Here is a 42,029-nt window from a genome sequence, read left to right on the forward strand (position 1 = left end):
AACGAATAGATGAGCATCATTTAATGTCATACCACGTACACGTTGCAATCCTGATAATGCTCCAGACATCTCATAGCGATGCATTGTACCTAATTCAGCGATACGGATTGGTAATTCTCTATAGCTATGGATTCCTTGTTTATAAATCATCATATGATGAGGACAGTTCATTGGACGAAGAACAAGCTCCTCATTATCCATTTTCATTACAGGGAACATATCTTCTTGATAGTGATCCCAGTGTCCTGAAGTTTTGTAAAGTTCCACATTTGCCATAATTGGTGTATATACATGGTCATAGCCTAAACGCACTTCTTTATCCACGATATAACGTTCAATATTACGGCGAATTGTTGCGCCTTTTGGTAACCATAGCGGTAACCCTTGTCCAACCTTTTGGGAGTTCGTAAAGAGGCTTAATTCCTTACCAATTTTACGGTGATCACGCTCTTTTGCTTCTTCAAGCAAACGCAAGTGTTCGTTTAAGTCATCTTTTGTAAAGAATGCAGTACCATATATACGTTGTAGCATCTTATTGTCGCTATCTCCACGCCAATATGCGCCAGCAATACTTAAAAGCTTAAATTCTTTAATTTTCCCTGTAGAAGGAACATGAACCCCTCGACAAAGATCAAAGAATTCGCCTTGTTCATAAAGGGTAACTGTTTCACCTTCTGGAATGGCGCCAATCAGTTCAACCTTATATTCGTCGCCAATCTCCTCATAGATTTTTAAAGCTTCGTCTCTACTCACTTCTTTACGAACAATCTCAATATTTTCATTGATGATTTTCTTCATTTCTTTCTCGATTTTCGGTAGATCTTCAGGTGTTAATGACTCCTCCATATCGATATCGTAGTAGAAGCCACTCTCAATAACAGGACCTACACCTAATTTAACGTTTTTATATAAACGTTTAATCGCTTGCGCCATTAAATGAGCGGAACTGTGACGCATAATTTCAAGCGCCTCATCACTGCCTTGGGTAATGATCTCCACAGCCGCATCCTCTTCAATTGGACGACGAAGGTCGAATAATTCATTATTCACTTTACCTGCTATGGCTTTCTTTTTTAAGCCAGGGCTGATTGATGATGCGATTTCTTCCGTTGTTGTTCCTTTGGAGAACTCCTTTACTGCTCCATCTGGAAACGAAACTTTAATCATTTCTGACATCATAACTTCCTCCTTGTTTTTGAAAAATAAAAAACTCGCCCCTAATAAAAGGGACGAGTATCATATACACGTGGTTCCACCCTACTTCTCACTTTAAAAAAGTGACTCGTAGCAAGTTAACGGTCTTGTTGCCGCCAATACTTAATCGACGCCTTAGACATCTTTATGTATTGGAGTTCAAAGGTGGTAAGCATTCCATTCGTGTTAGGAAGATTGCAGCCTTGTCTTCCCTCTCTATAAACCGTAAAAGAATACCCATATCCTTATCATTACTGTTCATTGATAATTTCAATATGTAAGTATTATAGTTTTTAATTTACGGAAAATCAAGAGGGTTCACTTATATTTTTACATGCATGCTGTTTACGCATATTAAATTCACTTATATGAAGGATTTCCAATCTCTCTTCAAAAATATTTTTAATTGTACGAACTAAAGGTTGTTCCTCACTTTCACTATATAAACATATTTCCTGAGGAGCGATTGAGAGTAATGGTGCGATTGTAACTGAATCTACATAGACAGGGTGATTAATTAATAATCTTCTATCTATCATCGCCGTTAGGTCCATTCGAGAAAGCTCTTCGAAATGCTGATTAAAAAAGCGAACTTCTTCACCTAAATATAAATGAATCGTGGGTAACTTACTTTCTCTATCCTTAATAAAGTCTCTTAAGGTTTGAATAAACATTTGATATTCCTGTTCCATTTTATATTCATCAATAGACAACTCAACATACTTTGTCATATCGTCTAAAAGCGGTTTAAGACGAAACTTTATAAAAGCATCATAGGAAAAAGAGATATCATCATGCACTAGGCGATCTATAGCCGATCGTAATTGCTCGTGTATATCCACTCTATGTAAAAAAGTAGATAAATCTTCTCTTTGCCCTTCCAATATGGAATGAATGATTTCAAGAATTTGTTGTTGTTCTTCTGAATCTTGATAATAAAACTTTTCGGCCATTATCTTTCTAAACCAACTATCGCATTTACTCTCCATTAAAAAAGCAGAAAATGTTCGTTTTACTTCTTCAATAGATCGTCCACTGCATTGTTCAGGATACATTCTTACTATATATTGACCTTCATTATGAAGAATTGTCGTTTCGCCTTCCGTATAGTTCTGAATCCGGATTGCGTGCTGAAACAGCTCCTCGGCTTCATGCTTATTCCGGAAAATGATCTCTATCAACCAAATCCCCCCTTAACATCTATCTGATTCATATATATGGGAGACTTGGCCAAAATAGAAGTCATGAAGAAAAACTATTGAAAATTATCTTGCCTAAACCCTTCGATTCGGTCCTTCGACAAGCACAGGATCGGTTAAATACTTAATTCTCTCCATTACTCTTCTTGCCTTCATCCGCTCCTCTTCCCCTCGTTGACTATAGGTAAGATGATGTTCAAGTCCTTTATAATCAAAGTTTGAGGTAAAAAAGGTCGGTAACTTTTCAAGCATACGATATTGTAGAATCGGCGACAAAATTTCATCTCTTGTCCAACTAGACATCGTTTCTGCACCCATATCATCAAACATAAGTACAGAAGCTGATCGAATAGCTTCAAGTTTATCATTTAAAGTCGAATCACTAATTGAGCTTTTCAATTCCCTAAATAATTCAGGCACATAGACAATCATTGATGAAACTTGCTTCAGTGCAAGTTCATTGGCAATCGCACCTAATAAATATGATTTACCGACACCAAATTGGCCGTATAAATATAACGCCTTCTGACCATCACCCTTTTTAAAATTCATACAATAGCTAAGAGCTTTATTGACTGCTTCCATTCTTTTTCCATCATCGTTGTACACCGTATCAAAGGTTGCATTTAGTATGTCTTTAGGGACATATAAACTTTGAATCAACTTCTCATTTTTTCTTTTTTCATCATGGATTTGCTTTCGTGGGCATTTATCATATTTAATATCAATCAGTCCACGTTCAATGACGAGCTCTGGGTGGTAGCCTTGCATAAAATTGATACAACTATCTAGGCTCGGACAGCGATTACATTCCTTACTTAGCTTGCTATATTCATACAATTTAATTAAGCTTCTTTCAACCATATCTGCTGACAGTTCATCCTTATGTGCCGTCAAAAAGGCACGGACATCTGGATCATTTAAAGTCTCTGCTCGTTGCTTTTCATATCTCGTTTTAAAATCTTGATTTCCAGCAAGTTTTTTAAGCGTATCATTGATTCTTTCCATCTATTGTCCACCCCCGTTTCTTCTCTTCATTAGTTCTTGAAATTCTTTCATATTAAGATCTACATTATCATCTTTCTTATCCTGCTTCTGTTGGACGACAGTCTCATTTTTACTTGTTTCCTCGTCAAACCAATCAGGTAAAAGCTCTGTCCTCGTGACAGCTTTTTTCGTATTAGATTTGGATGAACGTTTCCCTACTTTTTTATTCTCTGCCCATTTCAAATATTGTTGGTGTTCTTTCTTCGCCAAAGCCATGGCATTAGCCGTAGTTTGAACGCTCTTTCTCGCCCAATGACTTGCGATTGTTTCCACATATGCCTTTGTCAGCTTTTTATCTGTTTTACGCATCACATAATCAATCAAAACATTCATCACACCGGGAGGCAACTTTTGGTGAAACATCACATCTTCAAGTATTTTCAATTCCGCTTTTGAAGGTTCCGCCCCCCCAGATAAATCTTTCAAAAATTGAATAGGCGAAGTTGTATCAAAGTATTGAATAAGCTCTTCTTCTTTACTTTTTGGCTTTTCAGTTATTGAGAGACTATGAACAGGCTGAGTTTGCGTAATTAATGATGGCAATTCGTCACGATGATTCATTTGATACCAATCCCTTGCCGATTTCCGCAATTCATCCATCTCAACTTCATCATCTTCGTTCATCGCGCTTATAAGAATATTCTTCATTTCCATAACATCAATATCATATAAAAACGCCAAATTACTAATGGCATCCTTTACTGTTTGCGTAAGTGCTTTTCGGGGAACAAGTGATTCACTAAGGCCCGCTTCCAATAACGAGAAATTAAATGTTTGCCATGGAATTTGAATTTTACCCGCTTCCATTCTATCTACCCATTCACCTTTAGGAGAAACAGATAAGTCATCATTATACTCTTTAGCAAGCTGGTGTCCAGATGTATAAACCTCATGAAAGGCTGTTGTTACATCCTTATAATCAAGATGGAGGTTTGAATACTCCTCATCACTAAAAAAACGCTTTAGTCTCGTATATTGAGTTTTACCGATTTTTTTATAAAGAAAGATATTGAGCATACCATCTAAGAAAAATGTACTTGGAGAAAGGGGTGGCTGTAATTGATAAATAAATTCACGATTTTCCCCTTCTTTCACATAAACTTTTAGCAAGCCAATTCCTTCAAGTTTTTTTCTTGCTTCATAAATTTCTTTTAAACTTAAGTCCATCATACTCATCAGACCATGATGGTTACGCGAAGATGAAGACCAAATACGGTTTTCCTCCACTTCCATCCATAAGGTCATATATAAACTGTACGCAATGGTCCCAATAAGTGGCTGATAAAGAAATACTAAGATTTTTCGATCATAGTCATGTAACAGCCCATTTAAAGCCACTGTATAATGATCACTAGGGATGACTTCAGTCCAATGCTGGGCCATGAAAAATACCTTCTTTCTTTCATATCTTGAAAAAAATGAGCAAAGAAGCTAAATTCACTTTAGCCTATTTGCTCACCTTTACGCTTGTTCCTTCTTCATTAACTCTTTTAGCTCTTCTATAAATACATTAATATCTTTGAATTGACGATAAACAGAAGCAAAGCGAACATAGGCGACATCGTCAACTTTCACTAGCCTGTCCATAACCATTTCGCCAACATCATCACTCTTCACTTCTGATACTCCGTTGCTTCTTAATTCCTTTTCAACTTGAAAAGTGATATCCTCTAGTTCTTTTAATGCAACCGGTCGTTTTTCACAAGCTTTTATTAGTCCACGCAATATTTTCTCTCTGCTAAACTCTTCTCTTGTTCCTTCTTTTTTCACAACAATCAAAGGAATTTCCTCTACCTTTTCAAAAGTTGTAAACCGATAACCACATTTTTCACACTCTCTTCGTCTTCGTATCGATTTACCTTCATCAACAGGACGAGAGTCTAGCACACGAGTATTATTATGTTGGCATGAAGGGCATTTCATACAATCAACTCCGTCTCATCTTTACGTTCCTAAAATGTATCTTTACTTACTATCATATAAAAAAGGAGTTGTTAGTACAAGTAGATATGTTTTTTTCATAATAAAAAGAGTGCAATTATTCGCTTGCACTCTTGAAGACTTCTTCTTTATTATAACACATTGGCTTTTGTTGCGTTCTTAACTTGAACAGGACCCATTCCACGAGGAATTTCTATATTCTCACGTGTATCAGCACCTAAAGCTTCTGCAATATAGTCAGCCGCGATATGAGGATTAAGATCACCGCAAGTATAAACATCGATGCTTGCATAGCCATGCTCCGGAAAACTGTGTATAGTTAAATGCGACTCTGAAATAATGACAACCCCACTTACACCTTGTGGTGCAAATTTATGGAATGCCACCTCTCGCACTTCTGCCCCTGATTTTAGTGCAGCTGCTACAAATGTTTGCTCAATAAATGACATATCATTCAATTTTTCAAAATCGCATCCCCAAAGCTCTGAGATGACGTGACGACCCATTGTTTCCATATTCAAATTTCCCCCTTTACTAATTGACATGAATTTCTACTGGGCAAAGCATATAACTACCACGGGGGAAAGTTAGTCCAAAGAGGTCCTAACCCTTTAAGTAGCCATTTAGCGCCTTACTCGTTGAGAAGTTCACGATTTTTAGTATACTTTGTTTAATGTTCTTTTGCAATAAATCCTAGAAAATTTATTTAAGTGAATTTCAATAATAATTACATTTTCACATAAAGAAAGGGGACTAAACATTGTTATCATCAGTGTTTATCCCCTCCATTAACCAAGGGAAATGTCACAATTTATTCAAATTTTCCAGAGACATCATTCAGAAATACGCAACGAAAAGACAAACAAAAAGCTTTTTTTATTTAAAAGATTGCCCCAACCTGTGATCATCTATGTAGTAATCAGTTTAACATTTCATTTTACCTACATAGTAAAAATGCAAAAAAGGCAATCCCATTAAAGGATTGCCTACATAAAATTATGCGTTCACTGCAGATTTATTTAGTTCTTCAGCTACATATTTCACCAAGTCAACTACACGACAAGAATAACCCCACTCGTTATCATACCAAGCTAAAACTTTTACTTTATTCTCACCAATCATCATTGTGGAAAGCCCATCAATAATAGCAGAGTGTGGATTTGTTGTGAAATCGATTGAAACAAGTGGTTCTTCTGTTATATCTAATATACCTTTTAATTCATTTTGTGCCGCATCTTCAAACGCAGCATTTACCTCATCAATTGTTACATCCCTCTTTAAATCAACAACTAAATCAACAAGTGATACATCTGGCGTCGGCACACGAAGAGCCATCCCATGTAACTTGCCTTTTAATTGTGGTAACACAAGAGACAATGCTTTCGCTGCTCCTGTTGAAGTAGGAATAATTGACTGCGCGCAAGCTCTAGCACGGCGAAGATCCTTATGTGGATTATCAAGGTTCTTTTGGTCATTTGTATACGCATGTACAGTCGTCATTAAACCGTTTTCAATGCCGAACTTATCTTCTAATACTTTTGCAACTGGCGCTAAGCAGTTTGTTGTACAAGAAGCATTAGAAATCACATCATGTTCAGCAATGTTAAGCGCTTCATCATTCACACCCATCACAATGGTTACATCTTCATTTTTCCCTGGAGCCGTTAAAACAACTTTCTTGGCACCTGCATTTAAATGAAGCATCGCTTTATCTTTTGAGTTGAACTTACCTGTAGCTTCAACAACGATATCAATCTCCATTTGTTTCCAAGGAAGTTCCTCAGGGTTACGATTGCTTAGTAATTGAACTCTTTTTCCGTTCACTACAAGCGCATCATCTTCGGGAATCACTTCACCTTGGAATGCACCATGAGTAGAATCATATTTAATTAAATGTGCTAACGTTTCTGGTGGATAACTAGCATTTATTGCTACTACTTCCAATGTATCATCAAGAATGGCCTTTCTAAACACCATTCGTCCTATTCTCCCAAACCCATTAATCGCTATTTTCGCCTTCATCTTACGGCCCCTTCCGTATAAATGTTATACTTTTTTAACCATTTTCATGCTAATAGTATAACATATTAACCACAAAATGTGATGAGCAAATTGCGGATATTTTAAAGTTCCACTATTCAGAAATATTGTGGATGTAAAGAGAGCATAAAACGCGTGACATTACGTGAAAAATGCATCTTTACGCCCTATTTCTTAAGTGAAAAAAAATAATCCACTTATTATTGTGGACGAAAAGGGTTGAAATATTACTAATGAAACGTAGAAGTCTAAGTAGTAATTGTGTTTTACTGTTTATCTTTTAATTGTAACAGTAAATCATCTAGTTGCTTCTCTGTACTAGCGAGATCGCCATTATTATCAATTAAAAAATCCGCTAGCTGTACTTTTTCTTCCAATAGCATTTGTGATCGAATACGTGCATTCGCTTCTTCTGCATCAAAACCATTTCTCTCCATCAACCGCTGAAGCTGATTTTCTTTATTAACATACACTAAAACGGTGTAATCCACCATATATGTGAGTTTACTTTCAAATAAGAGCGGGATATCTAGAACGACCATTTTTTCACCATTAGCAACTGCCTCGTCCTTTTGCTCGTTCATTCTCTTCCTAACAGCCGGGTGGACAATACTGTTGAGCTTCATTCTTTCTTCTTCACTATAAAAAACAATGGAACCCAATCTTTGACGGTTAATCTCCCCATTTTCTAGAAGAATCTCTTGGCCAAAATGAGAGACAATTTCATCATAAGCAGCCGCACCTTTTTCAACTGCTCGTTTCGCTTCAACATCTGCATCTATTACTGTAATTGCTCTTTCTTTAAACATGGTGGAAACTGTGCTTTTACCGCTTGCAATTCCACCAGTGAGTCCGATAATAACTGTCATTCTTACTCTCACACCTTTTTATCAAATTAAATTTTCCAGATTCCAAGTATAATTAAAATTAATCCTGGTATAAACGAACATCGTTGCATCCATTGAGATTTAGAAAATATCGAGCCAATACTCATCCCACCAAAAACAAATAATGAACTCATAACCGCAACACATATAGCTAAATAATATGGTGAAAACCCAAGCATAGCCGCTCCAATACCTGCACCAAACGCATCCAGTGACAAAGCAAACCCTAATAAAAAGGCTTCAATACCAGTAATTGTACCTGACTTATCAATATCGGCTACCATCGGTTTTCTTAAAATGTTAATAACTACACCCAAAGACTTGATTTCAAAATTCAAAAGAATTTTCTCATGTGGAAGAGCATCTTTATCCTTTTCCTTTTCAGGGCGGAAAAACTGATACAGTACCCAAGCACCTAATACAATAAGGATGATACCCCCAATACTGTTTGCAAAAGCAGGTGAAATAAACTTTGCTATTGTATGACCAATCCCCATTGAAATGAGAAGAGTAAAAGCTGAACAACAAGCAATAATTAAAATCGATTTAATTGGAATCTTCATTTTTCTTAATCCATACGTTAAACCTACACTAAAACTATCTAAGCTAACAGCTATAGCTAGTATTATAAGTGTCATCATCTGCGTCATTTAAAAGAGCTCCTTCCATGAAATGGCTAACATATTATATGGAAGAAGCCCATCCAATGTTATCTATAATCTAGGCTAAGATGACAAAAGAAAAATGTGGTTATTTTATTTCGGCTGACATTGTGGACAATAAACAGTCCCACGTCCTCCAGCAATGATTCTCTCAAGCGGTGTAGCACAAACTTTACATTCCTCTCCACGCCGCCCATACACAAATAGCTCTAACTGAAATAATCCTATTTGGCCTTGGGAGTTCACATAAGAACGTATCGTACTGCCTCCTCGTTCCACAGCTTCGGACAATGTTGCTTTAATTTCCGAATAAAGCTTTTCTACTTCCTCTTTTGTTAATGTTTTAGCAGAGCGCTCTGGGTGAATACCTGCTTTAAACAAAGATTCATCGACATATATATTGCCTAAGCCTACAATTAGTTTTTGATCCAAGAGAGCCGCCTTAATGGGCCGTGCTGTCTTATTCAATAAATTTTGTAATATCTTTGGCGAAAAGGCATCTGATAAAGGTTCTACACCTAATTGTGAAAGTGGTAGTTGACCAAGCTCATCTCCACGCTTAAATAAATGCATGGTGCCAAATTTGCGCACATCTTTATACCTTAACTCTGTTCCATCCGTAAAGGAGAAAATCACATGTGTATGTTTTTCAATCGTTTCTGATTTCGGATAAACCCCGTATCTCCCTTCCATTCGTAAATGAGAAACAAGGGCAAGATCATCCGTATAAAGAATCAAAAATTTTCCGCGACGGGCAACCGCTTTAAATGTTTCCCCTTCTAGCGCCTTTGTAAATCGAACGACATCGTCCGGTTCTTTCACCATTTTCGGCCAGTGTACCAACACTTGGTCAATCGTCTTTCCGATAATCAACTCTTCTAAAGTTCTTCTTACTGTTTCTACCTCAGGTAATTCAGGCATCCATAATGACTCCTTTTTTCAATCCGATTGTGAACTCACTTACTTCGCATCAAACCATGTTGGGCCGTATGAATAATCTACTTTTAACGGTACTTTTAACTCTACGGCATGCTCCATTACATCTGGAACAATTTCTTTCAGTTTTTCTATTTCTTCTACCGGTGCTTCAAATATCAGTTCATCATGCACTTGTAATAAAAGCTTGGATTGTAATTGTTCATTCTCTAAGCGATCAGCCATGTCTATCATCGCTTTTTTAATAATATCTGCGGCACTTCCTTGAATGGGTGTATTCATAGCCGTTCTTTCCGCAAAGCTGCGAAGATTAAAATTCCGACTTGTGATTTCCGGTAAATATCTACGACGGTGAAGTAAAGTTTCTACGAACCCTTTTTGTTTTGCTTCTTGCACAATATCTTCCATATATTGTTTAACTGCAGGGTAGCTTGTTAAATAGCGATCAATAAATTCTCCAGCTTCTTTTCTTGTGATAGATAGACTTTGTGAAAGGCCGTAATCACTTATCCCGTAAACAATCCCAAAGTTAACTGCCTTTGCATGACGCCGCATATTTGCCGTCACTTCTTCTTTTGAAACATGAAAAACTTCCATAGCTGTCTTCGTATGGATATCTAAATCTTCCTTGAATGCGGAGATTAGCTTTTCGTCACCTGCAATATGAGCGAGAACCCTTAATTCAATCTGTGAATAATCTGCTGCAAAAATAACCCAATCTTTCTTTGAAGGAATAAATGCTTGTCTAATCTTTCTACCTTCTTCTAAGCGAATCGGGATATTTTGTAAGTTAGGGTCTGTAGAACTTAATCTCCCCGTTTGCGTTAACGCTTGATTAAAACGGGTATGCACTTTATCCGTTTCTTTATTGACCACCTTTAGTAAACCTTCAATATAGGTGGATTGTAGTTTCGCTAATTGACGATATTCAAGGATTTCTTTGATAATCTCATGTTTGGATTCTAATTTTTCTAATACATCTGCTGAAGTAGAATAGCCCGTTTTTGTTTTCTTCATAACTGGTAAACGCAGCTTATCAAATAAGATTACCCCTAATTGTTTCGGAGAATTAATATTAAATGCTTCTCCAGCATACGCGTGAATTCGATTCTCAATGGCCGCAAGCTTCTCTAATAGCTCTGTTCCCATTGAACGCAGGCGTTTCAAATCCACTTTAATACCTGCCGATTCCATATCAGCAAGAATCAATGATAAGGGTAATTCTAATTCGTAAAAAAGAGCAGACTGCTGGTTCGTTTGTAGCGACGTATCCAATTTTTCATAAAGCGAATCCATTGCCACTGCTTTCCTTACAATATGAGGAGCAAGCTCTTCTTCCTTTGGAATACTCCTTTTTGCTCCTTTCCCATAAAAAGCTTGATCGGATTGAACTGCAGAGTATCCGTGATTACGCGCAATAGAAGCTAAATCTTCAATTGTTTCAGAAGGGTTGATAATATAAGCTGCTAAAAGGATATCAAAGTGGATACCTTTTAAATGAATACCATGATGTCTTAGCGAGACTTCAGACCTTTTCGCATCATATACGACCTTTGGAGAGGCATCATCTTCTGCCCATTTTTTAAACACATTCGATTGACAAGCGTTTTTTGTTGAAATAAAGAAGTTTCCATTTTTGTTTGTGACTGCAATTCCAAGAATATCTGCGTAATGATAATTATCCTCTAACACCTCGATATATAATGCACTATCTCCATCCAATTGTTCCTCGGTAAAATCAGTAACAATCTCAAAATTAATTTCTTCAAGCTCGGCTGTTCCGTCTTCTGCTAAATCAAAGCTTATCTTTTCTAATAAAGAATTAAAACCGAGGTCTTTAAATAAATGATATAGTTTATCTTCATTCCATCCTTCATAAGCTATTTTATCTAGCTCTACTTCAATCGGCGCTTCTCTTAAAATTGTTGCTAATTCTTTACTCATTAAAGCTTGGTCTTGAAATTCCTCTAACTTCTCTTTTAATTTGTTACCACTCACTTGATCTATCGATTGAACTAATTGTTCTAATGTCCCAAACTCCTTTAATAATTTTAGTGCAGTTTTCTCCCCGACACCTGGCACACCCGGGATATTATCGGAGCTATCTCCCATTAGCCCTTTCATATCAATGATACGTTCAGGTGAGATACCATACTTTTCCTCGATATGCTGAGGGGTGTACTCTTCTATATCAGTAATCCCCTTTTTCGTAATTCCTACTGTTGTCTTTTCCGAACTTAGCTGTGTTAAGTCTTTGTCCCCTGAAATGACCTTTACTTCAAAATCATCTTGTTCAGCTATTAAAGATAACGTGCCAATAATATCATCTGCTTCATAATTCTCTAGCTCATACCGAGCAATTTGATAAGCATCTAGTAACTCTCTAATCACCGGGAACTGTTCTGAAAGTTCTGGCGGCGTTTTTTGCCTTCCACCTTTATATTCAGTAAACGTTTTATGTCTAAACGTAGTTTTACCGGCATCAAATGCAACAAGAATATGAGTAGGTTTTTCATCTTCCAAAATGCGCATAAGCATCATCGTAAATCCATAGACTGCATTCGTATGTATGCCTTTATCGTTATTTAATAATGGAAGAGCAAAAAAAGCTCGATAAGCAATACTATTTCCATCTATTAATACGAGTTTTTTCTTTGTCATCTCGCCACCAACCTCCTTCGCTTCTTACAAAGTCATTTCATTGAATACACTTCGAAAAAGCCATTATCTATTCTATATTTTATCATGTCTAAAAGAATAAAGAAAAATTAGGAATAGAAATTCATAGGGCTATCGTTCTTTAACGAAGAGATTTACAAAATTTGATGAAGTATATGGTATTTGTGGAGGTGGGAACTGTAGAAATTTTTAGGTGATGGCCACTTCTTTAGCGCATAGCAGCACCACTTACAATATTATAAATTGGAGTTGTTTAATATCATTCATTTGATTATTGTTTATCACAGACTAGAACTTCTTTCTAAAAAAAGAGAGAGCGGGGTAGCTCTCTCTTCTTCACATCATGTGATGAAGGGGTTTTACAATACTAATTGTAACCCCCTATTGTTAATGGCATAAAAAAACAATGTAAACTTTTTGTAAAACTCTTTATTCGCTATCAGGTAACTTCTTATAAAACGTAAGTAAAAAGGCCGTGCCCTTTCCACTCTTGCTTTCAACAGAAATCAATCCTTTATGTGCTTCTAGTAAATGCTTCACAATTGCCAGACCAAGACCTGTACCACCTGAATTTCTACTCCTTGCTTTATCTACTCGATAAAACCTTTCAAAAATTCGCGGAATCTCACTTTCTTTAATGCCTATCCCCGTATCAATTATTTTTATATACACTTTTTGTTGATCTTCTGTTACACGAATAGACACTTTACCTTCATTTGGTGTGTAAGAAATAGCATTGGAAACAATATTAAGGAATATTTGCTTGATTCTGTTAACATCAGCTTCCATTTCGATTATTTCATCTTCACATTTATAATCTATGGTAATTTCTTTTTCCTCCGCACGTCTTTTAACCATCATTACTACTTCATTTAAGACACCAATAATATTCACCTCTTGTATAGAAAGGTGAAATCCTTGTTGCTCAATTTTTGATAAATCAAGCAAATCTTGAATGAGTGTTTGCAATCGTTCACTTTCTTGGAGGATAATCGTTAAAAATTGTTTAAGGGCATCTTGATCATCCATTGCCCCGTCTAAAAGCGTTTCTGAGAACCCTTTTATAGAAGTTATAGGTGTTTTTAATTCATGTGAAACATTCGCAACGAAATCTCTCCGCACCTGCTCCAATTTCTTTATCTCAGTAATATCATGGAAAACCAAAAGTACACCTTTCCATACATCATTCGTGCCGATAATCGGAACACCGTAGACTTCGAAATGTTTTCGATGAATACCAATAAGGATTTGTATTTGCTTTCTTACCTTTTGTTCTGTCATAAATAATTCTTCAATAAGCTCAGTGATTTCTTTATATTCAATGACATTATAATACAGCTCGTCCATGTATTCTGTCACATCAGCATGAAAAACTTCTCTATATGTACGATTCACAAGGTTAATATAACCCTTACTATCTATTAAAATTAATCCACTACCCATGTTTTCAATGAGTGTACTGAGTCTATCTTGATGCATCTCTCTCGATTTCTCCATATCTTGCAAATTACGTGCAAGAATATTAATTGAGCTATTTAACTTACCTGCTTCACCGACATCATTATCATACGTTCTTGCCCGATAATTCCCTTTCGCTAACTCAATAGCGACTCTCGTTGCAGAATCAATCGGTCTTGTATATCTATTCGTAATAGCGGCCCCTAAGAATATAATCAAAATTAATGCTAGGCTAAGACAGATAATTAGGATCCACCAGATTTGCGAGTAACCACTTTTTACTTCATCTATTTCGGCACTTAAAAATAAATAATACGAATTCGTACCTTCATTTAATTCCTTCCAAAAGTAATGATAATCGTCGCCTACGACTTTACCAGCCTGCCCATCAGAGTCAGGTGCACCTAATATTTCACTTATTGTCTTACGGTTTTTCAATTGAATATCTTTATTCACGCTATCAAATATCACTTGATCATTTGCATCGGCAATAGTAACATTAACACCTAACCAGCTAGCAAACTGGTCGACCTTCTCTTGAGTAAGTTGTTCAATTCCACCTATTTCCTCAATCTGGCCTGCTACTAGCTGAATCTCTTTAGATAAGCGTTCATCTATAACATTTATATAATAGGATTTAAATAGCTGACCTAATAACAAGCCTAAACAAAGTAAAACAGCGATAATCAACGTAATGATAGCAAAAAATAGTTTTGAACGAAAAGTTTTCATTCAGGCTTAGGCTCCTCTAGCTTATAACCAAGCCCACGAATCGTTTTAATATATGTTGGTTTTTTTGAATTTTGCTCAATTTTATCTCTTAAGTGACTAATATGAACATCTACAATCCTTGTATCACCCGCAAAATCATAATTCCAAACAGCACTCAGCAATTGATCGCGTGTTAATACTCTACCTTTATTTTTAGCAAGATATAATAGTAGTTCAAACTCTTTTGGTGTCAGCTCAAGTAATTCGTCTAGATAATAGACCTCATATCTATCTGGATAGATTTTCACTCCAGCTATACGTATACTATCATCCTCATCTTCTGAAACAGGTTCGTCAAATTGGGCTTGTGACCTTCTTAAAATGGCCTTTACCCGCGCAACGACTTCTCTCGGACTAAATGGCTTTGTCATATAATCATCTGCACCTAACTCTAGGCCAAGAACTTTATCGAACTCATCGTCTTTTGCAGTTAACATGAGTATTGGTGTATTCACTTTCTTTTGTCTAATTTGTTTACACACTTCAATTCCATCCAGCTTAGGTAACATCAGATCTAACACAATCAAATCTAGCTGTTCACTTAAAGCAAGATTTTTGCCTTCTTCTCCATCAGATGCTGTTAGTACTTCATAACCTGCTTGTTGCAAATTATATTGTAGTAACGTTACAATTGACTGCTCATCATCAACCACTAGAACTTTTTTATCCATAAAAGCCTCCGATAAATAGATTCCCCATTAGTATAAACCAATTACTTTAGTAAAACCCCTTATATAAATGTATTATAATATAAAAAAGAAAAAAAAGCGTGCCCACGACAAAAAACTAAGCAGTATAAATTACTTTTGCTTAGTTTTTTGGTCAACTATCCTTACAATTCATGATTAGAAGTTTTCTAGCACTTTACTGTTGAGACTCTCAAGTGGATAGGGTGGACATACTTTCATTCGGCCATATAATACTGTTTCATTTTCTTCATTCGTTGCTTGTACCTTCATTTCAATATTATGCTTCTCTTCATCCACATGAATTACTTCCATCAAGAATTCAATTGTAGAATAGTGATAAACAGGTTTAACATATTCTAACTCTTGCTTAAGTATGTGGCTACCCGGTCCAGGGAGATATTTTGAAACACTAGATGAGACCATACCATTCAGCATAATATTGGGTACAATTGGTTTTTTATAAGGCGTTTGTGAAGCATAGTCATGCTGTAAGTATATGGGATTGGCATCATCTGTTAACCCTAGATATAATAATAAATCCCTATCTTCTATTTTTTCCGTAAAGGTCAGCTTCTCTCCAACCGAAATTTCCTCAAGTCTTCTACCTATTTTTCTCTTCTTCCCTAACATGGATGCACCTCCGATTTTTGTAACCGCTTGCAAAAGATGAAAATATAAACTAATTTTTCTGTTTATTTATAATTATATTAACATTTTATTTTAATAAGTAAAAGAAAAATAGTAATAATAATTTTCTTTCTATTGTAAAGTTAACAAAAAATAAGCGAAGCTCAGGTAAAAGACGGAACTTCGCCAACAAGTACTTTCTTTATAGATTAGTTTTGTGACAATATCGATATCACCTGACGCACCGACTCAGCTGACTGATCTAATGCAACCTTTTCTTCTTTTGTTAAATCTAATTCGATGACTTTTTCGATCCCATTTGCACCAAGGATTGTTGGCACACCTAAATAAATGCCCTGATAACCAAACTCTCCTTCTAAATAAGCGATTGCAGGAAGTATTCTTTTTTGGTCCTTGATCATAGCCTCTACCATTTCTACTAAGGCTGCTGCAGGTGCATAGTATGCACTACCATTCCCTAATAAACTAACAATTTCTCCTCCACCCTTTCGCGTTCGATCGACAATTTGTTCTAAACGATCTTTGGAGATTAATTTTTCTAAAGGGACACCGCCTGCATATGAATACCTAACAAGTGGAACCATATCATCACCATGACCTCCGAGCACAAACCCTGTTATATCTTTTATGGAGATCTGTAACTCTTGAGCTACAAACGTACGGAACCTGGCACTATCGAGCACACCCGACTGGCCAATAACTCGGTTTTTAGGAAAGCCTGTTTCTTTAAATATTGTATAAGTCATCGCATCCACAGGATTTGATAACACAATAATAAGCGAATCGGGAGAATACTGTGCAATTTCCTTCGCTACATTCTTCATAATCGTTTCATTTGTTTGAACTAGATCTTCCCGGCTCATCCCTGGCTTTCGTGCAATTCCAGCAGTAACCACGACGATATCTGAATCTTTCGTATCTTCATAGTTTGCTGTACCTAAGATATTTGCATCAAATCCTTGAACTGGACTTGCTTCTAACATGTCTAAAGCTTTTCCCTTTGTCGGATTTTCCATTTGGGGAATATCAACTAATACAACATCTGCTAATTCCTTTTGTGCCAATAAAAATGCAGTCGTCGCTCCAGTAAAACCGGCTCCGATAACAGAAACTTTCTTACGCTTGAGTGTAGACACTTGCAACATCTCCTTATGTATTCATTTACAACTATTCAATTTATAACCGCTTCTTGTGAGATTAAAACATGAGGAAACAACTTAATTTCATATATGATGGAATTTATCTTCCACTGAATTTTACATCACAATCAATAAGGATGAGGTTTTTAAATAAAAAGAAAGCAGGCTCAATTTTTAAATTGAACCTGCTAGATCAAGTTAATTAGTCCATGTTTTTGATTAGGACGTCACCGAATTCAGAACATTTCACTTCAGTAGCTCCGTCCATTAGACGAGCAAAGTCATAAGTTACAACTTTAGAAGCAATAGATTTTTCCATAGATTTTTCAATTAAATCAGCCGCTTCATTCCAGCCTAAATGTTTAAGTAAAAGCACACCTGAAAGAATAACAGATGAAGGGTTTACTTTGTCTAAACCTGCATATTTAGGAGCTGTTCCGTGTGTAGCTTCGAAAATCGCATGTCCAGTTTCGTAGTTGATGTTTGCTCCTGGAGCAATACCGATTCCACCAACTTGTGCTGCTAACGCATCAGAAATGTAGTCACCGTTAAGGTTCATTGTTGCTACTACATCAAATTCCGCTGGACGAGTTAAGATTTGTTGTAAGAAGATATCAGCAATTGCATCTTTAACGATGATTTTACCAGCAGCTTCAGCATCAGCTTGCGCTTTGTTTGCTGCATCTACGCCACTTTCATCTTTAATGCGGTCATATTCAGCCCATGTGAATACTTTATCGCCGTATTCTTTTTCAGCTAGTTCGTAACCCCAATTTTTAAATGCACCTTCAGTAAATTTCATGATATTACCTTTGTGTACAAGTGTTACTGATTTACGACCTTCGTTGATTGCATAGTCAATTGCAGAGCGAACTAGACGAGTTGTTCCCTCTTGAGAAACAGGTTTAATACCGATTCCAGATGTTTCTGGGAAACGAATTTTATTGACACCCATTTCATCTTTTAAGAAAGAGATTAATTTGTTTACTTCATCTGTACCTTTAGCATATTCAATACCTGCATAGATATCTTCAGTATTTTCACGGAAAATGACCATGTCAGTATCTTGTGGGCGCTTAACTGGTGAAGGAACACCTTCAAACCAGCGTACTGGACGCAAGCATACGAAAAGATCTAATTCTTGACGCAATGCAACATTTAAAGAACGAATTCCTCCACCAATTGGTGTTGTAAGTGGTCCTTTAATGGCGATTAAGTATTCATTAATTACATCTAAAGTTTCTTTTGGTAACCATTCGCCTGTTTGGTTAAATGCTTTTTCACCAGCTAAAACTTCTTTCCAAGCAATTTTACGCTCACCTTTATATGCTTTTTCAACCGCTGCATCTAAAACACGAGAAGCAGATGCCCAAATATCCGGCCCAGTTCCGTCACCTTCGATAAAAGGAACGATTGGTTCATTTGGTACATTTAAAACACCATTATTTACTGTAATTTTTTCTGCTGCCATAATAATTTCTCCCTCCAATTTCCTTGTGTTAAAAGTAACACATCACAAACTTACCAGAATCAAAGGCTAGAAGGCAAACCCTCTAACCTTTCAGTAGCTTGCTTATCTTTATTTATTATTATCATCTGTTTTGAAAAAACTCAATAAAAAGTTTACCCTCTTTGTTCAACAGGAACGTAAGCTTGCATTCCTGGACCTGTATAATCAGCACGTGGACGGATTAAACGATTATTAGAGTATTGTTCTAAAATATGAGCTAACCAACCAGAAACACGGCTAACTGCAAAGATTGGTGTAAAGAGATCGTGATCGATACCTAAGCTGTGGTATACAGATGCCGAATAAAAATCAACATTAGGAGGAAGATCTTTTTCTCCAGTCACAATTCCTTCAATTTTTGTAGACATTTCATACCAATGTGGTTCGCCTGTCAATTCTGTTAATCTCTTAGACATTTCTCTTAAATGTTTCGCTCTTGGGTCGCCTTTTCTATATACACGATGACCGAAGCCCATTATTTTATCTTTATTCGCTAATTTTTCACGAATAGCAGGTTCAACATTATCTAATGTACCGATTTCTTTAAGCATTTTCATTACAGCTTCGTTAGCACCACCGTGTAGAGGTCCTTTTAATGCACCAATAGCTGCTGTAATACCTGAGTACATATCAGATAATGTCGCAACACAAACGCGAGCTGTAAAAGTAGACGCATTTAATTCATGATCAGCATGTAGGACAAGTGCTTTATTCATTGCTTCAACTGCTACATCTTCTGGTTCTTCCCCATTTAACATAAACAAGAAGTTAGCAGCAAAACTTAATTCCTTTTTAGGAGCAATTGGCTCTAAGCCTTTTCTCACACGCGCAAACGCAGCAACAATAGCTGGCACTTTTGCTTGTAAACGGATGGCTTTTCTATAGTTCGCATCCTCTTCCATTACATCTGCTTCTTCATCATAGAGACCAAGAAGAGATACAGCGGAGCGAAGAGCTGCCATCGGATGAACTTGATCAATTGGATAAGTCTTAAAATGAGCAAGAACCTCTTGTGGCAAATTCATATTTTCTGCCAATTGTGCTTTTAATTCATCTAGTTGTGATTGTGTAGGTAATTTACCATGCCATAATAAATAGATGACTTCCTCAAAACTAGCATTTCCTGCCAAATCATCAATGTTATAGCCTACATATGTTAAAGTATCATCAATGATTGAACTGATAGCAGATGTAGTAGCCACTACACCCTCTAGACCGCGTGTCGCTGTCATAACAAACCATCTCCTTCTTTGAAATATTTTCCCCAAACCCTCTGTCTGCATGAATCTTATTCATTAAGTTGTTATCAGATAAACCTGATAGCTCTATTGGCTATTGTAGCCGATTTAATCCAGCTAATATGTATTAAGCTGGGAGACAGACTAAATGATATTCTTAGTCAGATTTCCATCTGACTGAACAATCTCTGAACGTATGCTCAGTACAAACATGTACAAACATTAATGAAAGAAAATGCTTACATTTTCTTTTTGGTATAAAGTATCTACTATTTTCATAGACTCAACTATCAAACCTATTTGTACATGTATATTATAAACAATTATCTGACTTTTGTGAAACGAAAAATTCATAAAAATACAAGTGATTGATAGCTTTCTACCAATTATTGAATATACTCAAATATCTTCATGAATAAATAGGCGATACCCGCTCCGATTAGCGGACCGACTGCTACTCCTTTAAATAATGTAATAGCTAGAATTGTTCCTAGAACAAGAGCAGTCGTAATATGTGGATCTTCTGATAGGAGGGTAAGCCCACCCTTTGCTAATAATGCAACGATAATGCCTGATATACAAGCAACCCAAGCATAAGGTGATTTAAATGCATCTGCTAGATCTTTGAACCCGATTGCTCCACTTGCAATAGGGGCTAAGACAGCAATCGTAATAATCGTTACACCCCAATTAATACCCTTGCTTTGAATAAATGAAAACACTTTTAACTCTGTTCCGACTAATTTTAACAATAGGAGGACAGCAATCGCAAATATAAGAGATTGATTTTTAGCCACAATACTGATAGCTAAAAGCAGTAGTAAAAACAGGAATGACTCCATATTCTATCTCACCTTCCTGTTAATGATGTTATTTTAACATAATTTCGAAAAAAGATAAAATTAATTTCTAATTCGCTCATTTCGCCAGTAAAGATAATGAGGACAAAAGAGCATATTTTAGGTTAAAAGATTAAAATTAGCGTCTAGAAAACAATGTCAGATTATTCAACCTTTTTCACTTAAAATACATTAAGGAGGAGCGCCAAACAATGACAAGTGCCCTACATTACCAAATCATGAGATTCTTTTTTGTCTTAGTCATCATATTTACTTTATTATTTGCTAGTTTTTACTTGTCATCCATTGCTTATCCTTTTCTAATTGGGTTAGGTATTGCATACATCATTAATAGGACAGTCAATTTTTTTCAATATACATGTAAAATACCCCGATCTTTTTCTGTTTTCATTTCTTTAACATTACTAATAGGCGTCATTCTGGGCGGCGCAGTTATTTTAATCACTGAATTGGTCTCTGGGGCAGCTCACCTATCAAAAGTTGTGCCAGCACATGTACAAGTGTTTATTACACATATAGAACACTGGATCGCCAATCAATTTATGCCTGTGTTAAATAAACTAACCAGTTTATTTAACCATCTAGGAACAGAACAACAAGCAAGCGTTATGGCCAATATAGAAGAAATAGGTAAGAATATAGGACAATCATTAGGACTTTTTCTACAATCTTTTTTTGAAAAGCTGCCTGCGTTATTCTCATGGATACCTAATGCAGCAACTGTCATTATTTTTTCTCTTTTGGCTTCATTCTTCATTAGTAAAGATTGGGAAAGAATAAAACTATTTTTTCTTAATCTGGCACCTGAATATGTAAGACGCAGTAGCATTACCGTCTTCACTGACCTGAAATCTGCCCTTTTTGGCTTTATAAAGGCACAAGCAACTTTAATTTCAATAACTACTCTTATCATCTTGTTGGGCTTATTAATATTAAACATAGATTATGCGATGACAATCGCCATTATCGCCGGTATGGTTGATATTCTTCCTTATTTAGGAACAGGTATCATCTTTATTCCATGGATTATTTATTCCTTTTTTATTGGTGAAACGACCATTGCAGTTGGACTTTCTATCCTGTACGTGATTATTATCGTTCAAAGACAAGTGATGGAACCAAAGATTTTATCTTCCAATATTGGTTTAGATCCATTGGCGACTTTAATCGCTTTATTTATTGGCTTTAAACTATTTGGATTCCTCGGGCTGATTATTGGTCCAATTATTCTTGTCATCCTTTCTACTTTGTACAGAGCAAAAGTATTCACAGATATTTGGTTTTATATAAAAAATGGAAGAGAGGAGAAATAGAAGTCAGCCATTATAATAGATGCTAAATTTGAGGTACTCCTTTTTGAATCTCGACTACAAACCTACTTCTCGCCAATGTAAAAATCCGAACATAAACGAATTGGAATATGTTCGGATCTCTTTTTGTCTATTCTTTTTTTAATATATGGGATCACCTTTGTCTAAATGCTCACCATTTTATCACTTTGATGTTACCATGGTTAATACGTCTTCTAAGGAAGTGATACAAAATAATTTTTAATTTATTTCTTATAAAAGGAATTAATAAAAGAACACCTATGAAATCTGAAATAAATCCTGGTAACACAAGGAAAATACCTGCTATGAATATACAAAGACCGTCTAGCATGGAATCACCCGGCATTTCCCCACGGCGCGTTTCCATCTGTACCTTTTTCATTACTTCCATCCCTTGCCTTTTTGCTATATAAACGCCAAAAACGCCAGTCAATATAATTAGAAGAAATGTCACGGCCACACCTAAAGCCTTACCGGCAAGAAGCAGTACAACAATTTCAATCGCCGGGATTAAAATTAGCGGTAATAATATATAGCGCATTTAGCCACCTCATTATATTTTATATATATAATGATATCAAAATTATGGGCTCGCGAGAAACATAACACATTTCCATCATTGGAAATTCCCACTTTATAAATTTTAGAACAAATGCTACTTAAACGAATTCGGGAAAGTACCTATATCGATACCCCATGCAATTGGCATATAGAAATAAATCATTACACCAACAAAGATAATTGTAAAAATACTTAACCAAAAACCGGATTTAGCCATATCACCTATCTTTAAATAGCCAGATCCAAAGACAATAGCATTAGGCGGTGTGGCAACAGGGAGCATAAACGCACATGAAGCAGCAATTGCAGCAGCTACCATAAGCGCATACGGATGAAGGTCTAACGCTAATGCTAAAGATGCCATGATAGGGAACATCATTGTAGCTGTTGCCGTATTTGATGTAATCTCAGTTAAGAATGTCACAAGTGCTGTTACGCATAGAATGACAATAACAAGATGCACACCCTCAAGAACGGTTAATTGCTCTCCAATCCATGTGGCTAAACCTGAATCCTTAAAGCCTTTGGCGATTGCTAATCCCCCACCAAATAGTAATAATATCCCCCAAGGAATATTCAATGCATCTTTCCAATTTAAAAGCTGAGCATCCTTACTACTTTTCGATGGTAAAAGAAATAGAATAATCGCTGCAGCAATCGCTATAATCGTGTCGTCGATTCGGCTCATAAAATCAAAAGGAATGAACGATCTTGTAATCCACGCAACCGCAGTAGCAAGAAACACTACTAATACTAATTTTTCCTCAAAAGATATATTTCCTAATCGTTTTCTTTCAGAAGAAATGATTTCTTTACCGCCTGGAAGCTCCTTGATTCTCATAGGAAAAGCCATTTTAACTAAGTAAAACCAGGCTACAAGTAATAAAATAGCCGCAAAAGGAACCCCAAATAGCATCCATGTAGCAAAAGAAATATCAATCCCATAAATTTCTTTTACAACACCTGCAAAAATCATATTTGGAGGTGTCCCAATTAAAGTACCTAAACCACCAATTGAAGCTGCATAGGCAATCCCTAGCATTAGTGACTTACCAAACCGGTTAGCAGATTCTCTTTCCGACTTCATGGAATCGTTTACATGCGTAATAACAGCAATGGCAATCGGCATCATCATCATGGCAGTTGCAGTATTCGATATCCACATTGAAAGGAAACCTGTAGCCACCATAAACCCAAGAACAAGCCTAGATGTACTAGTACCAACCACAGTAATGATACCAAGTGCAATTCTTAAATGGAGATTCCACTTTTCCATCGCAATGGCGATAATAAAGCCACCTAAAAATAAGAAAATGGTATTATCCGCATATGAACTCGTAATTCCTTCTGTCACTGCACCAGTAACGGGAAAGAGAATGATTGGCAATAGTGAAGTTACTGGTATAGGTATGGCCTCTGTAATCCACCAGACAGCAACCCATAGAGTACTTGCTAGCACAGCTTGGGCTTCTCTTGACATTCCTTCAGGTGAAACAAATAGGAGCGTTAAAGCAAAAAGAATGGGCCCTAATAATAATCCTATATTCTGTTTATTCGTTCTTTTTCTCTGTTTCGGATTCTCTCCATTATTTTCACCTGATTGCTTCAATTCATTTGAATGGTTCTTATCAGACTGGTTCTTCACTGAGAATAACCGTAATAAGTCCTTTATTTGATCATGCAACCTCCACATTTCCATCCAAAACCCTTGCATATAATTCAGCATATCCTCACCACTCCCTTTAATTATGTATTTATTTTTTTATTTCAATATTTCTATTCAAAATAATTTAAGAGATATGTTATCATTATAAATGTGATATATTATATTTAATATTATGTTATACTAATATAACGATATTGGCAACAATTATATTCTATTTTGAGTTAAAAATTTAATTAGGTTATCTAAATATCTTTTCAACCTTATTTTTCAATCTTATATAAAAAAAGAACTGCCGATTAATAATATCCGACAGTTCTTCTATATTTATAAGACACTCGCATGGCCGTTATAAATGACACCTCTTTGTGAGTCTACTGTAATGTCTTGACCGTCCTTAATTAATTTTGTAGCCATATCTAAACCGACAATAACCGGAATACCAAGGTTTAAACCAATTACAGCACCATGGCTCGTTAGACCACCTTCTTCAGTAATTAGAGCACTACATTTTTCAATAGCTGGGACCATTTCACGATCAGACCCAATTGTTACGAGTATTGAGCCTTCTGTAACCTTTTCCATTGCTTCTTTCGCATTGCGGGCAATAACTGCTTTACCAAATGCTGACTTTCTGCCAATACCTTGAGCTTTAGCAATGATATCGCCAACTACATGAATTTTCATTAAGTTTGTTGTTCCTGCTTCTCCAACAGGAACTCCAGCTGTTATAACAACAAGATCCCCCGAATGAACGATTCCTGTTTGTAGACTTTCTTCTACAGCTATATCTAGCATATCATCGGTTGTCTTAGCTTTTTGACCAACTTGCGAATATACTCCCCATACAAGTGATAAGCGACGAGAAACGTATTCATGTGAAGTGACAGCTACGATTGGATTCACCGGTCTGAACTTAGCAATCATTCTAGCTGTATGTCCACTCTCTGTAGGTGTGATAATGGCGCTGACTCCCAAGTTTAGTGCTGTATGTGCAACAGATTGGCCAATGGCATCGGTCACATTATGTTTATTATTTTTACTTCTTTGAGATAAAATTTCTCTATGATTTAAGGCTGTTTCTGCACGAGAAGCGATATTATGCATCGTTTTAACTGCTTCTACTGGGTAAGAACCCGCTGCTGTTTCCCCTGATAACATGATTGCATCCGTGCCATCAAAAATGGCATTAGCAACATCACTTGCTTCCGCACGAGTTGGGCGAGGGTTTCTTTGCATGGAATCTAACATTTGTGTTGCTGTAATAACCGGCTTTCCAAGCTCGTTGCATTTTTTAATTAATTGCTTTTGTACAAGCGGTACTTCCTCCGCTGGAATTTCAACACCTAAATCTCCACGCGCTACCATTAAACCATCTGACACTTCTAGAATACCTTCAATATTATCAACGCCTTCTTGGTTTTCAATTTTGGGGATAATATGAATATATTCTGCATTATTTTCTTCAAGTAATTGACGAATTTCTAAAACGTCTGATGGTCGTCTAACAAAGGAAGCGGCAATAAAGTCAACTTCTTGCTCAATTCCAAAAAGAATATCCTTGGCATCCTTTTCTGTGATGCCAGGGAGGTTAACTGAAACACCTGGTACATTCACACCTTTTTTATTCTTTAACGTACCGCTATTTAAGATTTTCGCATGAATTTCTTTTTTCTCTTTATTGATAGCATTGACTTCCAAAGCAATCAAGCCATCATCTAAAAGAATACTAGAGCCGATGTGGACATCATCAATGAGGCCACTATATGTAACAGAGAATATGTCTGTTGTCCCTTCCACTTCATTCATACTCACAATGATATTGTTACCCGCTTCTAATTCAATCGCACCGTCTTTCATATCATTCGTACGTATTTCTGGACCTTTTGTATCTAATAGGATTGCAACTGTCTTTCCAGTTTGCTTAGATGCTTCACGGATATTAGCAATTCGCTCACCATGTTCTGCAAAATTTCCGTGTGAAAAATTTAATCTTGCTACATTCATGCCAGCATTTATTAATTCAATAATTTTTTCAATACTTTCACTAGCTGGTCCAATTGTACAAACAATTTTCGTTTTACGCATATTAATATATACCTCCTAATTATGTACGCTTAAATTGAAAGCTCTCTTGATAACTCGTATAGGTCTAAATCTAACCTATTATGTTGACTTAAAACATCACGCAAGCTATTAGCTACGACTTGGTTATTATTCAAACCAACTGCTTGTCCACCTTTTTCTTTGGCAAGTAATTCCACTGCATGAGCACCTAAACGACTAGCTAAAACACGATCAAATGCCGTTGGAGATCCGCCTCGTTGGATATGACCAAGAACAGACACTCTCGTTTCAAGTGAGGTTGCACTCTCAACTTGTTTTGCGAATTCTATACCACTACAAACACCTTCAGCCACAATGATAATACTATGCCTTTTTCCTCTATCAAGTCCACTTTTGAGTTTTGTTGCAATTTCATCTATATCGTAATTTACTTCAGGAATAAGGATTGTTTCTGCTCCACCAGCTAAGCCTGCCCATAAGGCAATATCGCCTGCATCTCTACCCATTACTTCTATAATAAAGGTCCTTTCGTGTGAACTCGCTGTATCCCTGATTTTATCTATGGCATCAATGACTGTATTTAATGCTGTATCAAATCCAATAGTATATTGTGTACCTGCAATGTCATTATCAATCGTTCCTGGTACACCTACACATGGAAAACCTGCTTCAGTGAGGGCAAGCGCTCCTCGATAAGATCCGTCTCCACCAATCACAACTAGACCTTCTATTTGATGTGCCTTTAAGTTCTCTATTCCCTTTTGTCTTCCTTCTTCTGTTTTAAACTCTTCACATCTTGCAGAATAAAGAATCGTACCGCCACGATGAATAATATCACCAACAGATCCTAATTCTAGCTTTTCTATATTACCATGAATTAGACCAGTATAACCGCCATAAATACCATATACCTCGATACCATCATGAATGGCTTTTCTAACAACTGCGCGAACGGCCGCATTCATTCCAGGTGAATCTCCTCCACTTGTTAATACACCAATTCTTTTCATTTTCTCTATCACCTCTATTATGGGAAAACAATTTGTATTCTATTAATATGAACGAACCTAGGGGAAAGGAAAAAAGAGGACCTACAAAAGGTTAATAAGCTTCTTCTACTGTTAAAATAGCACGAAAAAATAAACATCACAATTATAATTTATTAAGTTTCGTTAAAGAATTATTACTAAAAGCACATTCAAGCCAAATATGAACAAAGGTATACATTGTATTTTGAAGCATATCAGAGTTTATATAAATTACTTTATAGCTGCTCTCGTTTGGTACAGATTATTATAATCTTTTTTAAAATAACGTGGATAATAGGAAAAACGTGCAATTCGCACGTTTTTATTTTACCCCAATATAATCTCTTAAAAACGAATATTTCCCAATTGATTTATATTTCTCATAACGATGGTCTACTAATTGTTTTTCATCTAGTTGAGATAAATCCTTTAATGACTGATAAAGAATATCTTCAATTGCTAGTGCTTGCTGCTCAACATCCTTATGAGCTCCACCTTTTACTTCAGGTATGATTTCATCGATAACTCCAAGCTCCTTTAAATCTGGAGCAGTAATGCGCATCGACTCAGCTGCTGTTTGAGCTTTCGCCGCATCTTTCCAAAGGATAGAGGCAGCTCCCTCTGGTGAAATAACAGAGTAAGTAGCATTTTCTAGCATATGAATATAGTTACCAATGCCCAACGCCAAAGCGCCGCCACTTCCGCCTTCTCCAATTACTATGCATACAACAGGTACTTTCAAACTAGCCATTTCAAAAAGGTTTTTAGCTATCGCTTCACTTTGACCTCTTTCTTCAGCTGCCTTGCCTGGATAAGCACCTTTTGTATCTATAAAACAAACAATTGGACGGCGAAACTTCTCCGCTTGCTTCATTAAACGCAACGCTTTTCGATAACCTTCTGGATGTGGCATACCGAAGTTTCTACGGATATTTTCTTTTGTATCTTTTCCACGTTGATGACCGATCACTGTAACAGGATGTCCTCTAAACTTAGCTATCCCACTAACAATCGCTTCATCATCTCCGAATACACGATCGCCATGACATTCAAAAAAGTCATCAAACAAATACTCTATATAATCTAATGTAGTAGGACGATTAGGATGACGAGCAATTTGCACTCGATCCCATGGTCCTAGATTTTCATATATATCTTTTTCTAACTTGGCTAATCTTGTCTCGAGCTTATTAATTTCAGCTCCTAAATCAACATCTGCTGTCTTCGTAAATTCTTTTAACTCAGCTATTCTTTTTCTTAGTTCAATAATCGGTCTTTCAAACGTTAATTCAGTTACCATTTAAGCTCACCTCCTGGCTGATGAATAGAAAGAATGTTAGCAATCTCCTCTCGCAGCTTAGAACGATGAATAACGGCATCAAGCTGCCCATGTTTCAATAAGAATTCTGCTGTTTGGAAGTCCTCTGGCAACTCTTCACGAATTGTCTGTTCAATAATACGACGACCCGCAAAACCAATTAACGCTTTAGGCTCAGCAAAATTAAAATCTCCTAATGAAGCGAAACTAGCAGAAACACCACCAGTAGTAGGGTGTGTCATTATCGAGATAATTAAGCCACCATTATCACTGAATCGCTTCAGCGCCACACTCGTCTTCGCCATTTGCATCAAACTCAATACACCTTCTTGCATTCTTGCACCACCAGAAGCAGTAAAGATAATGAATGGCACTTTCAATTCATCCGCCTTTTCAATTGCCCTTGTGATTTTCTCTCCGACCACAGAGCCCATGCTTCCCATTCTAAAAGTCGAATCCATTACGGCCAGAACAATTTGAAAACCATCCAATTCTCCAATTCCTGTCATTACCGCTTCATTCATGCCTGTTTTCTTACGGTCTTTTTCAACTTTTTCAAGGTAATCTGGAAAAGCAAGCGGGTTTTCTGATATCATTTCACGATCTAGCTCTTGAAATGTTCCCTTATCTAGAAAGCTCTCAAAACGTTCTGCTGCATTCATTGGGTGATGATGACCACAATTAATACATACCTTCATGTTTTTCATTAGTTCTTTCGTATACATTATCTTCTTACATTCAGGGCATTTAGTCATGATTCCTTCTGGGACATCTTGCTTCGCTGCCTCAGAAGGAATAGTTGCATATTTTTTCTTCTTTGATTTTGTAAAGATGTCTTTTAGCAAGGTGAAACCTCCTTGTAATTACAAAGTAAATAACAAAAGTGAAATTTACCTTTCCTACTTTAGTAATCATTACCATTTCCCTAGGTGGCCAGACCACTGAGAAAAAAACAATTGCCTATCGACGCAAGTGCGAGAATATAGCTTGTCTCATCACTATACAATAATAGGCTTAAAAAAGATGGAAAACATTGTCGTTAAATGCTCGACAAATTTCTTATTAAACAATATTGAATTTTTGCTGCTTGTTCATCTTTCTCTATCATCGCATCTATTAATGACAGATAGGTTTTTTGATCAACAATAGCTGAACCAAAGTCTAACGAATTATAATAATCGGTTAAAATCGTCCATAGACGCTTAAATAAATGGTTATCTGCTATGAGAACGATGCGATAAAAATATTCATTCTCTTGAAACACCTCAGAAGTGACCCAATTTCTAAAAGCTTCAAGTTCTTTTGGAGTTGCTTTTCTCATCGCTAACCATATACAATCCCATTCTACCAAATATTTCGTTTCTTTAATATCAGTTTTTGCTTGTTTGTCTTGCAGAATAAATGTACTCAGTAATTGTACCAGATTATGACCGCGAAAATCTTTAATAAAGGTTCCTTCGCCTCTTCTCGTCTCTATTAAACCTAGTAGCTCTAACGCACGAAAAGCTTCACGAACGGAAGAACGCCCAACATTTAGGCGTTCTGACATTTCACGTTCTGAAGGTAGTTTGTCACCTGTTTGATAACCTTCTTCTTGAATAATATTTCGCAGCTGTTTCACGATTTCTATATATAATTTCGTTGAATTGTCCAGCGAACTCACCGCCTATCGTTATTTATCTTTTCCGATAGCTGCAAGTTGTGCTGTTCTTTGCTTCACTTCTTCTGGGTCAACTTTAATTCTAGCTACGCCAGTTTCCATAGCTGATTTAGCTACTGCAGATGCTACTGCTGGTGCCACTCGTGGATCAAATGGAGCTGGAATGACATAATCAGAATGTAAGTCGTCTTCAGCAATCAATTCAGCAATTGCTTCAACCGCAGCAATTTTCATATGCTCATTAATATGAGTTGCACGAACATCTAAAGCACCCCTAAAGATTCCTGGGAATGCAAGAACATTATTTACTTGGTTAGGGAAATCTGAACGACCTGTACCAACAACAAGCGCTCCAGCAGCTTTTGCCTCTTCTGGCATGATTTCTGGTGTTGGATTAGCCATAGCAAAAATGATTGCCTTGTCGTTCATTGATTGTACCATATCAGCTGTCAAAGCACCCGCCACTGATACACCAATAAATACATCTGCATCTTTAATTGCATCTGTTAAACTACCTTTAACTTGGTTACGGTTTGTGAACCGGGCAACTTCACTCTTAATATCATTCATCCCGTTTGGACGCCCTTCATAGATAGCACCCTTTGTATCACACATAATAATATCTCTTACACCATAACGGTATAGTAATTTAATAATGGCAATACCGGCTGCACCAGCACCGTTTGCAACCACCTTTATTTCGCTCATCTTTTTACCAGCAAGTTTAAGGGCATTGACAAGTCCAGCAACAGTTACAATGGCTGTCCCGTGTTGATCATCATGGAACACTGGAATATTTGTCTCTTTTTTCAAACGTTCTTCAATATAGAAGCAATTCGGTGCTGCAATATCCTCTAAGTTCACACCGCCAAAAGTCGGCTCCATTAACTTCACCGTATCAACGATTTTATCAATATCATTGGTATTCAAGCAAATTGGAAAAGCATCAACACCTGCAAAGCTTTTAAATAACACAGCTTTCCCTTCCATTACTGGTAAGGCTGCTTCTGGTCCGATATTACCAAGTCCAAGAACAGCCGTTCCATCAGAAACAACCGCTACCATATTGCCTTTCATTGTATAATCATAAACCGTTTCTGGTTTATCATAAATTTCTTTACATGGCTCTGCAACGCCGGGAGAATAAGCTAAGCTTAACTCTTTCGCATTTGTAACAGCTACTTTTGATTTAGATTCTAATTTACCTTTATGAACCTTATGCATATTTAATGCTTCATCTCTTAATGACATGACCTACACCCCTTAGTGCTTTTCTTATAATTCTTCACAAACCCAACATACTAGCTGTCTCTTCTTTCTTAATATGTAAATTTTCTCTCTCTTATTCTTCAATACATATATCAAGAATGTGGCAAAAACAACCAAATACCTAGGACGTTACAAAATAGCAGTCGACCTCACAATAAACATATACTAGAAAAATGATTCAGTATTCATTAATAAGAATTGCTTCAGTACTAGAGAACAATTTACCTATAAATAAGGAAATGAAAGCAGCACTTAATGCAAATTCTTTAAAAATCAACTTCATGGTGGTCTGACCAGTTTATGATAACAATATAACATATCTGAAAAACTTGTAAAGGCTAACGCTTAAAAACAATATTCTCTCCTCCAAATAATTCTTTTAAGCGTTCAGTCAATTTTTCGCTGTATGATACATATTCATCTTGACTAAGTTTGATGGATCTACGATCATTTTCATAGAATAAAACGACAGGTGATTGCCCTACTTCATATTGTAAAATTTCTTTTAACAATGTTAATTTCTCATCTGATTCATTCTCTTTCGTAATCTTAATGTAAAGGGTAGGTGGCTTAGATTCCTCCTTTTCAATCACTTCTTCTACTTTTTCAACACTTCTAATAATCCATTGTTTCTTTCCATTCCTTACCTCTACTTCACCTTTCATAAAGACAATATCGCCAGCTTGCATGATAGAAGAATACTTATTATAGATTTTCGGAAAAGCGACTGCTTCCATATCTCCAGTTTGATCACTAAGAAGTAAAAATGCCATCGCTTCTCCTTTTTTGGTCCTAATCTTCTTCATTTCTGAGATATACACGACTGATTGAACAATTACTTTTCTCTCTTGACTCTCAATGTATTGTAGCGTTTGAGATTTTAACAGTGAAAAAAATGATTCATAGGTTGTTACCGGATGCGCAGAAAGATATAACCCCAAAGCCGCCTTTTCGTTAGCAAGTTTATCTAACAAGGGAATCTCTTCAACAGTTGCGTATTTTGGTTTAGGGAAAAATTCCTCTTCACTAAACATATCAAATTGATCATCATCTGGCTGAACTAACTCGGCATGCTCTAAGGCAATATCTAAGCTAGCAAGTAGTGTCGCTCGGTCCTCACCAAACTCATCAAAACTCCCGGAATGAACAAGCATTTCAAGCATTCGCCTATTGAATACTTTCCCTGACATACGGATACAAAAATCAAATAAATCTTGGAATGATCTACCTGCTCTCACTCGAACAATTTCCTTCCAAGCATTTACCCCGATCGTCTTCACTGCTGCTAAACTATAGCGGATTCCTTGATTTTCCACCTGAAAAGAAAAGATACTTTTATTAATGGAAGGAGGTAAGATCTCAATCCCCAATTGCTTCGCCTCATTTACATATTGGGCTACTTTCGCATCATTACCAATAGCTGAAGTTAACAATGCCGCCATGAAATGTAGCGGATAATGGGATTTTAAATAGGCAAGTTGATAAGAAATCATACTATACGCTACTGCATGACTTCTATTAAATCCGTAATTAGCAAACTTAACGATGTAATTATATATTTGATTGGCAGTTTCTTCTGTATATCCTTGGTTAATCGCACCATGCACAAAATGTGCTCTTTCTTTATTCAGAACTTCTTCTTGCTTTTTACTTACAGCCCTTCTTAATAAGTCAGCTTCCCCTAGTGAAAATCCTGCCATCTTTGCTGCAATCTGCATAATTTGTTCTTGGTAAACAATGACACCATAAGTCGGCTTCAATATATCTTCTAAATCTTGATGAGGATAGGTAATTTCCTCCTCACCATGCTTTCTCGCAATAAATAACGGAATATTTTCCATCGGGCCTGGGCGATATAATGCATTGACTGCAACAATATCCTCAAATGTAGTCGGTTGCAGTTTCTTTAATACATTTCTCATCCCACTTGATTCTAACTGAAAAATTCCTGTTGTTTCTCCCCTAGATAGTAATTCATAAGCTTTTTGGTCTTGAAGTGGCACTTCTTTTATTGGAATAAGTTTTCCTGTTTTCTTTTTAATAGACTGTAAAATATTTTCAATAAGTGACAAATTACGTAAGCCAAGAAAATCCATTTTTAATAGGCCACGATCTTCCAAGTGCTCCATTGAAAATTGTGTTAGAAAAACATCTCCATGTCCCCCGGTAATTGGTACCACTTGAACAAGTGGGCGCTCACTTATGATAACGCCAGCAGCATGTGTAGAAGTATGTCTTGGCAATCCTTCTAACTTTAGTGCTGTATTAAATAATCTTTTATATAACGATGATTGATTAATCAATGTTTGCAAAGAATGTGACTCTTGCCAAGCTGATTTTAAGGTAATACCTAGTCGACTAGGTACCGCACGAGATAGCTGATCTAGTTCCTTTGAGTTTAAGCCAAAGGCCCTACCAACATCTCTAAGTGCCGCCTTAGCTGCTAATGTTCCAAACGTAATAATTTGCGCGACATGTTGCTGACCATACTTGCTTGCCACATATTGGATTACCTCATCTCTGCGATGGTCAGGAAAATCAATATCAATATCAGGCATAGAAATCCGCTCAGGGTTTAAAAACCGTTCAAAAAGCAAATTGTAACGAATCGGATCAACATCTGTTATATAAAGCACATATGCTACAATTGAGCCGGCTGCCGAACCACGTCCAGGTCCAGTGAAAATTTTTTCCCTTCTACAAAACTGCATAAAATCCGCAACAATTAAAAAATAATCACTAAAATTCATTTTCTTCAAAATAGAAAGCTCATACATAAGGCGATTCCTAGCTTTCTCATTTCCATCAGGATATCTCTCACCCCACCCTTTCATACAGAGCTGCTCTAATTGCTGATCGGCTGTCAGATGGCCATCAGTGGGGAATTTCGGCAAGCTTTTTATTCCAAGGTCCATCTCCACATCACATTCACTGGCAATCATATTCGTCTTTATAATCGCCTCTTCCTCTTCTACAAAAAGGTCAACCATTTCTTTCACACGTTTTAAAGAATATTGATCAGATTGTAATCTTTCCCAACTCTCGTCTTCTAATTTTTCTCCATTGCGTATAGCAAGTGCACATTGTTGAGCAAAGGCATCTTCTTTATTTAAATAATGAACAGCATTTGTCACAACTAGTGATATATCACTTTGCTCTGATAAATCCTTAAGCAACGGCAATACTTTCTCTTCCTCTGTTAGCCCATGTCTTTGCATAGAAAGATAAAAATCACCAGAAAAAATCTCTTTATACATACGAGCATATTTTTCAGCATCCATAAACCGGTCTTCTAGCAAGTAATTCTCAATTACGCCTTCTAAACCAGGTGTTAAAGCAATTAATCCATTTGAGTAAGCCCTCAACCACTTGAGCGGGAGTCCGCCTTCTGCTGCCGTTTGCAGGCTACTCGTTATTTTGAGTAAGTTTTGATAACCTTGGTTATTTTTTGCTAGTAATACTATTGGGTTCGTCCCTTCTTCTTGTTCCTTTTCAATATCGACAGTCAACCCAATAATAGGTTTAATATTATTTTTTTTACATTCATTATAAAACTGTGCTGTCCCGTACATTACATTTCTATCTGTAAGGGCAATTGCTGGATACCCTTTTACTTTGGCATCTGCTACGAGTTGTTCAACACTAGCTGTGCTCATTAATAAACTATAGGCACTATATACTTGCAAGTGAATAAAAGACAACTTTCTCACACCCTCATTTTTCTTCTTCTTTTATTATAGAACGTTTGTTTCTTAATGAAAACTCTCATTGTACAATCCCATATGAATTCATTGAAGAATAAACATAATTTATGATGTTCGTCCATATGATGGAATAGAGAGAATTCATCACTAAAAGGCGGTTATGTAAATGAATGAGCAACCCTTCTTTTCTTCTCTTTTAGAAAGTTACTTTATTGCTCTTGGTGTTTTGATTGGCGGTTCAATCATCGGTGGCATTGCCGCGTTTTTCACAGGAAAACCTCCCTTAACAGAAATTTTCAATCTATCGAATTCTATTAGAATTTGGGCAATTATCGCTGCTATTGGAGGTACTTTTGATACGGTTTATAGTTTTGAGCGTGGAGTCCTTGATGGGCAAACGAAAGATATTATCAAACAATGTCTCTTAATTCTCTCAGCTTTTGGTGGGGCTCAAACAGGCGCTCAAATCATCATCTGGCTAACTCAGGAGCATTTACCTAAATGAGAATCCCCCCTTATTATCGCAGACCTTCTTGGCAGCGTTTTTTTGCTGGAATGGCTATCGGAGGCGTATTAAGTTGGTGTGTTTTCGTTTACATTTTTGGTGAATGGCAAGAGCGTTATAGTTTAGAAATCCACACACAGGAAGCTGAAATTAAGGAATTAGAAAATGAAAAGGAGATATGGCAGAAGGAATTTAAAAAATTGAATAAAGAAAACGAAGAATTATTAACTGTCCAAGAGATCGTTGTTAAAATCGACCAATCTGCACTCAAGAAATATAATTTAGACGAATACAGCCTCTATCAAACGGAGGATGCGATCAAAGAAGATATCAGTATTTTAATGGCGCGAGATATAAAAAGCGTCGGACAAAGTATCGAACTCGTAAAACGCATAATTGTGAATAAAACCCACCCCATTAATGGGAAGCGCTACCGAGCTGATATTCAATCCATTATTATAGATACAACACTTGTATTAGAGGTTGAGCTGTTATTAAATTAATTGCTCAACCTCTATTAATTATTAAATGGTCCACGATTCACATAAATCATTTAAGTCGGAAATCACTTTTTCAGCTTCATCCCAGCTATATATAGATGCACCTGCTGCAAATGGATGTCCCCCACCTTTATAGCACCGAGCTAGTTGATTAATGATCGGGCCTTTCGACCTGAAGCGCACTCTTATTTGATCTTCTTCTTCTATAAAAAACACCCATGCCTTCAATTCTTTAACATGGCCGAGCTCTCCGACTAAAACCGACGCCTCAGCAGGTGTAGCCTCGTATTTTTGCAATAAACTACTGTCCATTTTCACCACTGCCGCTCCGCTATCAAGCATATGAAAATGTTGTAAAATATATCCCTGGAGCTTAATTAGATTGGGTGCTAATTCATACATTCTATCGAAAAGCTCTGTCCTTGAGAACTGATATTTAATTAGTTCTCCTGCATAAGCAAAGGTTTTATTCGTTGTACTTGGATAGATAAACCGCCCTGTATCACCGACAATGCCAGCGAAAATCAGCCTTGCTGCCTCATCTGTCATTATTAAACCATCATTTTGACCACTTAGAAAAAACTCATAAATCATTTCACTTACAGAGCTCGCCTCAGTATCTACCCAAAGCAAATCTCCATACGGATCCATATTAGGATGGTGGTCAATCTTTATTAATAGATCACCCTTTGTGTACCGTTGATCACTAATGCGCTCCGTATTGGCAGTATCACAAACAATCACTAAAGCTCCTTCGTAGACTTCATTACTTATCTTGTCCATTTTACGCAAATAGAGCAGGGTTTCGTCCTCTTGCCCCACTGTATATACTTGTTTCTGCGGAAAAGAAGCTTTTATTATTTCTGCCAACCCTCCTTGCGACCCGTAGGCATCTGGATCTGGACGAATATGACGATGGATAATGATTTTGTCATACTTTTTGATCGCGGACAGAATTTTACTCTTCATTGTATACTCCTCTCAAATAACACACAAGAAAGAAAAGCATCTTGCAATTATAATAATTATTCTCTCTCTTCTAGCAATTTCCTCTTATAGAAGTTAAAATAAAGACATATGTTCATTTATGGAGGTTTGTACATGCTTGTACTTGCAGTTTTTATTGCACTATCTTTTGCTTTGTACGTATTCTATAAAGTGAAATACGTACGTTCTAGACGTCCTGCAGAAAAAGAATGGATCTCAGCTAAATCACGTATGGCGCTAGGTGCCTTTATATTCTTTTTCGGTGTCAACCAACTATTTCTTTATAGCGGTACGATCACGTATGTTATCTCTGCTCTTTTTATCATTATTGGCGGAATCAGTATTTGGGCTGGTATGAAAGCCTATAAATATTTTCTTCCTCGTGCGATTGAAGAATCCGAATGGATTAAATCGAACCAAAACTAAAACCTTACAATTTCACCTGTGGTGGCTCCAATTGTAAGGTAGTAAGTAAATTCGGTCTAGTTGATGTTTTACTAGCTATTAGAAGAAGTATCCATCAACTAGCCGATTTATGCTTATCTTTCTGTTAATTGACACATCATCATCGCTTTTCCAACCAATACCCCGCCATTGAAGACTTCTACATCTACTTTCCCAAACTTTCTCCCAACATCAAGCACTCTTGGAAAAATATCAAGCATACTCTCAATTTGAACTGGTTTTAAAAAGTATATGGTCATATTTTCAACTACAAGGTCACCTTTTTTGTACATTCGTAAAACGCGATTAGCAGCTTCTGTCACTATCGTCGTGAAAACACCGTACGAGATGGAACCAATATGGTTCGTCATTTGCGGTGTAACTTCACAGCGATACATCGCTTCATTCTTCGTTTTTCCATTCGCTAATACCAACTGGTTTGTCACCGTATCATCAATTGTTTCACCAACTTGTGGTTGCCGCTGAATGACTTGAAGCGCTTTTAACACATCCTGCCGACTAATGATTCCCTCTAACTTATGCGATTGATCAACAACTGGGAGGAGTTCAATCCCTTCCCAAACCATCATATGTGAAGAAGAAGCCACACTTGTTTTACCACCAACTGTCATCGGGTTTTTCGTCATGACCTTTTCAATAGGTGTATCTGTTTTATGGCCCATAATATCTTTGGAAGTAACCATCCCTTGAACCTTCATATGTTGATCAACAACCGGGAAGCGACTATGACTCGTCTCTCGATTATGTTTTAAATATTCCTCAATCGTATCTGTTGTTTGCAAGCTAATCGTTTGAGTAACAGGTGTAAGTACGTCTTCTACTAAAACAATTTCTTTCTTAATTAACTGATCATATATTGCTCGGTTAATCATCGTTGCTACTGTAAAAGTATCGTAGCTTGTTGAAATCACCGGTAACTCTAATTCGTCAGCAATCCGCTTCACATCTTCTTCCGTATCAAAACCACCCGTAATAAGAACGGCTGCTCCAGCTTTTAACGCTAGTTCATGGGCATTCGTACGGTTTCCGACGATTAATAAGTTTCCAGCCCCAGTATATCTCATCATTGCTTCTAACTTCATCGCACCGATCACAAACTTATTCAATGTTTTATGGAGTCCTGCTCGTCCTCCTAGCACTTGTCCATCAACAATATTGACAACTTCTGCGTAAGTAAGCTTTTCAAAGTTTTCTTTCTTCTTTCTTTCTATTCTAATTGTACCGACTCTTTCAATCGTACTCACATACCCTTTATTTTCAGCATCTTTAATGGCACGGTAAGCTGTTCCTTCACTCACCGATAGTGCCTTTGCAATTTGTCTAACGGAAATTTTTTCTCCGACTGGTAACTCATCAATATAATGTAAAATCTGCTCATGCTTTGTAGCCAAGACATCACCCTCTATTTTCATCCTTCATAGCCTTATTATAGAATGAAAAGTTGTGATGTTCAACGAACGAGCAATATTATTAATGAGACCTCATTCGTTTGCGGTTAGATGTAACCACTTTTCGCCTTGTCCTTACATTTACCTTTGATTTCGGCTCATATAATAAGGCTGTCAAATTTCCGGCAATAACAATCAATGCAAATGCTAACCAAGTAATGGTAAAAACACCCTCAAGACCACTGCTATAAACATCTAATCGAGGGACTGCGTAAAAGAGCATAGCACCTGCAAGCAATAAACAAATAATATAACGATATCTCCTCATCTCATCCTCTCCTCTCATAATCTATATTTATGCAGAGAAGAAAGCGGACATGACCAGTAATCGTCTTCAATACTAGTGTATTTATTATGTGAAAAAGTATTGATATGTACCCAGTTGCCTTTTCAAATCTAATCTCACTATATTAAAGAGGTTTGAGGTTTAATCAATTGTATTAGCTTACGCACTTTTCCATGAAAAAAGTGTAACTAGTTGGTTCACAAATTGAAATCAAAAATGCCACAGACAGTCATCTGTGGCATTATCTCAGTTTCTCTCAACAATATTTATTATAATTCAACAACTTCTCCAGCTTCCATTACTTTTACATCAGATCCTTTTACTAATTTAGCGAAAGCGTGTGGATCTTGTTTAATTGGTGGAAATGTATTGTAATGAACGGGAACGACTTGTTTCGGTTGCAGCAACTCTACAGCATAAGCAGCGTCCTCTGGTCCCATTGTAAAGTTATCACCAATCGGGATAAATGCTAAATCAATCGGATGTCTCTCTCCAATTAATTTCATATCCGAAAACAAACCTGTGTCTCCTGCATGATAGATTGTCTTACCATCAATTGTTAGTAAGACACCAGCCGGCATACCTAAATAAACAATTTGGTTATCCTCAGTTACGAGCCCTGTTCCGTGTAAAGCTGGAGTTAATTTCACTTTCCCAAAATCAAAATCATACGCACCACCAATACTCATGCCGTGTGCTTCAATACCATGGAAACCTAGATAATATGAAAGTTCTGCATTACATATCACTAGAGATTGATTCTTCTTAGCCAGTTCAATTGTGTCTCCTAAATGATCACCATGTCCGTGCGTCACGATAATAACATCCGGTTTTTCTTCTTCAACCTTAAGGTCTGTTAATTCATTCCCAGTAATAAATGGATCAAATAAAATTGTTTTATCCTCTGTTTTTACTTTTACGATAGAATGGCCATGAAATGATACTTTCACAAATGATTCTCCTTTCTGTTTTTCCTATGTAATTTTTTCAACATAAATATGAAGTTATCCTGTCTCTTCCCTTATTTCTTTCAATTTAAACAGTTCAAAAAGTTTACTTTTTCATATATAGTTGATACGCTTGCTTATAGCTTACTACATAAAGACCAGGAGGGACTACCATGAAGCAAAGAATGGATATTTTATCATCATGGATGAAAGAAAACAAAATTGATGTATCTTTTATTACATCAACAGAAAATGTATTTTACTTGAGCTCTTTTCATAGTGATCCTAATGAGCGTTTACTAGGATTAGCCGTTTTCCAAGATGCTGACCCTTTCCTTGTCTGTCCAAAAATGGAAATAGAGGATGCCAAAAACGCTGGTTGGAATGGTGATATTATTGGATATACAGATATTGAAAATCCATGGACAATGATTAATGATGCCATTGTTACACGTCTTTCAACAGTTAATAAAATAGCAATCGAAAAAGAACATATGAATGTTGAACGTTATGAAGCGGTGAAAGAACTTTACCCTCATGCAAGTATGGTATCTGCTGAAGAAAAGCTTCGTACATTACGAATGGTAAAAAGTGAAGAAGAGCTTGCGATTATTAAAGAAGCTACTGCTCTTGCAGATTTCGCTATTGAAACAGGCTGTGCTGCCATAGCAGAAGGAAAGACAGAACTGGAAGTTTTAGCTACAATCGAATATGAATTAAAGAAAAAAGGCGTTAATGAAATGTCCTTTTCAACAATGGTTCTAACTGGTAAAAACGGAGCATCTCCGCATGGTACACCAGGTATGACAAAAATTCAAAAAGGCGACCTTGTTCTATTTGACCTTGGCGTTGTTTGGAAAGGCTATTGTTCAGACATTACGAGAACGGTTGCTTATGGTGAAATAAATGAGAAACAAAAAGAAATTTATGACACCGTGCTCAAAGCGCAATTAGCAGCAATAGCAGCATGTAAACCTGGTGCAAAAGCATCAGAAGTTGACTTAGCAGCAAGAAAAATTATTGCAGATGCCGGATATGGCGATTACTTCCCACATCGCCTCGGTCACGGACTTGGTATTTCCGTCCATGAATATCCTTCATTAACAGAAACAAATGATTTGCTTCTACAAGAAGGCATGGTGTATACAATTGAACCAGGTATTTACGTACCAGGAGTAGCCGGTGTTCGTATCGAAGATGATCTTGTTCTAACAAAAGACGGTGCTATACCATTAACACAATTCCCAAAAGAGTTACAAACCATTAAATAACATAGAGAAGACCCCGTCATTATGTAGTGACCCCTAAAAGTTAGACACAGTTATTTCATGAGGCAACTTGTTCAAAATGAGTTCGGTATTGTACCGGACTCATTTTCAATTTTCCCTTTAA

The 42,029-nt window shown here is 36.7% G+C and carries 36 protein-coding genes (1 of these 36 cut by a window edge); 5 read left to right on the top strand and 31 right to left on the bottom strand.

Annotation, left to right across the window (positions count from 1 at the left end; all coding sequences use genetic code 11):
- The 18 genes from thrS to U9M49_RS09745 form a co-directional block, all read right to left on the bottom strand.
- Window positions 1-1,176: the 5' portion of a threonine--tRNA ligase gene (gene thrS / locus U9M49_RS09660; RefSeq protein WP_095372324.1), read on the bottom strand. Its footprint begins 759 nt before the window's first position; only the first 1,176 of its 1,935 coding nucleotides appear in the window; the start codon lies at window positions 1,174-1,176; its stop codon lies beyond the left edge, outside the window.
- A gap of 326 nt (window positions 1,177-1,502) precedes the next feature.
- Window positions 1,503-2,375 carry a putative sporulation protein YtxC gene (ytxC, locus tag U9M49_RS09665; RefSeq protein ID WP_157733922.1) on the bottom strand — a complete coding sequence of 291 codons (873 nt, stop codon included), beginning with the start codon at window positions 2,373-2,375 and terminating at the stop codon, window positions 1,503-1,505.
- A 93-nt stretch (window positions 2,376-2,468) separates the two neighbouring features.
- On the bottom strand, window positions 2,469-3,401 hold the full coding sequence (gene dnaI, locus U9M49_RS09670) for a primosomal protein DnaI (protein WP_095372322.1): 933 nt from the start codon (window positions 3,399-3,401) through the stop codon (window positions 2,469-2,471).
- On the bottom strand, window positions 3,402-4,823 hold the full coding sequence (locus U9M49_RS09675) for a replication initiation and membrane attachment family protein (protein ID WP_322909663.1): 1,422 nt from the start codon (window positions 4,821-4,823) through the stop codon (window positions 3,402-3,404).
- Window positions 4,824-4,901: 78 nt separating this feature from the next.
- Complete coding sequence (nrdR, locus tag U9M49_RS09680; protein ID WP_095372321.1) at window positions 4,902-5,363, bottom strand: transcriptional regulator NrdR; 462 nt, start codon at window positions 5,361-5,363, stop codon at window positions 4,902-4,904.
- A gap of 149 nt (window positions 5,364-5,512) precedes the next feature.
- Window positions 5,513-5,896 carry an adenosylmethionine decarboxylase gene (gene speD, locus U9M49_RS09685; RefSeq protein WP_095372320.1) on the bottom strand — a complete coding sequence of 128 codons (384 nt, stop codon included), beginning with the start codon at window positions 5,894-5,896 and terminating at the stop codon, window positions 5,513-5,515.
- A 481-nt stretch (window positions 5,897-6,377) separates the two neighbouring features.
- Window positions 6,378-7,403 carry a glyceraldehyde-3-phosphate dehydrogenase gene (locus U9M49_RS09690; RefSeq protein ID WP_095372319.1) on the bottom strand — a complete coding sequence of 342 codons (1,026 nt, stop codon included), beginning with the start codon at window positions 7,401-7,403 and terminating at the stop codon, window positions 6,378-6,380.
- A 284-nt stretch (window positions 7,404-7,687) separates the two neighbouring features.
- Window positions 7,688-8,290 (bottom strand): dephospho-CoA kinase, encoded by a 603-nt coding sequence (coaE, locus tag U9M49_RS09695; RefSeq protein WP_095372318.1) that lies wholly within the window; start codon window positions 8,288-8,290, stop codon window positions 7,688-7,690.
- A 26-nt stretch (window positions 8,291-8,316) separates the two neighbouring features.
- On the bottom strand, window positions 8,317-8,958 hold the full coding sequence (gene ytaF / locus U9M49_RS09700) for a sporulation membrane protein YtaF (protein WP_095372317.1): 642 nt from the start codon (window positions 8,956-8,958) through the stop codon (window positions 8,317-8,319).
- Between the two features lie 105 nt (window positions 8,959-9,063).
- The gene (mutM, locus tag U9M49_RS09705; protein WP_095372316.1) at window positions 9,064-9,891 is read right to left on the bottom strand and encodes a DNA-formamidopyrimidine glycosylase; all 828 of its coding nucleotides are present in this window, start codon (window positions 9,889-9,891) and stop codon (window positions 9,064-9,066) included.
- Window positions 9,892-9,930: 39 nt separating this feature from the next.
- Complete coding sequence (polA, locus tag U9M49_RS09710; RefSeq protein WP_095372315.1) at window positions 9,931-12,567, bottom strand: DNA polymerase I; 2,637 nt, start codon at window positions 12,565-12,567, stop codon at window positions 9,931-9,933.
- 447 nt (window positions 12,568-13,014) lie between these two features.
- Window positions 13,015-14,775, bottom strand: a complete 1,761-nt coding sequence (gene pnpS, locus U9M49_RS09715; protein ID WP_095372314.1) for a two-component system histidine kinase PnpS — start codon at window positions 14,773-14,775, stop codon at window positions 13,015-13,017.
- Complete coding sequence (locus tag U9M49_RS09720) at window positions 14,772-15,485, bottom strand: response regulator transcription factor (RefSeq protein WP_307312682.1); 714 nt, start codon at window positions 15,483-15,485, stop codon at window positions 14,772-14,774. Before U9M49_RS09720 ends, pnpS begins: the two co-directional genes overlap by 4 nt.
- Before the next feature lie 174 nt (window positions 15,486-15,659).
- Window positions 15,660-16,133 (bottom strand): MaoC/PaaZ C-terminal domain-containing protein, encoded by a 474-nt coding sequence (locus U9M49_RS09725; RefSeq protein ID WP_322909664.1) that lies wholly within the window; start codon window positions 16,131-16,133, stop codon window positions 15,660-15,662.
- A gap of 206 nt (window positions 16,134-16,339) precedes the next feature.
- The gene (gene mdh / locus U9M49_RS09730) at window positions 16,340-17,287 is read right to left on the bottom strand and encodes a malate dehydrogenase (protein WP_233435212.1); all 948 of its coding nucleotides are present in this window, start codon (window positions 17,285-17,287) and stop codon (window positions 16,340-16,342) included.
- A 205-nt stretch (window positions 17,288-17,492) separates the two neighbouring features.
- The gene (gene icd / locus U9M49_RS09735; RefSeq protein ID WP_180317068.1) at window positions 17,493-18,764 is read right to left on the bottom strand and encodes an NADP-dependent isocitrate dehydrogenase; all 1,272 of its coding nucleotides are present in this window, start codon (window positions 18,762-18,764) and stop codon (window positions 17,493-17,495) included.
- 149 nt (window positions 18,765-18,913) lie between these two features.
- A complete protein-coding gene (gene citZ, locus U9M49_RS09740; RefSeq protein WP_322909665.1) occupies window positions 18,914-20,032 on the bottom strand; it encodes a citrate synthase in 1,119 nt (372 codons plus the stop codon).
- Window positions 20,033-20,424: 392 nt separating this feature from the next.
- Window positions 20,425-20,880 (bottom strand): DUF441 domain-containing protein, encoded by a 456-nt coding sequence (locus U9M49_RS09745; RefSeq protein ID WP_095372309.1) that lies wholly within the window; start codon window positions 20,878-20,880, stop codon window positions 20,425-20,427.
- A gap of 209 nt (window positions 20,881-21,089) precedes the next feature.
- On the opposite strand from U9M49_RS09745, the gene ytvI reads away from it, so the two are divergent.
- Window positions 21,090-22,211, top strand: coding sequence for a sporulation integral membrane protein YtvI (ytvI, locus tag U9M49_RS09750; protein ID WP_095372308.1), 1,122 nt, complete (start codon window positions 21,090-21,092; stop codon window positions 22,209-22,211).
- A gap of 169 nt (window positions 22,212-22,380) precedes the next feature.
- Here the strand turns inward: ytvI and U9M49_RS09755 are convergent, their stop codons facing one another.
- From U9M49_RS09755 to dnaE, 9 genes are all read right to left on the bottom strand, one after another.
- On the bottom strand, window positions 22,381-22,770 hold the full coding sequence (locus tag U9M49_RS09755) for an FxsA family protein (RefSeq protein WP_095372307.1): 390 nt from the start codon (window positions 22,768-22,770) through the stop codon (window positions 22,381-22,383).
- 114 nt (window positions 22,771-22,884) lie between these two features.
- The gene (locus U9M49_RS09760; RefSeq protein ID WP_095372306.1) at window positions 22,885-24,516 is read right to left on the bottom strand and encodes an SLC13 family permease; all 1,632 of its coding nucleotides are present in this window, start codon (window positions 24,514-24,516) and stop codon (window positions 22,885-22,887) included.
- A 264-nt stretch (window positions 24,517-24,780) separates the two neighbouring features.
- Window positions 24,781-26,541, bottom strand: coding sequence for a pyruvate kinase (pyk, locus tag U9M49_RS09765; RefSeq protein WP_095372305.1), 1,761 nt, complete (start codon window positions 26,539-26,541; stop codon window positions 24,781-24,783).
- Window positions 26,542-26,570: 29 nt separating this feature from the next.
- A complete protein-coding gene (gene pfkA, locus U9M49_RS09770; RefSeq protein ID WP_095372304.1) occupies window positions 26,571-27,530 on the bottom strand; it encodes a 6-phosphofructokinase in 960 nt (319 codons plus the stop codon).
- A gap of 340 nt (window positions 27,531-27,870) precedes the next feature.
- Window positions 27,871-28,848 (bottom strand): acetyl-CoA carboxylase carboxyl transferase subunit alpha, encoded by a 978-nt coding sequence (gene accA, locus U9M49_RS09775; protein WP_095372303.1) that lies wholly within the window; start codon window positions 28,846-28,848, stop codon window positions 27,871-27,873.
- Complete coding sequence (accD, locus tag U9M49_RS09780) at window positions 28,842-29,711, bottom strand: acetyl-CoA carboxylase, carboxyltransferase subunit beta (protein WP_095372302.1); 870 nt, start codon at window positions 29,709-29,711, stop codon at window positions 28,842-28,844. The genes accA and accD overlap by 7 nt, the downstream gene beginning before the upstream one ends.
- Before the next feature lie 194 nt (window positions 29,712-29,905).
- Window positions 29,906-30,529 carry a FadR/GntR family transcriptional regulator gene (locus U9M49_RS09785; protein ID WP_095372301.1) on the bottom strand — a complete coding sequence of 208 codons (624 nt, stop codon included), beginning with the start codon at window positions 30,527-30,529 and terminating at the stop codon, window positions 29,906-29,908.
- Between the two features lie 9 nt (window positions 30,530-30,538).
- Window positions 30,539-31,777 (bottom strand): NAD(P)-dependent malic enzyme, encoded by a 1,239-nt coding sequence (locus U9M49_RS09790; RefSeq protein WP_095372300.1) that lies wholly within the window; start codon window positions 31,775-31,777, stop codon window positions 30,539-30,541.
- A gap of 356 nt (window positions 31,778-32,133) precedes the next feature.
- Window positions 32,134-35,505 (bottom strand): DNA polymerase III subunit alpha, encoded by a 3,372-nt coding sequence (dnaE, locus tag U9M49_RS09795; protein ID WP_322909666.1) that lies wholly within the window; start codon window positions 35,503-35,505, stop codon window positions 32,134-32,136.
- Between the two features lie 160 nt (window positions 35,506-35,665).
- On the opposite strand from dnaE, the gene U9M49_RS09800 reads away from it, so the two are divergent.
- Both U9M49_RS09800 and ytrI read left to right on the top strand, forming a co-directional pair.
- Entirely contained in the window at window positions 35,666-36,004 is a 339-nt protein-coding gene (locus U9M49_RS09800) for a YtrH family sporulation protein (RefSeq protein ID WP_095372298.1), read from the top strand.
- On the top strand, window positions 36,001-36,507 hold the full coding sequence (gene ytrI, locus U9M49_RS09805; protein WP_095372297.1) for a sporulation membrane protein YtrI: 507 nt from the start codon (window positions 36,001-36,003) through the stop codon (window positions 36,505-36,507). Before U9M49_RS09800 ends, ytrI begins: the two co-directional genes overlap by 4 nt.
- Window positions 36,508-36,528: 21 nt before the next feature.
- On the opposite strand, the gene U9M49_RS09810 is transcribed toward ytrI, so the two are convergent.
- On the bottom strand, window positions 36,529-37,473 hold the full coding sequence (locus U9M49_RS09810; protein ID WP_322909667.1) for a bifunctional oligoribonuclease/PAP phosphatase NrnA: 945 nt from the start codon (window positions 37,471-37,473) through the stop codon (window positions 36,529-36,531).
- Window positions 37,474-37,605: 132 nt separating this feature from the next.
- Between U9M49_RS09810 and U9M49_RS09815 the strand changes: the two genes are divergently transcribed.
- The gene (locus U9M49_RS09815; protein ID WP_095372295.1) at window positions 37,606-37,917 is read left to right on the top strand and encodes a YtpI family protein; all 312 of its coding nucleotides are present in this window, start codon (window positions 37,606-37,608) and stop codon (window positions 37,915-37,917) included.
- A 113-nt stretch (window positions 37,918-38,030) separates the two neighbouring features.
- Here the strand turns inward: U9M49_RS09815 and U9M49_RS09820 are convergent, their stop codons facing one another.
- From U9M49_RS09820 to U9M49_RS09830, 3 genes are all read right to left on the bottom strand, one after another.
- Window positions 38,031-39,347 carry a CBS domain-containing protein gene (locus U9M49_RS09820; protein WP_095373634.1) on the bottom strand — a complete coding sequence of 439 codons (1,317 nt, stop codon included), beginning with the start codon at window positions 39,345-39,347 and terminating at the stop codon, window positions 38,031-38,033.
- A 79-nt stretch (window positions 39,348-39,426) separates the two neighbouring features.
- Window positions 39,427-39,672, bottom strand: coding sequence for a hypothetical protein (locus U9M49_RS09825; protein ID WP_095372294.1), 246 nt, complete (start codon window positions 39,670-39,672; stop codon window positions 39,427-39,429).
- Between the two features lie 287 nt (window positions 39,673-39,959).
- Window positions 39,960-40,640, bottom strand: a complete 681-nt coding sequence (locus U9M49_RS09830) for a metal-dependent hydrolase (protein ID WP_224935770.1) — start codon at window positions 40,638-40,640, stop codon at window positions 39,960-39,962.
- Between the two features lie 170 nt (window positions 40,641-40,810).
- On the opposite strand from U9M49_RS09830, the gene U9M49_RS09835 reads away from it, so the two are divergent.
- Window positions 40,811-41,908: a Xaa-Pro peptidase family protein gene (locus U9M49_RS09835; RefSeq protein WP_322909668.1), complete on the top strand. Its 1,098-nt coding sequence runs from the start codon at window positions 40,811-40,813 to the stop codon at window positions 41,906-41,908.
- The last annotated feature ends 121 nt before the right edge of the window (window positions 41,909-42,029 follow it).

The sequence above is a fragment of the Cytobacillus sp. OWB-43 genome, assembly GCF_034651445.1.
Lineage (GTDB): Bacteria > Bacillota > Bacilli > Bacillales > Cytobacillaceae > Cytobacillus > Cytobacillus kochii.

Bases quoted from the DNA above. Each gene is read 5' to 3' on its own strand.
- dnaI (WP_095372322.1), bottom strand. From the start codon at position 3,401: ATGGAAAGAATCAATGATACGCTTAAAAAACTTGCTGGAAATCAAGAT.
- U9M49_RS09675 (WP_322909663.1), bottom strand. From the start codon at position 4,823: ATGGCCCAGCATTGGACTGAAGTCATCCCTAGTGATCATTATACAGTG.
- nrdR (WP_095372321.1), bottom strand. From the start codon at position 5,363: ATGAAATGCCCTTCATGCCAACATAATAATACTCGTGTGCTAGACTCT.
- speD (WP_095372320.1), bottom strand. From the start codon at position 5,896: ATGGAAACAATGGGTCGTCACGTCATCTCAGAGCTTTGGGGATGCGAT.
- U9M49_RS09690 (WP_095372319.1), bottom strand. From the start codon at position 7,403: ATGAAGGCGAAAATAGCGATTAATGGGTTTGGGAGAATAGGACGAATG.
- coaE (WP_095372318.1), bottom strand. From the start codon at position 8,290: ATGACAGTTATTATCGGACTCACTGGTGGAATTGCAAGCGGTAAAAGC.
- ytaF (WP_095372317.1), bottom strand. From the start codon at position 8,958: ATGACGCAGATGATGACACTTATAATACTAGCTATAGCTGTTAGCTTA.
- mutM (WP_095372316.1), bottom strand. From the start codon at position 9,891: ATGCCTGAATTACCTGAGGTAGAAACAGTAAGAAGAACTTTAGAAGAG.
- polA (WP_095372315.1), bottom strand. From the start codon at position 12,567: ATGACAAAGAAAAAACTCGTATTAATAGATGGAAATAGTATTGCTTAT.
- pnpS (WP_095372314.1), bottom strand. From the start codon at position 14,775: ATGAAAACTTTTCGTTCAAAACTATTTTTTGCTATCATTACGTTGATT.
- U9M49_RS09720 (WP_307312682.1), bottom strand. From the start codon at position 15,485: ATGGATAAAAAAGTTCTAGTGGTTGATGATGAGCAGTCAATTGTAACG.
- U9M49_RS09725 (WP_322909664.1), bottom strand. From the start codon at position 16,133: ATGTTAGGGAAGAAGAGAAAAATAGGTAGAAGACTTGAGGAAATTTCG.
- citZ (WP_322909665.1), bottom strand. From the start codon at position 20,032: ATGACAGCGACACGCGGTCTAGAGGGTGTAGTGGCTACTACATCTGCT.
- U9M49_RS09745 (WP_095372309.1), bottom strand. From the start codon at position 20,880: ATGGAGTCATTCCTGTTTTTACTACTGCTTTTAGCTATCAGTATTGTG.
- ytvI (WP_095372308.1), top strand. From the start codon at position 21,090: ATGACAAGTGCCCTACATTACCAAATCATGAGATTCTTTTTTGTCTTA.
- U9M49_RS09755 (WP_095372307.1), bottom strand. From the start codon at position 22,770: ATGCGCTATATATTATTACCGCTAATTTTAATCCCGGCGATTGAAATT.
- U9M49_RS09760 (WP_095372306.1), bottom strand. From the start codon at position 24,516: ATGCTGAATTATATGCAAGGGTTTTGGATGGAAATGTGGAGGTTGCAT.
- pyk (WP_095372305.1), bottom strand. From the start codon at position 26,541: ATGCGTAAAACGAAAATTGTTTGTACAATTGGACCAGCTAGTGAAAGT.
- pfkA (WP_095372304.1), bottom strand. From the start codon at position 27,530: ATGAAAAGAATTGGTGTATTAACAAGTGGAGGAGATTCACCTGGAATG.
- accA (WP_095372303.1), bottom strand. From the start codon at position 28,848: ATGGTAACTGAATTAACGTTTGAAAGACCGATTATTGAACTAAGAAAA.
- U9M49_RS09790 (WP_095372300.1), bottom strand. From the start codon at position 31,777: ATGTCATTAAGAGATGAAGCATTAAATATGCATAAGGTTCATAAAGGT.
- U9M49_RS09800 (WP_095372298.1), top strand. From the start codon at position 35,666: ATGAATGAGCAACCCTTCTTTTCTTCTCTTTTAGAAAGTTACTTTATT.
- ytrI (WP_095372297.1), top strand. From the start codon at position 36,001: ATGAGAATCCCCCCTTATTATCGCAGACCTTCTTGGCAGCGTTTTTTT.
- U9M49_RS09810 (WP_322909667.1), bottom strand. From the start codon at position 37,473: ATGAAGAGTAAAATTCTGTCCGCGATCAAAAAGTATGACAAAATCATT.
- U9M49_RS09815 (WP_095372295.1), top strand. From the start codon at position 37,606: ATGCTTGTACTTGCAGTTTTTATTGCACTATCTTTTGCTTTGTACGTA.
- U9M49_RS09825 (WP_095372294.1), bottom strand. From the start codon at position 39,672: ATGAGGAGATATCGTTATATTATTTGTTTATTGCTTGCAGGTGCTATG.
- U9M49_RS09835 (WP_322909668.1), top strand. From the start codon at position 40,811: ATGAAGCAAAGAATGGATATTTTATCATCATGGATGAAAGAAAACAAA.